This window comes from Mycobacterium sp. IS-1590 (genome assembly GCF_001500025.1).
In the GTDB taxonomy this organism is placed as follows: domain Bacteria; phylum Actinomycetota; class Actinomycetes; order Mycobacteriales; family Mycobacteriaceae; genus Mycobacterium.
The window spans coordinates 1-49,796 of record NZ_LQIW01000020.1 but is presented as its reverse complement, the minus strand read 5'-3'; the positions used below and the strand labels follow the sequence as shown (position 1 = coordinate 49,796).

Sequence of the window (49,796 nt, the reverse complement as noted above, 5' to 3'; positions counted from 1 at the left end):
GAGGTCGAATGGCTTCCACCACCCGGGCTGGACACCGGCCAGGCGCGGCTGAACTACTACCACCGACCCGAACGGCTCCTGCGCCCACCCGAAGAACACGAAACCCACAGCCAGATCGACGACACCGCCACACCGCCCGAACCCGATGACGGCAGCCGGGTAGTCGACAAGGACACCGCCGCGTCACCCGATGCTGCTGACGACAGCCGAGCAGTCGACGATGACACCGCTGCGTCACCCGAACCCGATGACGGCGGCCGGATAGACGAGAACGACACCGCTGCGTCACCCGATGCTGCTGACGACAGCCACCCCGGCGACACCCAATCGAGCGCCGCGACGCCCGTCGACGGCGCCGGTGAACCCGGCGGACCGGCGCCACCCGGAGATTGGGCGGCCTGACGGCCGGCGCGAGAAAGTGCGGCATGCTCCTCCGATGATCAGCGGGGTGCGTAAACAGCGTGCCTGCACTGAGGACGCCCAGGAATGACGGAACCCGCCCCGACCGATGGTCGAAGCGGGTTCTCCGGAAAGTGGAGCTAAGGGGACTCGAACCCCTGACCCCCACACTGCCAGTGTGGTGCGCTACCAGCTGCGCCATAGCCCCTGAAGTCGTGCTCATCGAAGTTACACCACCTGCGGGAAGCGCTCAAAATCGCTGGTTACGGGACTTCGCCACCGGCTTCGGGGCCTATTGCGCGAGCCGGCGTGTGCTCGGCGGGCCGGCCACGAGTCTCCGGCGCGAACACCCATCCCAGCGCCGCCACCCCCAGGATCGCCCCGCTGACCACGAACGCCGCACCGAACGACGCCTGCTCGGCGATCTGGCCCACCACCAGCGACCCGATGATCGAACCCAGGTCGGCCATCATCTGGAAGGTCGCGACGGCAGTCCCGCCGCGCGCCTTGTTCCCGACGATGTCGGCCACCGCCGCCTGCTGTGGCGAGACGAAGATGCCCGTCGCCGCGCCCGTGATGTACGCCGCGACCAGGAAGATCGGCAACGACGTCGTGAAGCCGACCAGAATCGTCGACACCGCCGACACCGTCAGCCCGACGATCAACAGCTTGCGGCGCCCGATCCGGTCCGACAGATACCCGCTGGGGATCACCACCGATACGTTCCCGATCGCGAACGTCGCCAGCGCCAGGCCCGCCGCCCCCGCCCCGTAGCCGAGCCCCTCGACCACGAACAGCGGCACCAGCGCGATCCGCAACCCGAACGCCGCCCACCCGGTGCTGAAGTTCGAGAACAACGCCGCGCGATAGGCCCGGTGGCGCAGCACCTGACGCACCGAAACCGCCGCGCCCTCCGTCTCTTCGGGAGCCGCGAGCGTGCTGCCGCGCAGGCTGACGAACACCACGCCGGCCGCGACCAGCAGCGCCGCTCCGTAGATCACGAACGGCGCCGCCAACCCGAAACCCGCGGTGAGGCTTCCCAACACCGGGCCCCCCACTGAACCGACCAGGAACCCGGTCGAGAACAGGCCCGCCACCCGGCCGCGCGCGTTCTCCGGGGAGATCCGGATCATAAGGCCCAGCGAGGACACCGTGAACATCGCCGAGCCCAGCCCGCCCAGCGAGCGGAACGCCAGCAGTTGCCAATACGTCTGCGCGAACGCGCACGCCCCCGTCGACAGCGCGACGATGATCAGGCCGCTGATGTACACCCGCCGCTCGCCCATGCGCTGCACCAGCAGCCCGGCGGGCGGCGCGGCGATCAACCGCATCAACGCGAACGCCGTGATGACGAACGTCGCCGCGCTGATGCTCACCCCGAAGTGACGCGCGTACTGCGGCAGCACAGGCGCCACCACGCCGTAGCCGAGCGCCACCACGACGTTGGCGCCGACGAGCAGCCAGACCTCGCGCGGGAGCTTCGGCTTGGGTTCGGTGTGGTTGGCCTCCGCCCCATCGGGCCCCGTCGAGCAGTCGCCCTCCGGTTCAGAACTCACCCGATGACCTTATTGACCACCTCGCGCGCCGCTTCCTGCACCTCCGCGAGATGCTCGGGCCCCTTGAACGACTCGGCGTAGATCTTGTACACGTCCTCGGTGCCCGACGGCCGCGCCGCGAACCACGCGTTCTCGGTTGTCACCTTCAACCCGCCCAGCGGCGCGCCGTTGCCCGGTGCGGTCGTCAGCTTCGCCGTGATCGGCTCGCCCGCCAGCTCGGTCGCCGAGACCTGCTCTGCAGACAGTTTGGCCAGCCGCGCCTTCTGCTCACGGTCAGCGGGTGCGTCGACACGGGCATACGTTGGGGCGCCGTACCTGTCGGCCAGCGCGGCGTAGCGCTGTGACGGCGTCTCCCCCGTCACCGCCAACATCTCCGAGGCCAGCAGCGCCAGGATGATGCCGTCCTTGTCGGTCGTCCACACGGCCCCGTCCTGCCGCAGGAACGACGCGCCCGCGCTCTCCTCACCACCGAAACCGATTGTCCCGCCGAGCAATCCGTCGACAAACCACTTGAACCCGACCGGCACCTCAACCAGTTCGCGCCCCAGCCCCTTGACCACCCGGTCGATGATCGACGAACTGACCACCGTCTTGCCGACCGCGGTCGACGCCTGCCACGACGGCCGGTGCGAGAACAGGTAGTCGATCGCGACGGCCAGGTAATGGTTGGGGTTGAGTAGCCCGCCGTCGGGGGTGACGATCCCGTGCCGGTCGGAGTCCGCGTCGTTTCCGGTCGCGATCTGGTAGGCGTCGGGGTCGTCGCTCATCGCCCGAAGCAGGCCGGCCATCGCGTTCGGCGAGCTGCAGTCCATCCGGATCTTGCCGTCGGTGTCCAGCGTCATGAACCGCCACGTCGCGTCGACGAGCGGGTTGACCACGGTGAGATCGAGGTTGTGGCGTTCGGCGATCGCGCCCCAGTAGTCGACGCTGGCGCCGCCGAGCGGGTCGGCGCCGATGCGGATCTTCTCGGCGCTGATCGCGTGCAGGTCGACGACGTTGGGTAGATCGGCGACATAGGCGTCGAGGTAGTCGTGGCGCTGCGCGGTCTGGCGCGCCCGGGCCAGCGGCACCCGCTTGACCCCTTTGAGCCCGTCGCGCAACAGTTCGTTGGCCCGGTTGGCGATCGCACCCGTGGCGTCGGTGTCCGCAGGCCCCCCGCTGGGCGGGTTGTACTTGAACCCGCCGTCCCGCGGCGGGTTGTGCGACGGCGTGACGACGATCCCGTCGGCCAGATCACCCTCCCGACCCCGGTTGAACGTCAGGATCGCGTGACTGATCGCAGGCGTCGGCGTATACCGATCAGCCGAATCGATCATCGTCACAACGTCATTGGCGACCAGCACCTCCAACGCGGACGCCCAGGCCGGCTCGGAGAGCGCATGAGTGTCACGGCCGATGAACAGCGGACCGGTGGTGCCCTGAGCGGCGCGGTACTCGACGATCGCCTGCGTTGTGGCCACGATGTGCGCCTCGTTGAACGCCGCGTCGAGGCTGGACCCGCGATGCCCCGACGTGCCGAACGCCACCTGCTGGTCGACGTTCTCGGGGTCGGGTTCTCGGGTGTAGTACGCCGTCACCACCGAAGCGATGTCGATGAGATCCTCGGGCTGCGCCGGCTGACCGGCTCGGGGGTTGGGCGCCATGAACCCGATTCTGCTCCTTGCCGTCATGCGGCGTCTCATGAGCCACCCGGGCCATACTGACCCTCGTGCTTGGTTACGACGGCCGCGAGCTGCTTGCCGTGTTCGTCGGCGGTGCGCTGGGCACCCTCGCCCGCGCCGCGATCGAGACACTGGTCGCGCCCGAACCCGGGCACTGGCCGTGGCCGACATTCGCCGTGAACATCGTCGGCGCGTTCCTCTTGGGATACGTCGCCACCCGACTCCCCGACGACAGCTACCGTCGGCCCCTGCTCGGCACGGGGTTCTGCGGCGGGCTGACGACCTTCTCGACGATGCAGGTCGAGATCCTCAGGATGATCGAACGCGAGCATTTCGCGCTGGCGGCCGGATACGCGTCGGCCAGCATCGTCGTCGGCCTCGCCGCCGCCTGGCTGGCATCGGAATGGGCACGGAGATGACGGTCGCGGTGTGGCTGGGTGTCGCGGTCCTCGGCGGAGTCGGGGCGGTGCTGCGCTTCCTCGTCGACCGCACGGTGTCTCACCGGCTGAGCGGGGCGTTCCCGTCGGGCATCTTCGTCGTCAACATCTCCGGCGCGCTGGTGCTCGGCCTGCTCGCCGGCCTCGAACTGGGCCCCACCACCGCGCTGCTTGCCGGTGTCGCGCTCCTCGGCGCGTACACGACATTCTCGACGTGGATGCTGCAGACGCTCGAACTCGGCACAGACCGCCGGGTCGGACTCGCGATCGCGAACATCGTCGTCAGCCTGGCCCTCGGCATCGCCGCCGCCGCGTTGGGATGGTGGATGGGAATGCGGCTGTGAGATTGTCCGCGAGCAGCGGGGGTAAGCCTAGCCTTACCTGATCCGACGTAGTACCGTCGCGTGCCGTGAACCCGTCTACTCCAGAAGCCGTCAGCCTCGCGCTGGCCGAGATCCTGCGCGACGACATGAACGTCGATGTCCGACGAGTCACCCGCGACTCCCGCTTGATCGACGACGTCGGCCTCGACTCGGTCGCGTTCGCGGTGGGGATGGTGGCCATCGAGGATCGGCTGGGCGTGGCGCTGAGCGAAGAGGACCTGCTCAGCTGCGACACGGTCGGCGACCTGGAAGCGGCCATCCTGGCCAAATCGGCTGCCACATCCACGAACTCGTGACCGAACTGGCCGCAGCCCTGTCGGCGGCGATGTCGGGGGCGCCGACCGAGTTGGCCGTCCTCGACACGGAAACCGGCCAGTGGGTAGATCATCCGTGGCCCGAGGTCCACGCGCGGGCCGAAAACGTTGCCGAGCGGATCACCGACGACGAGGCCAACGCCGTCGGCCTGATCGGCGATCCGACCGTTGAGTTCATCGCCGCCATTCCGGGTGCGTTCTTCGCCGGCGCCGGGTTGTCGATCCTGCCCGGACCGATCCGGCGCGCCGATCCCGACCAGTGGGCGCAGACCACGCTGGACCGGCTCGCCTCCATAGGTGTGACGGCGGTATTCAGCCACGGCACCGAACTGGCGTTGTTGCGCAAGCACTCCGACACGATCGCCGTCCACGACCTCCTCGAAGTCGGCCACTCGCGCCGCTCCACAACCTTCCGCGGACCCGACACCGCGGACGTCGCGATTCTGCAGGGCACCGCGGGGTCGACGGGAACGCCTCGTACGGCCCAGATCTCGCCGGCCGCGTCGCTGGCGAATCTGCGGGGGCTCATCGAGCGGGTCAACGTCAACGACCGCTCCCGACTGCACAGTTGGCTGCCGATCTACCACGACATGGGATTGGCCTTCCTCCTGACCGCCACGCTGGGCCAGGCCGACCTGTGGCAGGCCCCGACTTCGGCATTCGCCGCGTCCCCGTTCAACTGGCTTCAGTGGCTGATGGACAGCAAAGCCACCATGACCGCCGCGCCGAACATGGCCTTCAACCTGATCGGCAAGTACGCGGGCCACCTCAAGGACCTCGACCTCAGCCACCTCGGTTTCACGCTCAACGGCGGAGAACCGGTGGACTGCGCCGGCTATCAGCGCTTCGCCGACGGGATGGCCCGGTTCGGGTTCAACCCGAACTCGCTGGCCCCGTCCTACGGGTTGGCCGAATCCACTTGTGCGGTCAGCGTTCCCGTGCCCTTCACCGGGCTTCGCATCGACGATGTCCAGGTGATCACCGACGGTAGCGAGACCAACCGCCGCTTTGCCGTGCTCGGCCATGCGATCCCCGGTATGGAGATCCGCATCAACACCGACGCCGCGCACACCACCGAGGTGACCGGTCGCGAGGTCGGTGAGGTCGAGGTCCGCGGCACGTCGCTGATGACCGGATACGTCGGCGAGGCCCCGATCGACCGGAACGCATGGCTGCCCACCGGTGATCTGGGCTATCTCACCGAGGACGGACTGGTCGTCTGCGGCCGGGCCAAGGAACTCATCACGGTGGCGGGTCGCAACGTGTTCCCCAATGAGATCGAGCGCATCGCAGGCGAGATCGACGGTGTCCGTGACGGTTGCGTGGTGGCCGTCGGAACCGGCGAGTCCTCGGCGCGGCCCGGGTTGGTGATCGCCGCGGAGTTCAAGGGTGACGACGAACCCAGCGCCCGGAGCCAGATCGTGGCCCGTGTCGCATCGCACTGCGGCGTGGTGCCCGCCGACGTGGTGTTCCTCAAACCCGGTGCGCTGCCCCGCACCTCGTCGGGCAAGCTGCGCCGGCTCGAAGTCAAGCGCACATTGGAGGGAGCAAGCCGATGACGGCCACTGCCGAAGCGCCGGACGCACCGCCGATCGAGGACTACCGCGACCTGCTCGAGCGGGTGTTCGACGACCGCGTCACCGCCTGGACGGCCGAAGCCGAAGAGACGGAACGATTCCCGCGCAAACTCATCGAGTACCTCGGCGAGTCCGGGGTGTTCGCCGGCAAGTGGCCACCCGGACAACAGCATCCCGACGTCGCGAAGGTCATCGAGCTCGCTCGCAAGCTGGGTGGGCTGGGCTCGGCCGGTATCGGGGTTGGTGTGGGTCTGCACGACTCGGCGATCGCGATCCTGCGCCGCTTCGGCAAGTCGGATTACCTGAAGGAGATCGCCGAGCAGGCGATCCGCGGTGAGACGGTGCTGTGCATCGGCGCCTCCGAGCAGTCCGGCGGATCCGACCTGCAGATCGTGGGCACCGAAGTGCGTTCTGTGCGGGACGGTTTCGCAGTCAAGGGCATCAAGAAGTTCGTCTCGCTGTCCCCCATCGCCGACCACGTCATGTGCGTGGCCCGCAACGTCGACCACGATCCCAACAGCAAGCACGGCAGCGTCGTCGTAATCGCCGTCCCCCTCGCGCAGTGCGAGATCCAGACGCCCTACCGCAAGGTCGGCGCAGGCCCCCTCGACACCGCCGCCGTGCACATCGACACGTGGGTGCCCGCCGACGCTCTGGTCGCCCGCGCGGGCATCGGCCTGGCCGCCATCTCCTGGGGACTGGCCCAGGAGCGGATGTCGGTGGCAGGGCTGGTGTCGACGTCGGCACAGCGGGTGCTCGGAATCACCCAGGCGCGCATGATGGTTCGCAAGCAGTTCGGCAACAGCCTGTGGGAGCATCAGGCGCTGCGGCTGCGGATGGCCGACCTCCAGGCGCGCGTCGACATGCTTCGCTACGCACTCGACGGTATCGCCGCGACCGGAAAGCTCGACCTGCGTACCGCCGCCGCGATGAAGGTCAATGCCGCCCGGCTGGGCGAAGAGGTGATGAACGAGTGCATGCACCTCTTCGGTGGGTCAGGTTATCTGGTCGAGGAGACTCCGCTCGGAAGATGGTGGCGCGACATGAAACTGGCCCGGGTCGGCGGGGGCACCGACGAGGTGCTGTGGGAGTTGGTCGCCGCCGGCATGAAGCCCGACCAAGACGGCTACGCCGAGTTCAACCAGCTGCCCTGACCCGCATCGGCGCCGCTGTCGCCGCTACGTCCGCGGCAGTGCGTACAGCGCCATGCGCCGGTTCGACATGTCGTGCTCGCCGAGGAAATCGCATCCGGCGTGTTCGCAGACATCGCGCGCGCCTTTGTTCCGGTGGTCCGGGTCGAACATGATGCGACGGCACTGCGGGTCGAGCTCGAAGATGTTGGCGGTCAACCGCGGCAACAGGATCGGCGCGATTCCGCGGTTGACGAAGCGCAACTCCGCGATCGCCGCGTGCATCCCGATGTCGTGGGGGTCGGCGTCGTAGCGCGGGGCAATGGAATCCTTGGCGGCGCGGTACAACTCGATGTAGACGAACGGTTGTCCCCGGAACGAGCCGACGAACGGCCTGGAGTACTCGCCCGCCAACTGCGCGGCCAGATACCGGTGCCACCGCTGCGGCGGCCAGTCGTACTCCCACGCCTCGACCAGGTGCGGGCGGTTCATCCACTCCGAGATCATCTCCGCGTCCGCATCCGGATCGGCCAGCCGGATGAAGTACGGCTCGGCGAGCACCGGCGTGGGCGGGGCCGCGACCGCACGTACCGCATCGGAAATGTCGGTCAACTCTCGCGGTAGTACGGGAGAGGGTGCATCGTCGATCTCGGTCATCGCCCGCCGAGCCTACCGCAACGACTAAGGCAAGACTTACCTTCCTCCACCTGGGCGTCCGCCCCTTCAGCCGAACAGGTCGTCGAGTGCCCGTTGTTCGAGTTCGGTCCACCGGTGCACGTTGCGTCGAACCTCGGCGACGGCCTCCTCGTCGAGATGACGGGCGCCGTCGGGCGTGATCCGGCAAAGGTCCATCGGCCCACCGACACTGGGCGACGACGCATCCAGTGCGTCGAGCACCCGCAGCGCGGCCACCACGCCGTAGTCGACGCTGCGCTCGCCCATCTCGAAGTGCGCCAGAAGCGCGTGCGCCTGCTGGGCCATCGGCGACCCGCTGCCCACCGCGTGGAAACCGATTTCCTCGTAGTGGCCGATCAGCCCGTGTGGATCGATGTCGACGATGAACGGCTCCCCGTGGGTGTACCCCGCCGCCAGGACGTAGGTCGCCGGGGTCGCGCCGGGCTTGCCCGCGGGCACGTCTTCGATGAAGTTCTCGTAGTGGTGCTTGAGCACGGGCAGCACGCGCCCCTGCAGGGCGTGACCGATGTCGGGGGCTTCGACGATCGCGTCCGGTTCGTTGTCGAAGATCTGCTCGAGGTCGTAGAGCACCGCGCGCGAGCCGCTACCACCCCACGCGGCGTGTTCACCAAGGGGATGCAGCTTCTGGGCCGGATAGCTCAGGCCGCGCCCGGGATCGGTGATCTGCGAGTCGGAGGCCACCACGACCCCGTCGGCGCAACGAATGGCGAGAACGACGGTCATCGCAGAGGTTCCGACGGCATGGGCTGATCGTCTCACGCCCGTCGAGTCAGGATGTCTCTCAGGACGGCGGCGTGGCTTCCGTCGACGTCGCGGGTGGCGGTCACCAACACCACCGGTCCTTCGGCGAGCAGGCCGCGCAGTTCGTCCAACGCGTGCGCGCCCTCGTCGGTTTCCAGTTCGGCGGTGTAGCGCGCGACGAACTCGTCGAATCGTTCCGGCCGGTGCGAATACCAGCGCCGCAGCTCGGTCGAGGGCGCCACCGCCCGTAGCCACCGGCCCACCCGCGGATCGTCCTTGCGAAATCCTCGCGGCCACAGCCGGTCCACCAGAACCCTGGTCCCGTCGTGCTCGTCCGGCGGGTCATAGACCCGCACGACCTCGACGCTTGGCCGGCCGCCCATGCGGTGAGATGGTAGGGGCATGGCCGTGGACCGAGTGGCGGATCTGCAGCGATGGCAGGATTCCGGCGCCATTTGGGAGGTCCGGGCGCGACGGGAAGGCAGCGTGACCGTCGCGCTGCTGCGCTGCGACGGCGGCGAGGAGGTCGACGTGTTCACCTCCGAGGACCCCCGTCTGCTCGCGTTCATCGGCGAACGTCGAAGCAGTGAGGACTGACCGTCATCGGCGGTGGGCGCGGACCAGGTCGGCGAACGTGGCGGCCGCGGCGTCGACGCCGTCGAGGTCGTCGGTAGCGACGAGGTCCAACAACAGGCCGCGGGCCACGGCGAGGCCGAGCCGCATCATCGTGGAATCGCCCGCGGGGCCGGGATCCTGCAGCCAGTCCTCGACCGCGGCAGGCAGCATCCGGGCGAACGGTTGCTCACCCTGCACTCCTCGCGCGTAGCACTCGAAGAACAGCCGCTCGAACGGGCGCAGCTCCGGTCGCCGTAGATTCGCCCACATCGCCGCGACGGCCTCGGCGGGGTCGGCGGGCAGTTCTCGGGCCAGCGCCATCTGACGTCTCTCGACCTCGCCGACGATCGCCAGCAGCAGTTCGTCACGCGATCCGAAGTGATGCAGCAGCATGCGATGACTGGTGTCGAGCGCCGCCGCGAAGTCACGAAGCGACCGGTCGCCGATGCCGTTGCGCGCAACCTCCGCGACCAGGCCGTCGAGCAGCTCCTGCCGACGCCGGGTGTCAGGCGGTCGGGCCATCGAGGCGATACAGCTGCTCGCAGCGCGCCTTCAAACCCTCGGCCTCGAGGTCGAGGTAGCGCCTGGTCGTCGGTCGCATCAGCAGCCCGACGAGACTCCCGACCGGGCCTCGCTGTTCGAGTCGTTGGTGGATGCGGGTACGCGCCTGCGACTCGGCACCGACGTCGTGGCGAGCCACCGTGAGCCCGCCCGGTGAGCGCTGCACCCACGTCCATGACGCGCCCGGCGTCACCTCGGTGACCTCCCAGACCAGCTTGGGCATCCGCGGTTGTTTGATCTCGAACCGGTTGCCGACGACCAACTCCGGACTGCCGAGCGCGGTGAGTCGGGTCACCGAGGCCGTCCACTCCGGCCAGCGCTCGACATCGCTGAACACGTCCCATACGACGGCGGCGGGTGCGTCGATCTCGGCGCCACACTCGGTGATCATGTACCAAATGGTACATCTCTCGTGTCGCCGCGGGAAGGGTTCACCCGCGGGTGCGGCAAGATTGCCTGGACATGACCCTCAGCGACCGCCCCGCCACCCGCAGACAACACATCCTTCGCCTCGTGTTGTTCGCCGCGTTCCTGCTCGGGTTGTTCTACCTGGTCGCCGTCACCGGAATGATCGACGTCGAACACGTCCGCCGCACGGTGGCCTCAACCGGCCCCGTCGCACCTCTGGTCTATGTCGTGGTGTCAGGCCTGCTCGCCGCGGTGTTCGTGCCGGGGCCGATCCTCGCCGCCGCCAGCGGAGTGTTGTTCGGCCCCGTCGTCGGCACGTTCGCCACCCTCGGGGCGACGGTCACCACCGCGTGCGTCACCAGCATTCTCGGCAGGCGGGCCGGACGCGACAGCGCGCGGGGACTCCTCGGTGAGGAGCGCGCGACACGGCTCGACGATCTCATCGCGCGGGGCGGGTTGTGGGCCGTCGTCGGCCAGCGCTTCGTCCCGGGTGTCTCCGACGCGCTCGCATCCTATGCCTTCGGTGCGTTCGGAGTCCCGTTGTGGCAGATGGCCGTCGGCGCCTTCATCGGATCCGCCCCCCGCGCATTCGTGTATACCGCGCTGGGAGCGTCGATCTCCGATCTCTCGTCACCGCTGGCATTCACCGCGATCGCGGTGTGGTGCGTCACCGCCATAGCCGGTGCGTTCGCCGCGCACCGGGGTGTACGGAGTTGGCGGCGACGGGGTCGGCGCGGCGACACCGACGCGACACCCGAAGCGGGCGACGCCTAGTCCGGGAGCGTCGCGCTGCCGGGCGGCGGAGCGAGCTGCCAGGTGTCGCAGGCCATCGCGAGCATCGCATAGGTGCCGACGACGAAGATCAGTTCCATCGCCTGGTGGGTGCCGAGCTCGTCGACGAGTCGCTGCCACGCATCGGCCGTGGCTCGACCACGGGCGAGCAACTCGTCGGTCGTCTCGAGCACCAGCCGGTCCACGCCGTCGAATTCGGCGTTGCCGCGCGTTATCCGAGCGATGTCGTCATCCGACATGCCGCCCGCCTTGGCGATCTTGACGTGCTCGCCCCAGAAGAACGACGAGCGCCGCGCATGGGCGAGCCGCAACACCGCCAGCTCCCGCAGCCGCAAGGGAAGCTCGCCGCGCTGCAGCAGAAAGGCGTTGTAGCCGAGGAACTTCCGCGCCATTTTCGGGTGTCGGGCCAGCACACCGATGATGTCGAAGTTGAGGGGGTCCCTGGGCTCGCCCGAGCCGGCCCGTGGCACGTCCTCGCCTGGTATCCCCATCAGCGCGCCGACGGCGGCATATTCGTCCTCGCCCCATTCGTCGGCGGTCAGCGGCATCAACAGCGGATGGTCTTGCGTCATGTCACCTCTCGTCGTCTTCGCGGTGCAGTTCCGCCAGTGCGTGGATCTGCTCGAGGTAGTGCTCGAGCGAGCGGTGGACGAATCGCGCGGACACGGTCGTCGTACCCGCGTCCGCCATCGCGCGCAACGTCTCTCGCGTCGCCTCGGGGTTGTCGACCGGGTCGAGCGGACGGTCGGCGGGAAGCACGACCTCGAAGCCGGGCGGCAGTTCACGCGCCTTCAGCCACTCCCCCGCGGTCGCGACCGAGATCCCGAACGGAGCCCAGCCCTCGGCGAGCGTCAGCGCCCGCCGCAGCGACCGTTTGGTCCGGCCGCCCACCCAGATCGGCAGATGGGGCTGCAGTGCGCACGGGTCGACGATGAGGCCGCCGAACGAGTAGTACTCGCCGTCGTAGGAGGGCTCGTTGCTCGCCAGGGCGGCACGCAAGGCGCGCAGCGCGTCGTCGGCGCGCGGCCCGCGATCCTCGAACGGCACTCCGAGGATGTCGAACTCCTCTTTGAGCGAGCCGACGCCCACCCCGAGGATGAGACGGCCGCCGCTGACGTGATCCAGTGTCCCGTAACGCTTCACGATGGCCAGCGGATGGTGGTATCCGAGCACCAGCGTCATGGTGGCCAGCCGGATCCGTTCGGTGCGGGCGGCGACGTAACCCAGGGTGGCCAGCGGATCCCAGTACCTGGCGCCGCGTCGTCCGGCCTCGGATGCCGGGATGCCGATGTGCTCACTACAGGTCAGGTGGTGGTAACCGAGCCTGTCGGCCGCTTCGGCGACGCGGCCGATGTCCTCGACTCCCGCGTCGCGCTCCCACGTCAATGCCGCCCCTGCGACGTTGGTGACGACCGGTGTCGCGATGCCCAGCTTCAATTCAGTGGCTCTTCGCCCGCCAGGATGGTCCGGTGCATGAGGCGGCCGCTGTCGGCCGCGTAGGGCAGCGCGCGGTGCATCGTGCCCGTGTTGTCCCAGATCAGCAGGTCGCCGACCTGCCACTCGTGCCGATAGACGTACTGTGGCCGGGTGGCCCAATCACGTAGCCGGGCAAGCAGAGCGCGGCTCTGTTCGACAGGCATGCCGACCACGTAATCGGCTGTCGCACCGAGCAGTAGCGACTTGCGGCCGGACTGGTGCGTCCACACGATGGGGCACGCCTTGGTCGGGGACTTCTGCCAGAACGCGATCTCGTCGTAACTCATCTCCGGAGAGACGTAGTACTGAGATCGCTCAGCGCTGTGCACGACTCGAAGGTCGGCGATGAGCTCCTTGTCGGATTCCGGCAGATCGTCGTACGCGGCGTAGGTGTTGCAGAATTCCGTATCGCCGCCGGTGTCGGACAGTTTCACCGCTCTGAGCAACGTCGCCAGGTTCGGATACGGCTGCAGGGAGCCGTCGAAGTGCCAGAACAGCGAGCCCTTCAGGTATTTCGCGCGTTGATTGACATTCTCGTCGAGCGAGATCTTGTAGATCCCGTCCTCGCCCTCGTTGGCGACGACGGTGCCCAACGTGCGGGCGATCGCGACCTGCTGCTCGTCGCTGATCTGCAACCCGCGGAAGAACACCACGCCGCGTTGTTCCAGTGTGGCGCGGATCTTTTCGGCGGCACGACCGCTCAGCAGGGTGTCGAGGTCGGTTCTGATCTCGCTGCCGATCCTGGGGGTCAGGTCGACGATGTCCAGTTGCGCGGAGGTCAGGCTCACAGCGGCTCAGCTCACCCTCGTCAGTATCGTGTTGGCCGAATGTTTGACTCGCGGCTGGTTCCACAGCTCGACCGCCAGTGAGACCGTGATCAACGAGTAGAGCAGGTTGCGCAGGTTGGCGACGTCCTCGGGCAGCGGCTCGGCGTAGTCGAACTTGTCGACGTAGGCGAGAGCTTCCTCGGCGTACGGGAAGATCTCGTCGTAGAAAGCGCGAATCTGTGCCATGGAACTGTTGACCCGCTTCACATAGCGTGCGTGGCCGTCCTCGATGGCCCATTCTGGTACCAGGTGTTCCAGATGCGAGAACCCGGGTGGCAGAACCGCTTTCACCGCGTCGCCTCCTGCTCTTCCCCGGCCCTGACGTAATCGCCCACGACCTTGTGAAAGTGGCGCAGCAGGATCTCTTCGTCGTTCATCGTGAAATGGGTGAGCACGCCGCTGTTCAGCATGGCCTGCAGACCTTCCGATGGGCTGGCGTCCTCGAGGATGATGTCGTTGAGGAACGTCACCGTCAGCTCCTGGCCCAGCCGCTCTTTGTGCGTGGTGGGCGGCTGGTAATACGCCTCGGTTTCGAAGATGTGCGAGTGCGGCCCGGTTGGCCAGTGCGTGTGGACGGTGAAGCCGGACGCGCCGAAGATCAGCACGAAGTTCGGAAAGAACTGGAACGAGTCGAAGCCGTACTTTTCCGAGCGTGTCGGATTGATCCCGGCCGGCATCGGCCCGCGGTCGGCTTTCTTGTTCCACGGCCCGGCGGCGCTGGCTTCGAAGACGCACTCGATCGGCTTGGAGTACGGCGTCTTGCGGGATGGTTCACCGGAGAACGAGAACATCCGGTGCGGACCTTTGAGCCGGTAGGCCAGCGCGTCGGTGAACGGATTCGGTTGGTCGAAGGCGTCCCTGGCCTCGGCGGTGAGTGCGCCGAACGAGGACGCGTGCAGGTACGGCCCGTGATAGCTCTCGGCGAATCCGTCCAGGAAAATCTTCCAGTTGCACTGCAGTTCGGCCTTGAACCTGTACACCTGATGGGGCCCCGCGAACGGATATCCCTCGATCTCGTGCGCGAGTTCGCCGAGGAAGTCGCGGAGCGGTTCGGTGTTGTGTGGGTTGAGGTTGATGAAGATGAAGCCCTCCCACACCTCGCACTGGATGGCGGGCACCCGGCAGCTGTCCGCGTCGAAGTCCAGCAGCAGATCCTTGCGGGTGGTCGAGTGCAGTGAGCCGTCCAGCTTGTAACGCCACCCGTGGAAACGGCAGTACAGCAGCGGTGCGCGTCCCTCGACCTCGGCGAAGGGGTCGTCCTCCCACAGCATCTTGTTGCCGCGGTGCGGGCAGATGTTGTGGAACGCCCGGATGACGGAGTCCTTGCCCCGCACGATGATCACCGAGGTGTTGAGGAACCTCAGCTCGCGGGTGAAGTAGCTGCCGGATTTGGGTACGCGCTCGATGCGCCCCATGTAGAGCCAGGTCTTCCGGAAGACGTGCTCGCGTTCCTTCTCGTAGAACTCCTCGGACACGCAGTCCTGAAGCGACACGGGGCCACGACCCAGTTCGGGGTAGGCGTCGGTCCAGTGTCCGCTCGCGGGTTTGGTCACCAGGCTTTCGATACTCAACGGTTCTCCTCCGTCGGGCTGAAGACGGTAGGCCGAAGGTACCGCCACCGATATGGCCGAAACAGACGCATGAGCGCAACACCCTGTTGCATATTTGGAACACCGCAACCGCCGTTATCGGCCCGAACGCGCACTCCAGCGTGCGCTGGGCGCCAGGACAAGGAGAGCGATGGAACAGAACCTGCCCTTCGATGTCGACGCCCTGCTGATCTTCGGCAAGGTGGTCGAGAACCGCAGCTTGTCCAAGGCCGCGGCACTGCTCGGAATGCCGAAGTCGACCGTCAGCCGCAAGCTGACCAGGCTGGAGTCCGACCTGGGCATCAAGCTGTTGCGCAAGAACACCCACCAACTCACCGTCACCGATCTCGGCGAGCAGGTGTACGTCCACGCGGTCAATATCCTGGCCGAAGCCAACGGTGTCCGCGCGCTCGTCGAGGGCAGCAGGCAGGAGCCTCAGGGCGAGCTGCGGGTGGCGATCCCGGTCTTCGTCGGCATCGATTACGCCTCCCGCGTCGGCGCGGCGTTCCTGCAGCACTATCCGAATTCGCAGCTGGACATCCGGCTGGTCGACAGGGTGGTCGATCCGGTCCGCGACGGGTTCGACGTGGTGTTCAGCACCGGACCGCTCCAGGACTCCACCCTGATCGCGCGCAAGGTGTTCGACCTCGAGCTGTTCCTGTGCGCATCCCCGGAATTCCTTGCGCAGCTGCCCGAACCGGTCCGCGACCCCGCACAGTTGAACGCGCTTCCCTTCATCGATTTCGGCTTCGGCGGCCCCCGCAGGCTGACGGTCACCGCGGATGCCGGCCTGCACGAGCTGACACCGCCGATCCGGGCGCGCGCCAACAACTTTCAGGTGTGCAAGCGATACATCATGCAGGGCCTCGGGATCGGGGCGATGCCCACTCAGATCATCTGTACTAACGAGCTGCGCGAGGGCAGCCTGGTGCCGGTGTTACCCGAGTGGCGCCTCGAATCGCTTGACGTGCACATGATCTACCCGTTCGAGTTGTCCTTCTCCACACTCATCAGCGCGTTCTACGAGACGGCCCGCGAGATCATCGTCGAGAACTCCGCGCGTCAGTGAGCGCGGCCCACCGCGGGTGGCCTCGACATCGACAGCCGTGTTGCCGACCGCCGAACCGCCCGCGATGGTCTCGAGTGCCACCCGGCCCGGCTGCGCGCGTTTACCCCGGTCGCAGCCGGGTAGCCCGGCAGCCAACAGGGTCGGGAGTGGGCATGCCGATGGTCACCGGTGCCACGGCCGAAACGGACGTGAATCGTGGCAGTGACGCAGTGTTGGCCGGCTCGGCCATCATGCGGGGGTTGGCACCCGCCGACAAGACGGCTCTGATCAACCGATTCGCTTACGTCCGGTTCGGAGCCGGCGAGTGCATTTACCCAGAGGACCGAACCGAACACCGGCTTTACGTCGTCATCGAGGGCAAGGTCAAGATCGGCTGGCGGGCGGCGGAGTCCCCCGAGAAACTGCTCGCCGTCCTCGGCCCTCCGGAGATCTTCGGTACCGAGTCGATGTTCGATTGCGGGCCCCGCACCGGTTCCGCGACCGCCCTCACCGCTGTGCACGCCGCCGTCATCGATCGTGATGCGTTGCACGACTGCATCGACGGCAACCCGCACCTCACCGAGCAGCTGATGCGCCTGCTGGCGCGGAGTCTACGGCGCGCTGAAGACCTGGTCACCGATCTCAACTTCACCGACGTTCCCGGCCGAATCGCCAAACAGCTCCTTCACCTCGCGCAGCGCTTCGGTGTCCGGCAGGATCGGCAACTACGCCTTGACCACGGTCTGACTCAAGCTGAGATCGCCCAATTGGTCGGCGCTTCAAGGGAATCGGTCAACAAGGTGTTTTCGGAGTTCGTCCAGCGCGGGTGGATCACCATCTGCGGTAAGAGCCTCGTGATCCACCAGACCGAACTGCTCGCACGCCGGGCGCGCTGACGTGGCAGCAAACTTTTTCGCGGCGGTGGGCGTTGTAACGGCCGTCGGTGGGTAACCCACCAGGCATGGACCCCGACACGTTGGTGGCAATGGCAGGTTTGACGGCGCTGGGCGCCGCGGTGTTCACGGGCGCGATCTGGGACAGCCCTCTCGTCTCTGCCCCGGCGCGGCTCGGCAGGCAGCAGCGACCCTATGGCAAGCACGCCATGCCCGTGAGCACACGCAGAAACGCGCGAGAGTTCGCCGGTTGACCACCCCAGCCCCCGTCGGCAGCTACGCTGGACGAAGGATCCCGACGGGCGATGTTTCGACGAGCCGTCCGAGAGGGTAAACCGCAGCAGCCACAGGTTCAGATCCGAGCCGTGTGATCCATACGGCCGGGTCGGGAGCAAGGAGCCTGTGTGGTGTCCGAGGCAAAGTCTGAATACGCAGACGTGACGGACATGTTCCGCCACTTGAAAGCACTCGACGACGGATCGCCTTCTTACCGGCGCCAGCGCGAAGCGATCATCGACCGCACATTGCCGCTGGCCGACCATGTCGCGCGCCGCTACCGCAACCGGGGCGAGCCCATCGACGACCTGATCCAGGCGGCGCGAGTCGGCCTGGTCAACGCGGTGAACCGGTTCGATCCCGACAATGGCGCCGATTTTCTGTCCTTCGCGATCCCCACCATCATGGGCGAGGTGCGCCGCCACTTTCGGGACTACGGCTGGGCGGTCAAGGTTCCACGCAGGCTCAAAGACCTCCAGGGTCAGTTGGTGAAGGCCCGCGCGGAGTTATCGCAGCAGATCGGCCGCGCGCCGACCCCGTCCGAAGTCGCCACCCACCTTGGCATCGAACGCGAAGCGGTGATGGAAGCGACGATCGCCAGCAGCAACTACTCCACGCTGTCGACCGACGTCCAGACCTCGGCGGACGACGAATTCCGCTCGGTCGGCGACACCCTCGGCGACATCGATCCGAACATCGACAAGGTGGTCGATCTCGAGACCATCCGGCCGTTGATCGCCGCGCTACCCGAGCGCGAGAAGACCGTGTTGCTTCTGCGGTTCTTCGAGAGCATGACGCAGACCCAGATCGCCGAACAGATGGGATATTCGCAGATGCATGTGTCGCGTCTGCTCGCGCAGGCCCTTCGCAGGCTTCGCGACCAGGTCCGCGAACCGGGCGCCGTGGATCTGGACGGCCAGGCGGTCACACAGCGTCGGCGGCGCCGCTCTGCGGTCGCGCCCGTGACACCACCGCACCTCAAACGTGGCGCCTGAGCCGTTCAGCGCGGCGCGAAGACGGGTGCGAACACGGTCTCGCCGTTGAGGTCCTGACGTTCGAAGCGCACCGCGACCGGAAGTCCGATGTGCACCGAATCAGGTTCACAGTCCACGATATTGGCTGCGATGCGCAGGCCCGGCTGTTCGTCGAGTTCGACGATCGCGATGACGTAGGGCAGCGGGACGGCCGGGTTGAACGGCTGGTGGTTGACGGTGTAGGTGAACACCGCGCCGAGCCCCGATACCGGCCGAGCGGTGAGTCGTCCGGCGCAGTCGGGACAGTCCGCGGCCGGCGGCGACACCCACAATCGGCAACTCTCACAACGAGTGATCAGCAGTTGATCATCGCGTCCCCCGGTCCAGAAGGCGCGATTGTGCTCGTCGAGAGACGGCAGCATCCTGGTCGCGGTGGCAGGTGATACATCGTCGGACACGTCTAGGAAAGTACAGTCTGCAGCGGGCGGTAACACGGAGATTCCGTGCCGGGACGTTTCCCGGGCACGAAGGCGAGGCGGTGGCCGGTTGAGCACGTTCGAGAAGGACGCGATCATCAGCGGTCTCGGCATCTCCCGCATCGGGCGTCGCACCGCAATCCCCGGGATCGATCTGACGATGGAGGCGGTGCGCGCCGCCGTTGCCGATGCCGGCCTCACACCGGGTGACATCGACGGTATCGTCACGTTCGGGGACACGCCGCTGGCCGAAGTCGTTGCGGCACTGGGCGGTCCGGCTGTCGACCAGGGCTACGGCTTCCCGACCGGCGGCGTGTTGACCCCGGCGATGTCGGCGATGGTGGCGGTCTCCGAGCGGCGCGCGCGGCACGTGCTGGTGTACCGGACCGTGCAGATGCTCGGGGGAACGATGACGCAGACACCGCCCACATCCGGGCCGAACCCGCTGGCGAACCCGCCGATCGAACCCCGCGCCCCCGGGTCCCGGCGCACGCTCACACCGTTCGGCGACATCGACGAACTGCTGGCTGCGCACGCCTACTCCGCGGCCAACTGGCTGGCCATGCACTGCCGTCGGCATATGGAGCTGTACGGAACGACCAAGGAACAGCTGGGCTGGCTGGCGATCAACAGCAGACGCAACGCCGGGCTGAATCCCCTTGCCGCATATCGTGATCCGATGACGATGGCGGACTACTTGGCGGCGCGGCCGGTATCCACACCGTTCGGGCTGTATGACTGCGACGCGCCCATCGACGGCTCGATCGCGTTCGTGATCTCGCACGCCGAGTACGCGCGTGACGGCCCCCAACCTCCGGTGGCGGTGGAAGCCGTTGGGGGCGCTTATGGTTCGGGAGGCTGGTTTCACCGCGACGATTTTCCGAAGATGGCGTCGACCGACGCTGCCGCCGAGATGTGGTCGCGCACCGATCTGACCCCCTCGGACGTCGATCTCGCCGAGCTCTACGACGGCTTCACCTTTCTGACATTCGCATGGCTGGAGGCGCTGGGTTTCTGCGCGGACGGCGAGGCGGGTCCGTTCGTCGAAGGCGCGACGCGCATCGCGCTCGACGGCGAGCTGCCGCTCAACACCTACGGAGGACAGTTGTCGGCGGGGCGGATGCACGGCTACTGGCTGCTGCACGAGGCGTGTCTTCAGCTGCGTGGGCAGGCCGGTGACCGGCAGGTGTCGCGCCGACCCGAAGTCGCGGTCGCCGCGGCGGGGGGCGGGCCGATCGCCGGCTGCTTGCTGTTGACCCGCTGAGGTCAGTCCTCGGTGCGCCGGGGTCGGCGCAGTGCGCCCCAGAGCCCGACCCCGATACCGACGACCGCACCGCCGAGGCCGATGACCCGCTGGGAGCGTCTCATCTCGTGGTGCACGCCCGACCCGCCCAGCAGGTCGGCCGCATCGGCGCCGCCGGAGGCCAGAAACCAGCCTCGGGTGTCGCGGCCCCGCAGCGCGGATGCCAGCAGCATTCCCCCGATGAGTGCGTCGCGGTAACCCATCGAGCGCAGCAGCAACTGCGTCGTCGGGGCAGGCTCCTCCGGATCGCCCCAGAGCCTGTTGGCCCGGAGGGGGTCGACCAGAAACGACACCCCGGACGCGAATCGGATGCTGCCCGCGACGAGCGCGGCGCGGTCGTAGGACATGGCGGCAGCCTAGGCCGCGGCCGCGTGCGACGAGCTGCTTTCGTCGGCCGCGCGTGCTCTAGCCGACCGTGAACAGCTCGAGCTGAATGTTGTCGGGGTCGCGGAACACCACGGTCGCAAAGGGAAACGGCTCGTCGGCCGCGCGGACACCGGAGTGTTCGATGCCGAGTTCGTCGAGCCGTCGCGTCCACGCGTCCAAGTCGTCTCGCGACGCCACGTTCAACGCGACATGGTCCAAACCGGTTCGCGCTTCGTCGAACTGGGTTCCGTCGTTGCCGGTGTTGGTGTGCAGTCCGATCACGACACCGGAGCGAGGGTCGATCAGCAGTTCACCGTATCCGGTGTCCTCGCGTTCGTAGTGAGGAAACTTCATCGGCAGCCGGTCCGCCCCGAGCAGCCGCTGATACCACGCCAGGCTGGCCTCGAGGTCGGTCACCGTGATCGAGATGTGGTGGATGCCGGTGATAGCCGGGACGTCGTCGCTCATTTGCGATCTCCTGTTCGTTCGCGCCGGCTCTCCAGTCTGCCGTCAAACCATCGGAGGCAGAAGCGGCGGATCACCTGCCGTGGGTCGCGAAGAACTGCCCGGTGGCCTGGGAGGCGTCAAACGGGGCGAAGAAACCGCCAGGCCAGACGTGGCCTCCGCCCTCGATCTGGACGAACACCACCTCGGTTCCGCCGGCACACCCGGCGGCGACGAATCGGTGGACGTTGCCCTGAACCTGTTCGACCGGTGCCGGGCAGCCGTCGAGTTCGCGCCAGCGCTGCGCCAGCGCCGCGGGCGCGACGATGTCGCTGGGGCCGCCGCGGCCCACCATCGGGCCACCGGCGAACGGGACCACGGGATCGGCTGTCCCGTGCACCGCCAACACCGACACCGGGCGCGACGGCGCGCAGGGGAAACCCGCGGCCAGCGTGCCCGCGACGGGTGCTGCGGCTGCGAAAACGTCGGCGCGTTCGCACGCCAGCCGGGAGGCCATGAAGCCACCCGCCGACGTTCCGGTCACGAAGACACGGCCGGGGTCGACGCCGTACTCCTCGCGCAGCCGCTCGGCGAGCGCGACCAGGAACCCTACGTCGTCGACGCCCTGGCGGTCCGGCAGTGCGGCGCCGCGGCCGTCGGCCCAGCTCATATCGATGCCGTCGGGGTACGCGACCACGAACCCGTACTGATCGGCGATCGCGTTGTAGTTGGTGGCTCCGGCCTGCGCCGGTCCGGTCATGCCGGCGCCGTGCAGGTTGAGGACGATCCCGGCGGGGCGATCGAGGCCGGGCGGGGCGTGCACCGTGTAGGTGCGGTTCAGTCCGCCGATCGTCAACGCGCCCGCCGCATCACCTCCCGGGAAAGCAGAGGCCTGTCCCCCGCCGGCGCCGAACAGCAGACCCAGCGCCGCCAGCACGATCGACGATCGCGTCAGCGCCCAGCCCGCAGACCCCATGCGAAGAGCACCTCTGAGATGAACCGATAGCCCCACCATCGTTCGTCCCCCCTTTCCACTTGCCGTCACCGGCGCGAACGTAGACCACCGTCGCGTGCCGCGTTCACCTTTTATCCCGGGTCGACCGTTTTCATGCGGTTGGCGCCGCGGTCGCCGGTGTCCCGTGCCGAACCTTTTCGCGGATGCGCGTGCGAGCGCTGAGTGCATCAGTGGCGCGTCGCAGCCCTGGCGCCCAGATACAGCACCGCGCCCACCGCGATCATGATCGCGGCGAAGAGCCAGACCTTCGCGGTCTGCTGGGTCAGCAACAGCACACAGGACGCGACCCCCAGCACCGGCACTGCCGTCCAGACTCGGAAGTGCGGATGATCGACCGGGTCCCGGCGGAGCACCAGCACCGCGATGTTCGTCGAGATGAAGACGACCAACAACAGCAGCACCACGGTCTCGGCGAGCGTCGACAAATCGCCGAGCAGGCTCAGCATCATGGCGACCGCAGTGGTCGCGACGATCGCCGTCCACGGCGTGCGCCTGCGCGGAAGCACGCGGCCGAGCACGCTCGGCAACAACCCGTGCTCGGCCATGCCGTAGGTGAGCCTGCTGGCCATGATCATCGTCAGCAGCGCGCCGTTGGCGACGGCGACCAGCGCGATCGCGCTGAAGACCCAGTCGGGGACCCCGACGTCGGCTGCCGCAACCACGTCGAGCAACGGTCCGGAAGACTTCGCGAGGTCCTCGGCGGGCAGTGCGATCGCGCTCGCCAGGCCGACCAGCGCGTAGAGCACACCCGCGGTGATGAGGGCGCCGAACAGTGCCGTCGGGTACACCTTGCTCGGATTGCGGATCTCCTCGGCCACGTTCGCGGATGTCTCGAAGCCGACGAACGAGTAGTACGCGACGATCGCTCCGCCCAGGATCGCCAACGCGGGCGTGGCACCCTCGGGAAATTCGGTGATGCGGCTGACATCACCCCGGCCGCCGCCGACCATCATCGACACCGCGATGACGACGATCAGCAGACCGGTCAGCTCGATCACAGTCATCACGACGTTGCTCTTGACCGACTCGCTGATACCCCGCGCGTTGAGGCACCCGATCAGAGCCAGGAACACGATGGCCGCCGGTACGGCCGGAACGTCGATGAACGTCGTGAGATAGTCGCCGGCGAAGGCGAGCGACAACCCCGCCGCGCTGGTCACGCCCGCGGCGAGCATGCAGAAGCCGACCAAAAACGAGATCACCGGCCGACCGAACGCCCGTTCCGCGAAAACCGCCGCGCCACCGGCCTTCGGATACTTGGTGACCAGCTCCGCATACGACCCGGCGGTGAGCAGTGCGAGCAGAAGAGCCAGCAGGAGCGGAGCCCACAGCGCGCCGCCGACATCGCCGGCGAGCACACCCATCAGCGCGTAGATCCCCGCGCCGAGCACGTCGCCGAGGATGAACAGGAACAGCAGCGGCCCGGTGATGTTGCGTTTGAGCTTGTCGCCCGTCGTCTCGTCGGGCTCGCCGGTGTGCGCTTTGGCCGGGGAGGTCATGCCGGTCCTGATACCCCGACACCGAGAATCGACACACCGCGACTTGTGAGTGAAAACAATCGACTGGCGAACGAAATCACTCACAAATCGGGGGGTCTGACGAGGTTGCGACACGGTCACAGGTGCGTACCTATCCGCGCACCAAGATCACACGTGTCACTTTGGTCACTAACGTCACATCCGCCATCGCTGACGTCCTCGTCGGGCGTCCGCCTCCGAAAGGTGTGACATGTCGTCGCCTCCACGCATCGCCTCGCTGTCGGTGGCGTCCGCAACCGTGATCGCCTTGAGCGCCGTGCTCGGTGTCACCCCTTCGGCCACTGCCGAACCGTGCACCGGCGCCGCGGCCGCCGCACAACCACCCGCCGCGCCGAACACCGAAGCGACGCCGGCACTGCCGGGTGGGCCGCCGGTCGGCCACCGGCCTCGCAACACCAACGACGAGGCGCCGTTGCCGCGACTCGGCCGACTGCCGGCCGAGATCCTCCAGTCGCTTTCACCGCAGTCGGCGACGGTGGACCAACAGGCCGCCGTCCGCCCCACCCCACCTCAACCCCAAGCGGACCAGCCTGTCGCACAACAGGTTCCCGCTGCCGCTCCCGAGCCGCCTCCCCCGCCCGCACCACCGGGCACGACATTGGTCGGGTGGGTCACCGGGCCCGAGAGCCCGAACAACACCATCGGACGGTTCGCGATCACCGGCACCGACCTTGGAATCATGTGGGACAACGGCGATCCGGGCAATCGTCAGGTGCTGATGGCCTTCGGTGACACATACGGCTACTGCAGTGTGCGGGGAAAGCAGTGGCGCTACAACGCATTGCTGCGCACCCAGGACGGCGCGCTGTCCAAGACCGTCGCGGTGCCCGACGGCGCCCTCACCAACCGCTATTCCGGTTCCCCGTTGTGGGCACCCGGCTTGTCCAAGCAGATCATCAACAGCACCAAGTGGGCGCCGAACGAGAAGGGCATCATTCCCACCGCCGGTGTCGCCGTGGGCGGCAATCAATTCGTGAACTTCATGTCGATCAAAAGCTGGGACGCCGACGGGCGGTGGACGACGAACTTCTCGGGCATCGCGGTCTCCCCCGACAACGGCGAGCACTGGGGCGTCTACCCCGGCACGGTGCGCGCCGCACGCGAAGGCGACGTTCCGGATGCGCGGTACGTGCGCGGCAACGAGAACTTCCAGCAGGGCGCGTTCCTGAAGCCGGGCCCCGGTGATCCGTACCTGTACAGTTTCGGGACACCGGCGGGCAGAGGAGGCGCGGCGTACATCGCGCGCATCCCACAGGGCGCGGTGCCCGATCTCAACCGCTACGAGTATTGGAACGTCGACCAGAATGCCTGGGTGCCAAGGGATCCGGGAGCTGCGACGGGGGTGATCCCGGGGCCGGTCGGCGAAATGTCAGCCCAGTACAACACCTACCTCAAGCAGTACCTGGTGCTGTACTGCAACGGCGCCAACGATGTGGTGGCCAGGATGGCGCCGGCTCCGCAGGGGCCGTATGGCCCCGAACAGTTGCTGGTCCGGTCCTGGGATGTGCCCGGCGGCATCTACGCGCCGTTCCTCCATCCGTGGTCGACCGGCAAAGAGCTGTACTTCAACCTGTCGCTGTGGTCGGCCTACAACGTCATGTTGATGCGCACGGTGCTTCCGTGACACCGGCGTACCTGTTCAGTCACCCTCTGCCGCTTGCACATCGGCAACCGACGTCAGCCCGCTGATCGTCAGCACCGACATCAGGATCGGGTTGGCGACGATCCTGCGAATCTGCGCGGCGTGATCGAACAGCACGTTGATCGCCCCGCTGTCGAGATATTCGACCGCGGTCAGATCGACCGTCAACCGCCCTGCCTCCTGGCTCCGCATGCCCACGGCGGCAGCGATGGCATCGGTGAACGTGTCGATGTTGCTCAGGTCGAGTTCGCCCGCTGCGCTGAGCACCGCGGTGCCGTCGACCCGACGGTCGGTGCGCACGGTGAGCGGCGTGGGCATCAGGCGATCCTGGCGTGGAGGTCGATCGTCGTACCGGAGTCGCCCGTCTCGATCGTGACATCCTGCATCAGCGCCCGCATCAGCGCGATCCCGCGGCCGCGATGGGCTGCGGGATCGGCGTGGGGTACTTTCCACACCCCGGTGTCGGCGATGGTCAGGTGAAGTCGGTTCGCCAGCACGGTCGCATGCAGACGCACGGTGCCGCCGGGACGATCACGGTGTCCATGCTCGATCGCGTTGGCCAGCGCCTCTCCGGTGGCGATCAACACGTCCAGCGTCTGGCCCGGATCCACCCCCGCCCGGACCAACCACTTCCGCAGTGCACTGCGTGTGCCGGCCAGTTCCGCGGGGTCGGCACTGAATTCGATCTCCAGCGGCGCCGGTTGGCGGTACAGCATGAGCGCGACGTCGTCCTGATATCCGTGAATCGGGGTCAGCTGGGTCATGATCTCGTCGGCCAGGTCGTCGAGCGCTGTGCCGGAATGGCTTTCGAGCACGCCGATGGCCCGGCGAATCCCCTTGTCCAGGGACTCGCGCCGACGCTCCACCAGGCCGTCGGTATAGAGCAGCAACGTCGAGCGGGCCGGCATGACCTGTCGACCCTCCGGACGGATGTGATCGAAGGGCAGGCCGAGCGGGGTGACCGCGGCATCGTCGAGCAACCGGCTCGTGCCGTCGGGAAGCACCATGACCGGAGGCGGATGGCCGGCGCTGGAGTACAGCAACTCACCGGTGTCCGGATCGAGCACGGCGCAGAATGCCGTCGTGCACCGCGCCCCGGGTAACCGCGCCGCGAACCGGTCGAGGGCCGTCAGCGCCGCCGCCGGGCCGGGATGTTCGAGAAGCAGTGCCCGACAGGCACTTCGGAGCTGCCCCATCACCGTGGCAGCGGTCAATCCGTGCCCGACGCAGTCGCCGACGATCAACGCGATACGGCCGTCGTCCAGGTCGACGACGTCGTACCAGTCACCGCCGACCTGCAGGGGGCGGGTGGCCGGCTGGTAGCGCACGGCGAAGCCACTGGAAACCGTCGGACCGAGAATCGCGTGCTGCAGCGCGAGCGCGGTTTCGCGCTGCTGGTCGAGTAGATGGACGCGCTGCAGCCCCTGGCCGAGCCGGCCGGCCAAGACCTCCAGCAGCGTCTTGTCTTCGGGTGTGAACGGTCGGCGCTCGGGCAGCTCGACGTAGACGATGAGCATCCCGCGAGGATGTTGCAGTGCGATGCGCGCGGATCCGGTGTCCGATGCGTCGGCGACGAGCGAGTCGGCGGAGCGCAGCGAGGTGATCGACAGTTTCGTGGCCGCGGGCAGGTCGTGCCACTGGGCAGGCACACCGGAACAGACGAGGCCTGTCGGATCGATCGTCGCGGCGCCGTCGTCGACCGGGAACGTGACGGCGAGGACACGGTGCGCCCGCCACACCTGACGCAGGACGTCGGCTGCTGTGCGCACCGCGTCATCGAGCGTATCCGACTGCGCCAGTTGCTGATTGAGTGCTGCGAGGGCGGCCTCTCGCTGCACTGTGTAGTGCTCGGCGGTGACATCCCGGAAGGTGCCGACCATGACTGGCCTGCCCGTGTCGATCTCCTCGATCCAGTTGTAGGTGAGCGTCACCCACAGTCGGTGCCCGTCGCGGTGCGTGACCGGAACCGTGTGCCTGCCATGCGGTTCACGCAGTATCTGCGACAACATCTCGGTGGCCTGACGGTGCGCGTCCGGATCCGACTCCGCCCTCGGCCACCACGGCTGCACGGGCTCGTACGGTAACCCGTCGACGCCGTATCCCAGGATGTCGGTGAACGCCGCGTTGATCTCGATCACCGTGCCACGCTCGTCGGCAACGAAGAACGCTTCCTGCAGTGAGTCGATCAGCGCGGTGCGCCAGCGGGCGTGATGATTGCGGATCCTGGCGAGTTTGACGTTCGCGCGCACGCGCGCCAGCAGTTCAGCGGCGGCGAACGGCTTGACGAGGTAGTCGTCGGCGCCGGCCTGTAATCCCTCGATGGCGGCTTCCTGTCCGGCACGTGCGGACAGCAGCAGCACCGGTATGGCCGCGGTTCGCGGGTCTGAACGCAATGCGCTGACGAGTTGAAGCCCATCCAGCAGCGGCATCATGACGTCGCTGATGACCACGTCGGGCAGCTCGGCCCGGACCGCGTCGAGCGCTTGCTGACCGTCGGTGACGGCGTCGACGAGGTATCCGTCTTTGCGCAGCATCCGGGCGACGTACTCCCGCATGTCGGCGTTGTCGTCGGCGATGAGGACTCGCGGTGTGGGGCCGGAAACGAGAGGCGAAGAGGCCGAGCCGCCCACCCCCGACGGCGCGTCAAGGGTGGGGCCCTCACCGTCGGACGGCAGCCACCGCAGGGCCTCTTGAAGATAAGGTTCGGCGCCCTGGGCCGTGGTCCGCGCGGCGGGTGTCGAGGCAAGCGCGTCGGCCGGAACGTGTGCGGCGCCGACCGGCACGCGGATCGTGAAGGTGGTACCGACGCCCTCGGTGCTGTCGGCGGTGATGCTGCCGCTGTGGAGTTCGACCAGCTCCTTGACCAACGCCAGACCGATTCCGCTGCCCTCGTTCGACCGGGCCCGCACGTTCTCGATCCGGTGGAATCGTTCGAACAGGCGGGGTATTTCGGCGGCGGCGACCCCGGACCCGGTATCGGAGACTCTCACCACGGCTTCGCCGCCGTCGCGGGACACCGTGACCGAGATGCCGCCGGTGAACGTGAATTTCAGCGCATTCGACAGGAGATTGAAGATCACCTTCTCCCACATGTCGCGGTCGATGTAGACGGCCTCGTCGAGGGGAGGGCAGTCGACGGTGAACGTCAGGCCGGCACGCTCGATCGCCGACCGGAAGACGCTGGCGAGCTCGGCGGTCACACCGCCAAGCTCGACCGGCGCGAAATTCGCCTGCATGCGGCCGGCCTCGATCCGCGAGAAGTCGAGCAGCGTGTTGACCAGCTTGGCGAGTCGTAATCCGTTGCGCCACACGATGTCCAATTCCTCGCGTGCCGGCTCGTCGAGGTCGGCGCCGCGGGTCCGTAGTTCGGCGACCGGGTCGAGGATCAGCGTTAGCGGGGTCCGGAATTCGTGGCTGATGTTGGAGAAGAACGCCGTCTTGGCGCGGTCCAGCTCGGCGAGTTCCTCGGCGCGCTGCTGCTGGGCCTGGTAGTTGCGCGCGCTGCCGATGCCCGCGGCGACGTGCCCGGCGACCAGCGTCACGAAGCCGCGATAGGTCTCGTCGAGCGGGCGGTAACGGTTGAGCGCGGCCACCAGGAAGCCGATCGGGGAACCGCCCTGCTGTTGCAGGGGGACGATCAGCGCGCGTGTGGGTGGGTCGCGCCAATCTCCGGTCGGCAGGTTGGCATAACGGTTGCCGTTGAGCGCGACCACCGTCGTCTCACCGCGCGCGGGTGCGTCCAGCGGCCAACTGGCGTCGTGCCCGGAGCCCACATGCGCCAGCGCGATCCGATGCTCGGCGATGCCGCCGGTGGATCCGGCGAGGCGGGCACCGCCGTCGGCATCGAACAGGTAGGTCAACGTGAACGGGAGATCGCGCAGGTTCTGACCGAGTTGGCGTTCGGCGAACGCCATGATCTCTTCTTCGGTGCGCACGACGCTCGGGTCCGATCCGAGGTCACGCAAGGTCGCCATCTGGCGCTCGCTGATCACCTGCTGGGTGTCTTCGCTGACCACGCACAACATGCCCACGACCAGCCCGTCGTCGTCACGCAGTGGACTGTAGGAGAAGGTGTGGTACGTCTCCTCCTGATAGCCGGAGCGCTCGAGGAAGAGGAGCAGCGCCGAATCCCAGGTCGCTTCTCCGGTGGAGAGCACGCGGTCGATTCGCGGGCCGATGTCTGGCCAGATCTCGACCCACACCTCGCGGGCCGGTCGGCCGAGCGCCCAGGGGTACTTGCGGCCCAACGTGTCCCGTCGGTAGGCGGCGTTGCAGAAGAACGTCAGGTCGGGCCCCCACGCCATCCACATCGGGAATCGCGAGGACAGCAGGATGCTGACCGCGGTTCGCAGGCTCTGCGGCCAGCCGTCCGGCGCCCCCAACGGCGTGGCGGCCCACCGAACTCCGGCCATATCGGGCCCGACCTCGCTGTCTGCCTCGAAAACCGTGGTCAGCCGGTTCTGCCGCCCGCCGGGGTCACTCATCCGTCGACCGCATCGGCCACGGATCCGTACGGTCGCAGAACCTTGTCGAGCTTGGTGACCTCGATGGGGCGGACCACCTCGGGATTGGCGGCCACCAGCCGCACCGCGACTCCGGCTGCCAACCCTTTCTCGTAACACTCGAGGACGGCGTTCAGCCCCGCACTGCCGAAGTAGCCGACCCTGGACAGCTCGACGATCAACAACTTGGCCGGATGTCCATCGGCGGCCTCGACGGCGCGGTCGAAATGGGGTTGCAGCGCTCCGACGCTGTTCGAGTCGATTTCACCGGTTACCGACACGACCACCGCGGTGTCGCGCACGTCCAGGCTCACCTCTATCTGCGCCACGTCATCTCACCTGTCAGCGGCGGAGCGGTGCGCGCGTCTGTCTTGTCATGCCCTGGTGATACCCCGGCCGGGACGACTTCAGTTACGACGCGCATCCGCGGCCCTCGGACACCTACTCGACGCGGGTGTGCGCGGTGAGAAGCAGATGGTCGAACTGCCTTCGCAGATCGTCACGCTGGGGATCGATCGTGCCGAGTTCGGCGACGATCTGCGCGGCGAGTGCGCGCAGCTTGGTGTTCGTGTGCTGGGAGCGCCACATCAGCAGCTCGAACGCGGCTTCGGCATCGATGCGGTAGACGAGCATCAGGGCACCCTTGGCTTGCTCGATCGCTGCTCTGGCCTCGAACAGCTCGGGCAGCGACTCGCTCAACGCCTGGCGGCGGGTGTGGGCGAACGTGTCGGTCAGGTCGATGTAGTAGCCCTCGGTGCCGACCACCGCACCCTTGTCGTCGAGCATCCGGTCGCCGATCACGATGACGGTGTGCAACCTGCCCGCGGTGTCGATGAACCGGTGGCGGCTGGAAAACGAGCCACCCAGGTGCAGCGCGTGGTCGAGGAGGTCCTGCACGTGCTGTCGGTCGTCGGGATGTTTGTGCGACAGCAGCAGCTCGGTCGTCGGCACGACGGCGCCGGGCTCGTACCCGTGCATGCGCGCTACCTCGTCCGACCACTCCCAACGCTGCCCGACGAACCAGAACCGGAACGTGCCGACGTTGCGGTCGGCGAGCGCCCAGTCCGAGGCGGACGGCAGCGGGCTGTCTGCCACGTCCGGGGTCGTCATCTGCCCATCATGGCACCTCAGACGCGCGCTGAGGAGCACGTTCGGAAAGCTTCGCAGCCCCGGTTCGGCTCAGCCGCCGTCGCCGGCCGGCACCGCTGCCCGCTCGGGGAATATGGCGGCCATCCGGCGCTGCGACGCGGGCGTGCGCACCCTCTGCGGCCACCAGAACCACCGACCCAGCAGCGCCGCGATGGCGGGTGTCATGAACGCACGCACGATGAGGGTGTCGAACAGCAGACCCATCGCGATCGTGGTGCCGACCTGGGCGATGCTGCGCAGATCGCCGACCACGAACGAGGCCATCGTCGCGGCGAACACCAGGCCGGCCGAGGTGACCACCTTGCCCGAGCCGGCCATCGCACGAATGATCGCGACCTTGAACCCGTGGTGCAGTTCTTCCTTGAACCGGGACACCAGCAGCAGGTTGTAATCCGAGCCGACCGCCAACAGCAGGATCACCGACATCACCAGCACGATCCAGTGCAGGTGGATGCCAAGCAGATGCTGCCAGACGAGAACGGACAGTCCGAACGACGTCCCCAACGAGAGCAACACCGTTCCGACGATCACCGCGGCGGCCACGACTGCCCGCGTGATGATCAGCATGATGATGAAAATCAAAGCGGCAGCAGATAATCCGGCGATCACCAAGTCGTAGTTGGAACCGTCGCGCATGTCCTTGTACGTTGCGGCGGTCCCTCCGAGGTAGATGGTGGAGCCCTCCAGCGGTGTGCCCTTGATGGCTTCCTTGGCCGCAAGCTTGATCGCGTCGATGTGGTCGATGCCCTCGGGAGTGGCGGGATCGCCCTCATGCTCGATGATGAAACGAACCGACTTGCCGTCGGGCGAGATGAAGTTGTCCATACCACGCTGAAAGTCTTTGTTCTCGAAGGCTTCTGGCGGCAGATAGAACGAGTCGTCGTTCATCGAGGCGTCGAACGCGTCGCCCATGGCGTGCGAGTTCTCCTGCATCGCGGCCATCTGATCCTGCAGCCCCTTCTGCGAGGAGTGCATGGTCAGCATCATGATTTTCATCGTCTTCATGGTCTCGATCTGCTGGGGTAGCAGCAGGATCAGCTGCGGCATCAGGCTGTCGAGGTGTTCGAGATCCGGCACGAGGCGCTGGATGTCGTCGGTCAGCGTGTCAATGCCGTCGAGGGTGTCGAATATGGAACGCAGCGCCCAGCAGATCGGGATGTTGTAGCAGTGCGGCTCCCAGTAGAAGTAGTTGCGAACGGGCCGGAAGAAGTCGTCGAAATCGGCGATGTGGTCCCGCAGTTCGGCGATGTGGACCGTCGTGGTCTTGGTTTTCTGGACCATGCTGTGGGTGGTGTCGGCCATCTGCTGCATCAGGCTGGCCATCTTTTCCATCTGGTCGATGGTCGACTGCATCTCGTCGGCTTGAACCAGCATGTCGGCCATCCGGTCCTGCAGATACTTCTGGTTGAGCTGATTCGTGGTGCCTTGCATGCTGAGCAGGAAGGGAATCGTCGTGTGCTCGATCGGCTTACCCTGCGGCCGGGTGATGGTCTGCACGCGTGCGATGCCGGGTACGCGGAAGATCCCCTTGGCGATCTTGTCGATCACCAGGAAGTCGGCGGAGTTGCGCAAATCGTGGTCGCTTTCGACCATCAGCAGTTCGGGATTCATCCGGGCGGCGTCGAAATGCCGATCGGCGACGTCGTATCCGATGTTGGACGGGGTGTCTGCGGGAAGGAAGTGCCGCCCGTCGTAGTCGACCTTGTATCCGTTGAGCGCGAGCAAGCCCACGAGTGACAACGCACAGGTCGCGACGAGAACCGGCCCCGGCCACCGCACGACGATGATGCCGACCCGTCGCCAACCGCGGGAGTTGATGGGCCGCTTCGGTTCAAAGAGTCCGAACCGACCGCCGACGACGGTGATGGCCGGGCCGAGTGTCAAGGCGGCGATCACCGCGACGAGTACGCCCACCGCGCACGGCACCGCCATGGTCTGGAACCAGGGCAGCCTGGTGAACTTCAAGCACAGCAGCGCTCCGGCGATGGTGAGTCCCGAAGCCAGCACGACGTGCGCGGTGCCGTGGAACATCGTGTAGTACGCGGTTTCTTTGTCCTCGCCGAGTTGCCGCGCCTCTTGGTACCGGCCGATGAGGAAGATCGCATAGTCGGTGCCCGCCGCGATCGCGATCAAGGTGAGCAGACTGGTGGCGAACGTCGAGAGCCCGATGAGCCCGGTGTTGCCGAGGAACGCGACGATGCCGCGGGAGGCGCCGAGTTCGACGAACACCATCAACAGGATCAGCACCATCGTGGCGATCGAACGGTAGACGAACAGCAGCATCACCGCGATGACGATCAGCGTGGCGATGGTCGCCTTGGCGGCCCCCTTGTCACCGGCGACGCGCTGGTCGGCGTTCAGCGCCGCCCCGCCGGTCACATAAGCCTTGATGCCCTGCGGGGCGGGGGTTTCGGCGATGATGTCGCGCACCGCTTGGATCGACTCGTTGGCGATCGTCTCGCCGATGTTGCCGCGCAGGTAGATCTGGACGTATGCGGACTTGCCGTCGGCGCTCTGCGCCCCGGCCGCGGTCAGCGGGTCGCTCCAGAAATCGGCGACGTGCTCGATGTGGCCGGGGTCGGCTCGCAGCCTCTTGATCAGTTCGTCGTAGTAGTGGTGCGCGTCGGCGCCGAGCGGTTTGTCGCCCTCCAAAATGACCATCGCGTTGCTGTCGGAGTCGAACTCCTCGAAGTTCGCGCCGACGCGCTGCATCGCGATGAAGGCCGGCGCGTCGTGGGCGTTCATCGACACGGTGTTGGCTTCGCCGACCTTCTCCAGCGACGGGACGAACACGTTCGTGACCGCGGTCAGCACGATCCAACCGATGATGATCGGCACCGAGAGCACCCGGATGGCATGCGCGATGCGCGAACGCTCGACCTGCGTTCCGGGCGGAGTTCGAGCTGGTCGAATCATGCTCATCCCATGGCCCTTCGGTGGCGCGCCTGTCGCAGGCCGACCGCGTCCCCATGACCCGTCCACCGTGCGTTCGTATATCTAGCCTGTCGAATTATCGGCTGTCAATCGTTGAAGCGCAGCTCGTACCACATTTGCGCGACAGCGATGCCACGAGCATGTCGTGCGGCTCGGCGACCGCGGCGTCATCGCATGGCCCGCGATCGGGCGAACGCGTCGCCACCCGCTGCTGAGATCTCTTTGCCCAACGTGTTGTCCCTGCGCCCGAGGCGGCGTTTGTGCGAAGTGCCGGCGCCGGCGCGTCACCAAAACCCTGGCGACGCCGCAATCGCCGCCTCAGCAACTCCCGGGCCGGTGCTGAGCAGACCGGAGTTACGACGTGGCGCACGTCACGGCACTGCTGGCGAGGTAGGCCTGGCCGATGAGCGACTCTCGTGTAAGTTGCCTTGAGATTGCTGTGTGAATCGGCAACTACCACGCCTCAGCTGCGATATGCCGAGTTATGGCGCATGGCGCACGCCGTCGAGCCGGCCAGCATAACCCGCGCTATTTAGTGGACCCAATCACTTGCCTCTTAGGATAGGCTCAGCTAATCTTCAGCTGCCATTTGGCAAATTAACAGGCACAACAGGAGAAAACGTGCAACTAGCAGTTCAGGCCGGTCCGCCGGTTCAGGACCTCCCACCCAGTTACTCACCACCGAGTCGACGCAACTCCAAGCTGTTGGTTGCTAGCGTCGCAATGGCAAGCGCGGGTGTGATCGCGGTCAGCCCGGTGGCCCCCCCGATGCCCACCGTTGAAGACGTCCAGGAGCGCGTGGCGCACGCCGCGGTCCAGCTCACGGCGGCCAGCAATCCGCTCCTTGTGTGGGGACAGGCCATCGCCAACACCTTCGGAAGCCTGGAGACGCTGACCGGCGACGGCACCAACGCGAACCTCAACCTTCTGCGGGAGCTGAGCACCGGCTACATCTTCCGGGAGGCAGCGAATGTCCTGATTCTGAACACCCTCAACCCGGGTCCTCTGCTCGATCAGGTCCTCAATTTCAACTCGAACTTCGGTCCCGTGATCACCACGGCCCTCGAGGGCACCTTCGAGGGGCTGAGGCTGGCAGCCGAGCAGTTCCCCGGCGTGATCACCGAGTCGCTGAACCACCTGTCGAAGGGCGAGTTCTTCGAAGCGTTCTCCAAGGTCAATGGTTGGTTCGTGCTCCGGGTGCTGGGTGGAGTACGGCCGCTGATCGATATCTTCTCCATCCCCGCCGACTTCGTGGGAGCCCTCCCCGGCGCGGAGAAGTTGCCCGCACTGCTCGACGTGATCTCCGAGTTCGCGGTCACCAAGGCGATTTTCGAACCGATCCTCGGCTCGATCGTCCAGTCGACGGAGATCCTTGACGCCACCCGTGAGGCATTGGCCGCAGGAAACATCACGGATGCCGTCACCAACCTGGTGAACCTGCCGGTGCTGGCGCTCAACGCTCTGGTCAATGGATTCACTCCGGCCACCTCCCCCTCGGAGTGGCAGGGTCTGCTCGACCGCGGTCTGTTCACCTACCTCGCGGTCACGCTGCCCAACCAGATCGCCAACGCGATCGCGCCTCCGGCCCCGTCGACCCTCGGTGCCCTAGGCGGCCCGGCCGAGTTCCGCTTCGGCGGTGACCTCGTTCCGATCAGCCTGGCCGAGGGCGAGGGTGAGAACGAAGGCGCTGGCGAAGGCGAAGGTCCGGCCGCCGGCGAAGGTGTCGGTGAAGGCGCCGGCGAGGACGTCAACGCAGGCACGGGCGAGGACGTCACCGCAGGCGAAGGCGAGGGCACCGGCGAGGAGTCGGGCGAAGCAGGCGCCGGCGAGGAGTCGGGCGAAGGTGCTGACGAGACCTCGGGCGAAGAGTCGGGCGAAGGCACCGGCGAGACCTCGGGCGAAGGCACCGGCGTGGGCTCGAACACCAACACCGGCAGCAACACCTCGGGCATCAGCACCAGCCGGGGCGACGGCACCGGCACGGGCAGCACCACTGGCTCGACCGGCACGACCGGCTCGACGACGGGCACCGGCTCTACCGGCAGCACCGGATCGACCACCGGCACCGGCTCGACCGGCTCGACCACCGGCACCACCGGCTCGACCGGCTCGACCACCGGCACCACCGGCACCACCGGCTCGACCACCGGCACCACCGGCTCGACCACCGGCACCGGCTCGACCGGCACCACCGGCTCCGGTTCGGGCACCGGCTCCGGCTCCGGCTCGGGCAGTGGCTCCGGCTCCGGCTCGGGCAGTGGCTCCGGCTCCGGCAGCGGCAACTAGGTAGTACGACGGTGGCGGCCCCTCGGCGACGGGGGGCCGCCTCTCGTTTGTGGTGAGGCCGGGGTCAGCGGGCGCCGCGCACAAGGCGGCCCGGCCGGGCACCGGTGTCGACCCCATCGCGGCGCGTCACCACGCCGCTGACGATCGTCGCGGTGTAACCGGACGCGCCCTGCACCAGCCGCTGACCGCCCGCTGGGAGGTCATAGGCCATCCGCGCGGGATGCAACGTCAGCGCATCCATGTCGATGACATTGACGTCGGCCTTCTTCCCCACCTCGATGACCCCGCGATCGCTCAGCCCGAACAGCTGCGCCGTGTCGCGGGACTGCTTGCGCACGACGTATTCGAGCGGCAGCTTCTCGCCGCGGTGACGGTCCCGCGCCCAGTGCGTGAGCAGGAACGTCGGATACGAAGCGTCACAGATCATTCCGCAATGTGCGCCGCCGTCGGACAAACCGACCACACCCGCCGGATGCAGCAGCATCTCCCGAATCGCGTCGTGGTTGCCGTAGAAGTAGTTGTAGAACGGCAGCATCAGCATCGCGGTCGCGTTGTCCTCGAGCATCAGGTCGTACAGCGTGGACAGCGGATCATCGCCGCGATCGCTGGCGATCTTCTCGACCGTGCGTTCCACGGTCGGTTCGTAGTCCGGCGGATCGCCCAACGCATAGATGCGGCCGAGCGAATACTGTACGAGCGCGAACATGCCGTCGAACAACACGTTTGGATCGGCAGGCAGATCCTCGTCAGCCAGGATCGCGGCCTTGACCGCCGGGTCGGCGAGGCGCGAAGACAACTCTTCGCGGCTGCATTCGGCCTTCAGCTTGCGGAACGTCGGGCGGTGGGTGAACGCGTGGTGGCCGGGGAAGCCAAACAGCATTCCGAACGGGCGCGCCGCGATCTGCGGGTAGAGCTCACTGCCCGCGGCGTGTGCGTCCGCCGAGATGTCGAGCTGTTCCCGCCACAGATCGGGCGCCGCATCGACCTGGATCATCCCGAACGAGATCGGACGGTCGATCTCGGCGGCCAGGCGCTTCATCCATTCTAGTTCCTTCTTCGGCGCGATGATGTCTTCGCCGGCGACGCCTTGGGGCGCCAACTCGAAGACTGCCCGCCCGCCCGCGGCCATGGCGCGGCCGAGGCCGAACAGTTCGTCCTCGGCGGCGAAGGTGCCCGGAACGGGTTCGCCGTCGATCGCGCGATGCCCCAGCGTGCGTGACGTCGAGAAGCCCAGTGCGCCCGCCTCGATGCCTTCCTGCACGAGGCGCGCCATCGCCGCGATGTCGTCAGGCGTGGCGGGCTCGTTGCGGGCGCCGCGCTCCCCCATCGCATACGCGCGAACCGCACCGTGGGCGATCTGACTGCCGACGTCGACGGCGAACTCCTTTTCCCCGACGGCATCGAGGTATTCCGGATAGCTCTCCCACCCCCACGTGATGCCCTCGGTCAGCGCGGTGCCGGGGATGTCCTCGACGCCCTCCATCAAGCCGATCAGCCAGTCCTCCTGACCCGGGCGCACCGGCGCGAACCCCACTCCGCAGTTGCCGGTCACCACGGTCGTCACACCGTGGCCGCTGGAGGGCTCGAGCTTGCTGTCCCAGCTGACCTGCCCGTCGTAATGGGTGTGGATGTCGACGAATCCGGGCGCGACGACTTTCCCGGTCGCATCGATCGTCTCGGCGGCCTCGCCCTCGAGTGCAGTATCGCCGGGTCCGCGGCGGCGCACTTCGACGATTTTGCCGTCCCTGATGCCGATGTCTGCCGTGAACCGGTCCGCCCCTGTGCCGTCGACGACGGTTCCGCCGGTGATCTTCAGGTCGAACACGATTAGCCCTCCGCATCCAGGTTTCAGCCGCTAATGTCGGGCACTGTAACACCGTTACAGAGGGCTTGGCGGCGACTTCGAAAGGACACCGTTCGTGACGCACACTGCGCAAGAAGTCCGGCGCGAAGACGCGATCGGCGTCCCCCCCGCGCGGCCCACCCTGGTGCCCGCCGAGCGGTACCACTCCCCCGCGTTCGCGGCGCTCGAGGTCGAGCGCATGTGGCCGAGAGTGTGGCAACTGGCCTGCACGATCGATCATGTCGCCGAGCCCGGCGATTACTTCGAATATCGTTGCGGCCCATACTCCGTGCTGATCGTCTGCGGAGACGACGGCGTACTGCGGGCGTTTCAGAACGTATGCCGGCACCGCGGCAACTCGCTGTGCTCCGGCGCGGGCTCGGGTCTGCGCGAACTGCGGTGCGGGTACCACGGCTGGACCTGGGACCTCGCCGGCTCACTGCGACGGGTCCCTAACCGCAAGGGGTTCGGCGCACTGCACATGTCCGAGCTTCCGCTGGTCCCGGTCGCCGTCGACACCTGGGAGCGGCTGGTGTTCGTCAACCTCGACGTCGACGCGATGCCGCTGCTCGACTATCTCGAGGAGATGCCGGCCGACGTGAAGTGGTGCGGGCTCGCCGACTTCCGCTGCTATGCCACGATGACGATCGACGTCGATGCCAACTGGAAGACGATCGCCGACGGATACAGCGAGACCTACCACATCCAGACCTTGCACCCCGAGCTGCACCGGTGCATGGACGATGTCTACGCTCCGCAGACGATCTGGGGTCACACGGGCAAATCCGAACAGCTGTACGGCGTTCCGAGCCCGCATCTGAAACAGCCGCTCGGCGACGACGATGTGTGGGACGCGTATGTGTGCACGCAGGGGGCATTGATGGGCGTCGAGGAGGGCACCCCGCTGCCCGACGACCGAGAACCCGGCGCATCGGTGGCCGACGTCATCGCCGCCCGCACCCGCGCATTCGCCGCATCCCGCGGTGTCGATCTGCAATGGGCGGACACCGAGCAGGTCATGCGGCTGCACCAGTACAACGTGTTCCCCAACATGACGCTGCTGATGAATGCCGACCATCTGACGGTGATGACCTCACATCCGGGACCAGACCCGGACCACGGCGAGTTGGTGATGCTGCTGTGGACACGAATGGCACCCGGAGCGCCCCGTACGAAGCCTGTCGACGTGCGAATGAAGGCCGAGGAAGCACACCCGGGACTGGTTCTCACCCAAGACATCTCGGTCTTGGCCGGTTTACAACGAGGCCTGCGCCAGCCGGGCTTGAAGCATCTGACGTTGTCCAACGAGGAACGCCGCGTGATCAACATGCACCGCAACCTCGAGCGTTACCTCGACCTGCCCGAGTCGCAACGGATGACCGGGGGTGAGCCCGGTGACGTCGCGACGCGGACCGGCCGCTAGGGCACAGGAGGCCATCAGCGCGGGGGTCATCCTCGATGCCGCCGCCCGGATGATCGAACTGCACGGTGTGGACGGCTTCACCATGCGCGGGCTGGCCGATCAGCTTGGTGTGGCGGTGACATCGATCTACTGGCACGTCGGCGGCCGCGACAAGCTGTTCGACAGCCTCGTGGATCGGCTGCTCGACGAAATGGCACATCTGCCCTCCGCCGGTGACAACGCGGTCGACCGCATCGCGTCACTCGCGCACGCTCAACGGCGGGCACTCATCAAGAGACAACATCTGCTCGCCATCGCCCACGAACGTGACCAGACACCTCGGTTGTTCCTGCCGGTTCAGCAGGCATTGGCGGCCCAACTCGCCGAGCTCGGTGTGACCGGCCACGATGCCGCCCTGGTGCTGCGCGCGGTGGAGGTGCATGTCATTTCGTCTGCGGTCATGCAGTTCTCGGCCGTGCGCGGCGAGAAGCACGACGAGGAGGACCCGTCGTTGTGGACCGACGACTGGCCCGACCGTGCGCTTGTCGAAGCGCTGCAGTCACCCACCGACTACGACGCGGTGTTCGCCTACGGCCTGGAAGCGCTGCTGGGCCCGCTGCGGCGAAGGTGACGCGATGGGCTGCCTACGCGGATGTGTAGCGCAGCATCGTCACGTCGTGCTCGGCGTAGTCGAAGAACACCGGTTTGACCCGCATCCCGACCTTCAGCGTCTCGGGTTCGACGTCGACCAGCTCGGTCGAAAATCGCGGTCCCTCATCCCATTCGACGATCGCCAGCAGCTGCGGCACCGCATCGGCGAAATGCGGCCCGACGGGGCGCCGTGCCACCGTGTAGGAGTACAGCGTGCCCATCCCGGAGATCTCGCGCCACTCGAGATCGTCGGCGAGCGTCCGCGGCGCCCGCACCCTCGGATAGAACACGTACGCATCCGAAGACGGTGAGTACTGGATCATGATGCGGTGCTGGGCCAGGGCATCCCAAAAGGGCGCGGTGGTCGGTGTTTTCACCGGCATGGGCCGCTCGAAGGTGGTCACGGATCAGTCTCCTTGGAGGATCAGGGCGGTCTGCTCGGACAGGATCCCGCCGTTACCGGACACGAACGCGCGATTGCAGTCGGGCACCTGTGCGGATTCGGCCCTGCCCATGATCTGGCGGGTCGCGTCGCAGACGTGATGCATCCCGCCCGCGAGGCCGGCCTGGCCGAAACCGAGCTGGCCCCCCGCGGTGTTGAGCGGGAAGTCACCGCGGAACGTGAGGTCGTGGTCGGCGACGAACTGCATGCCCTTGCCCTTGTCACAGAACCCCGCGTCCTCCAGCGAGAGCAGCACGGTGATCGTGTAGCAGTCGTAGATCGAGACCATGTCCATATCGGCGCGGGTCAGATCGGTCATGCCGAACGCGGTCGCGGCGGCCTCCGCCATCGGCGTGTGCAGGAGATCGGCCGCGTACGTGGGGGTCTTGAACGGGACGTGCTCACCGAAACCCTTGATCCACACCGGTCTGTTGCGCGCCCGTTTGGCGATGTCCGCGCTGGCGACGACCACCGCGGCGCCGCCCACACACGGCATCACGATCTCGAGCATGTGCAACGGGTCGGCGATGACCGGGCTGGCCAGCACATCGTCGACGGTCAGCATTTTCTCCCTCCAGATCGCGCCCTCGGTGTGGTTGGCGTTGACGCGCTGATCGACGACGATCTTGGCCATCGCCCGCTCGTCATAGCCGTAGACCGCCCCGTATCGGGTGGCCACCTGACCGTATGGGCCGTTCTGCCCCAGGTTGCCGTACGGGATCTCGAATTCGGCCTGCGGCGAACCGTATTGATTGCTCGACGACCCGAAGAACACGGCGTCCACCAACGGCTTCGGCTTCTTCTCCGACATCGGGGTGATGTACCGCGCGGGCAGCGCGCACAGCACCACGTCGCACAACCCCAGCTCGACCGCCGCGGCCGCCCGCCACACCATTGCCGCCGCGCTCGCCCCGCCGAGGTCGACGAGCTCCGCGAAGTTGGCTCGCACGCCCAGGTATTCGGCGATCGTGGACGGTACGAATATCTCCGACTCGGCCAGATGCGAGGTGACGATGCCGTTGACGAGCTCTGCTGACAGCCCGGCGTCCTGCAGCGCAGCCGATGCCAATTCCGCCCACTGTTCGAGGGTGAACGGCGCGGGGGTGGCCTTGTTCATCCGCTCCGGCGGGAGTTCGACGTAGCCGACGATCGCGGCTTCACCACGTAGTCCCATGGGTGTCCTTCTCGGTTGATTACTTGCGTGGAAGCCCGAGGATCATCTGGGCGATGATGTTGAGCTGAATCTCCTTGGTGCCGCCGCCGATCAGCTCGGCGGGCACTCGCAAATACGGTGTGACGACGTCGGAATCGGCGGCCATCGCCGACCGGCCCGCCGCGCCGAGTGTCGCCGGAAACGTGCGTCGCAGCAGCACGTTCATCGCGACCTTGGCGATGCTGGATGCCGGCCCCGAGCCCTGTCCGTCGAGTAACCGAATGGTCTCGCGCACACCGAGCGCCTTGATCGCGTTGGCGTAGGCGTCGAGTTCGCCGAGTTCACGTAGCGCGTCGCGTGCACCAGTGTCTGCCGCGGCGATCCGACGCAATGGCGCGGCCCTGTCGTACTCCACGTAACCGCTGATGGCCGAACGCTCCTCCGCCATCGTGGCGATCGCCAGCGCCCATCCTCCGGTCGGTTCACCGAGCAGCATTTCGTCGGGGACGAAGACGTCGTCAAGGAAGACCTCGTTGAACTCCTGTTCCCCGCTGGCCTGCTTGATCGGCTGGATCTCGATTCCGGGTGAGCGCATGTCGACGATGAAATAGCCGATGCCCCGATGTTTCGGGGCGGCCGGGTCGGTCCGGGCCAGTAGCGCCCCATAGTCGGCCCGGTGCGCCGACGAGGTCCAGATCTTGTGTCCGTGAATGCGCCATCCGCCGTCGACCTTGGTCGCGCGCGTGGCCAACGCGGCGAGGTCGGACCCTGCGCCCGGCTCGCTGAACAGCTGGCACCATGCCAGCTCACCGCGCTGGGTCGGCGGGATGAGTTGATGCTGCAGCTCTTTCGAGCCTGCCTTGATCAGTGAGGGCAGTATCCATTCGGCGATTCCCAACGACGGTCGTACCACGGCGGGCCGCTTGCCGAATTCCTCGTCGATGATCAGCTGCTGCAGCGGGCTGGCCTCGATGCCCCAAGGCTGCGGCCAATGAGGTGCGACCAACCCTGCGTCGGCGATCGCGGTGCGCTGCGCCCCCGTGGCGAAGTGCTCGTAATCGCCCTGACGGCCCTGGCCGTCGTTGCGCAGCGCCGCGGCCTTGTCGAGGGTTTCGGCGATCCGGCCGCGGAACGCGGCTTCGGCCTCACCGAGGTCGACCGAGAAGTCGCGATCGTGAGTGGTGGTCAGCTCACCCAGTCGTTCGGCCCAGCGATTCCGGTGGCCGAGCGACGCCGACAGGCTGGTGGCGCGCCGCCAGTAGAGGTGCAGGTCGTGTTCCCAGGTGAAGCCGATGGCGCCGAACATCGTCAGCGTGTCCAGGGCAAGTTCGGGGCACGGCGCGACGGCCATCAGCGCGGCACCGGCCGCAGCCATTGCGTGTTGGTCGATCGGTTCGGACGCCGCGCGCACCGCGTCCCAGGTCGCCGCGACTGCCAACTCGCTGTTGACCAGAAGCATTGCGGCACTGTGCTGCAGCGCCTGGAACGTGCCGATGACCTTGCCGAACTGTTCGCGCGTACGCAGATGTGCGGTGGCGGCCTCGACGCACCACTGTGCGATACCTGCGGTCACGCTCGCCGTCAGCGCGGTGGTGAGGTACTCGGCCCGTTCGGCATCGATACCGTTGAGTACGTCGGTCTTCTCGACCGGATACTCGGTGAGACGCACCCTGCCGAGATCGGTCAGCAGGTCAGTGCCGCGTACGGATTCGACCGTCACCGAGGAGTGCTTCGTATCGACGGTGAGCCAGATCCGATCCCCGCGGTCGGTGACGGCGCAAACCAAAGCGGTTGTCGCCGCGCAAATCCCGGCGAGCAGGCCCGAGTCGCCGTCGATCAACCACCGCTGACCGTCGTCGCGTGCAGTGAACGTCGAGTCGCCGGGCAACGCCGACGCGGCCGCCGCACCCTCGGCGAGGCGGGTCAGCACCGCTTCGGCCGCCGGGGTTTGTTCGGCCAGCAGCGCGACCGCGCCCGTCACCACTGTCGGCAGCAGCGGCCCGGCAAGCGATGTCCTGCCCGCCGCCTCGAGCACACAGGCTGCGTCGAGCAGGCCGCCGCCTTGGCCGCCGTAGCGTTCGGGCAGGTGCACGGCGTGAAAGCCGTTGGCGACGAACTCCTCCCACCATGACGGCAGATGACCCTGCGCGAGCAGGTCGAAAGACTCGCGGGTGGCCGACACCGGGGCACGCCGCGCGGCGAATTGCGCTACCGCTTCGCTGAGTTCCCGTTGCTCAGGACTGAGGGCCAGGCTCACAGGGCCTCCTTGCCGGACCGGCGTGACGCTCGGAAGAAGTGCGCCGCTGCTGCGATCGCATCGGGTGTCGGCGATGGCTGCCAGCCCAACTCGCGTACCGCCTTCGAGTGGTCCATGGGAGACATGATGTTCATCAGCCGGATGTTCAGGGGTGTCAACATGGTGTCACGACCGCGTAGCCGGGCGATCCAGCTGCTCGGATAGCTCGTGGCAGCCATCAACTTGATCGGGACGCCGCGCCGTGGAGGTTCGACTCCCGCGGCGCCACAACCGACTTCGAAGATCTCTCGCGCGCTCATCCACCGCTCGGAAACGATATACCGCTCACCGACCCGGCCGCGCTCACCCGCAAGGATCATGGCTCGGGCGGCGTCCTCGATGCCGACGGTCTCGCTCTCGAAACCGTCGATGTAGAACGGCAGCTTGCCCCGCACGGCCGCCGACAGCAGCCCCCCGTGCGGGGTCGGCAGCCAATCCCCCGCTCCGTAGGTGTTCGAGACGCACATGGCGACGGCTGGAAGGCCCTTCTCCGCGGAGTACCGCAGCACCATCTGCTCGGCCCGCACGCGACTGCGGACGTAGTCGCCGCCGACGTCGAGCCAGTTGTGCGCGGTGGTCTCGTCGGCGGGACCATCGCTTTTTCGGCCGATGGTGGCGATCGAGCTGGTGAACACGAAGCGGTGCAGTCCTGCGTCGACGGCGACGTCCAGCACGGCTTGCAGGCCTTCGACGTTGGTGCGCCACATCGGCGCCGGGTCGAGCAGCCACGGTCGGGCGTCGACGACGCAGTAGTACACGACATCGCACCCCCGCATCGCCGAGCGCACACCGTCCGCGTCGAAGATGTCGCCGCGGCGTACGTCGACCGCCAGGCCGTCGATGCCGCGGGTGGAACTGGTCGGGCGGATCAGCACCCGCACGTCGTCGCCCCGGGCGGCCAACTGCCGGGTGACATGCGAGCCCAGGAATCCGCTGGCGCCGATGACGAGCTTCGTCGACGTCACCGGTGGCCGGCCAATCGCGTCCCTCTCCACTTTCGCGAGACGCAACGTCTCGTCTTGCCAAAGATTATGCAGTGCTGTCACCATCTGTAAAGCCGACCCCCGTCAGATGCGGAGTCAACCGATGGTCACCGAGGCGAGAACGCCCCGCCGCCGAAGCGAGCGGTCCCGAACGGCGATCATCTCGGCCACCAAGGAACTGCTACTGCAGCGCGGGTTCGACGGGTTGAGCATCGAGGCCGTCGCGGCGCGCGCCCGTGTCGGCAAGCAGACGATCTACCGGTGGTGGCCGAGCCGCCCGGCGCTCGTCGCCGATGTGCTGCTCGAGGATGCGGACAAGATCCTGCGGCCCGTCGGGCACACCGATGACCTCATGGCGGATCTGAGCCGATGGTCAACCAGCCTCGCGGCAACACTCACCGGAGACCGCGGCAATGCCATGCTGCGCATCCTCACCGTCGCTGGGATGGAGCACGAGGACGTCAAGGCGCGCATGCAGGCGGGCTTCAGCGCCCCACTGCACGAGGGTGTCAGAGCGCGGTTGTCGGCCGAGGGAATCGAGGACGCCACAGCGCATGCCGCCGCCGACGCCATCGTCGGCGGAATCGTCTACGCGATCCTCATCGAAGGGCGTTCTTTTCGCCGGGGCCGGGCCGAGGAGATCACTGCGACCGTCATCGCCGGGGCATGCCGATGACCATGACTCCCGACGTGTTTCGCGTGCCCGGCACTGGCGGTGTGACGATCGTGGCCGAGCGTATCGGCGACCCGACCGCACCGCCGGTGGTGTTCTTGCACGGCGGCGGGCAAACCCGCCGGTCCTGGGGACGGGCGGCGGCCGCGGTCGCCGCACGCGGATGGCAGGCCGTCACCGTAGACTTTCGCGGGCACGGCGAGTCCGACTGGTCGGCCGACGGTGACTACCGCGTCACCGCGTTCGCCGGGGACGTGCTCGAAGTGCTCCGGCGGCTTCCCGATCGGCCCGTCATCGTCGGCGCCTCTCTTGGTGGTTTCACCGCGATGCTCCTGGCCGGTGAACTCGCGCCCGGTACGGTGCGCGCGATCGTCCTCGTCGACATCGTGCCGGACATGAACCCTTCGGGCGCGTCGCGCATCCACGACTTCATGGCCGAGAAGATGGCCTCGGGCTTCGCATCGCTCGACGAAGTCGCCGACATGATCCAGCAGTACAACCCTCACCGGCCGAGGCCCGCCGACCTCAACGGTTTGAAGACGAACCTGCGACAGCGCGACGGTCGCTGGTACTGGCACTGGGATCCGAAGTTCATCGACGGCACCGCCGCGTTGCCGCCGATCGAAGTGACCGAGGTGGACCGGATGCACGCAGCGGTCGACACGATTCTGCGCAACGACGTCCCGATGCTGCTGGTGCGCGGGCAGATGAGCGACCTCGTGACCGAACAGTGCGCCCGCGAGTTCCTCGGCCGGTTCCCCGACGTCGAATTCGTCGATGTCGGCGGCGCCGGACATATGGTCGCCGGGGATCGCAACGACCTCTTCGCCGAGGCCGTGGTGAACTTCGTCGTCCGGCACACTTAAGGTTGCGCTCGCGAAGTGACTGCACAGCACCGCATTTGGCATAGCGGTGTCCTTCGGACAGCCGCGCGCCGCTGCGAACCTGGTTGATCGAGAGACTGCCCGGCAGCCGCCAAGCCGGCTTGGGTGATGGCCGGCTTCACATTGGCCGCTCGAGGACGTCCACAGCCGCTCACGGTACGAGGATGGGTGAGTGAGATTTCATCCGGTCGCGCCTTGACCGGTTAGCCGCCCCAAGAGCAAGCTGTGCTGGTGATCGAGTTTAGCGAAGAGCAGATCATGGATCAGATCGCCGACCGTCTCTCGGGGTCCTACCCAAGCGTCCCGGCGGATGCCGTGACGCGCCTGGTCCGCGAACAGCACGCCCGCTTCGAGGGTCGCCCCATCCGCGATTTCGTGCCGCTGTTCGTCGAGCGGCAGGCACGTGTCCACCTCGAGCGAATCGAGACCCCTGCCGCCAGGGTCTGACTTCGGTGCGGCCGTGCCGGCAGCGGCGGTACCGACCCTCGTGTTGTGCTGTGCGGCAACCCCTTCGGGACAGCGCGCTTCCATCGACCGTCACTTCCTACGCGAAAGGCAGTAATGACAGAGAACAGGGTCGGTCGAGTCGCCGGCAGGGTCGCGTTCATCACCGGTGCTGCCCGCGGCCAGGGGCGTGAACATGCGGTTCGACTCGCCGAGGAGGGGGCCGACATCATCGCCGTCGACGTGTGCGACGACATCGAGGCCGCCGGTTATCCCGGGCCCACCGAGGCGGACCTCGCCGACACCGCGGCGCTGGTCGAGAAGTCGGGGCGTCGCATCGCGATCGAGAAGGCCGATGTGCGCGATCTCGGGAGCCTTCGCGCGGCCCTCGATCGCGGTGTGGCCGAACTCGGTCCTGTCGACATCGTGGTGGCCAATGCGGGGATCAGCGCCGATCCCGCGCCCGCCGCGATGATTGGGGAATCCGCATGGCAGACAATGCTCGACATCAACGTGACCGGCGTGTGGCACACCGTGAAGGCCGCGCTGCCGTACATGACCAACGGCGGAGGATCGATCATCTTGGTCAGCTCGATGCTTGGCCTTCGCGGCGGTGGCTACATGGCGCACTACGCGTCGGCCAAGCACGCCGTTGTCGGTTTGATGAACTCGCTCGCCAATGAGCTGGCGCCACAGTGGATCAGGGTCAACTCGATCCATCCCGGCAACATTCTCACGCCGATGATCGACAACGAGCACTTTCGTCGCACCGTCCGGCCTGACCTCACCGATCCAACGATGGAGGACGCCACCCAGGTGATCGGCCACTTCCACATGCTGCCGACGCCGATTATCGAGGCCCGTGCCGTCAGCAATGCCGTGTTGTTTCTGGCCTCCGACGAGTCGCAGTACATCACCGGCGCGGCGTTGCCGGTCGATGCGGGGGCCGTCGCCAAGTTCTGAGCGTCGTTATTCGGCGGTCTTGAACCTCGCGAACCGCCACAGGTACGACGGCAACCGCCCTGTGGGCACACACTTCGGCCAGTCTTTAGCGCGGAAGTAGGCGTCGGAACCACCGTCGACGAAAATGATGCTGCCGCAGAGGAAGTCGGCGGAGTCCGACAACATGAACAGCATCCAGTCGGCCAACTGTGCGGGGTCGCCGAACCCGCCGACGGGCACCGGAAAAGCGTTGACCGCCTTCGCCTCGCGCGGTGTGGCCAGTTGCTTCTCCAACAGCGGCGTCATGATGGCACCGGGCGCCAGCGCGTTGAGGCGGATGCCCTCCGAGGCCCATTGGCGTGTCACCGCGGTGTGCCGGACCCATTGGGAGACCGCGATTTTGGAAGCGGCATAGCCGAGTGACGGCGCGACTGGCCCGAACAGCTTCAGGGAGCGCACCGCCTTGTCGGTATCGTCGGCCAAGAGCGCCCGCACTGTGCGCCGCGGCACCGCGGGGGTGGTAGTCGTCGAGTTGCTGCCGATCACCACAACTTTGGCTCGGTCGGCGGCGGCCAGAGCGGGGCGCCATGCCCGCAGCAGATCGACCACGCCGCGATAATTGACCTCGAATATCCGCCGCGTGCTGTCCTTGCCGGGCGTCGGCCCGATTCCGGCCGCCAGCACGGCACCGTCGAGTCGGTCAGATCTGGCCAGCACCTGATCAGCGGCGGCCCGCCGTCCATCGACGGTCGACAGGTCTGCCACGACGTCGCCTTCTTTGACGTCGACAGCGATGACGGTGTGCCCCTGTGCCCTGAGCTTGGTGGCGGCTTGCTGCCCCATGCCGGAGGCGGCCCCGGTGACCACGTACACACCCATCTCGACCATCCCCTGCCGTCGCGCGGTTCTCGCTTACCAGTCGACGGCAGCGTAGCGGTGGGCAGAAGCCCGCCTTCCCAGCGGTCGCGCTCCCCAGGTTCGCGTTGCTGTCGGCGATGCTCGACACCGGTGAACTTGTTGGGATCGGTAGGCCCGGTCCGCGGCTGTACTTCGGTCACGACGAAGCCGCCCCCGGCAACGTGATGACGAGAAGGAAGAGCAATGAACATCGTCCCCACCCGCATCGAAGAGCAGGTCAGCCGCGTCGACCGGACGTACAGCCTGGTGATCGGAATCTCGGCGGGGCTGACCGCGCTCTGGTCGCTCTACCGCGTGCTCTGGCTTTTTTACACGGCAGCGACGTTTTCCAGCGTCGGCTGGTCACCGGTGTCGCTGGTGGTGCCGCTTGTGCTGTGGCTCGTGATCGCTGTCGCCGCGGGGTATGTCGCGGCCGCGTTCCTGATCCGATACGCCAAACAACCCTGACCACGACCGAAGGGGGCCGCAACAAAACGCGGCCCCTTTCGGCGTCAGCCGTCAACCGTCAGCCGTCAGCCGGCGTTGCGGTCATCCCGGTGGTCGTCCCCGTCGTCGGGACACTCTCCGCGGTCGTCGTCTCCCTCGTCGAGACACTCCCCGCGGTCGTCGTCTCCCTCGTCGAGACACTCTTCGCTGTCGTCGTCTTCCTCGCCAGGACACTCTTCGCTGTCGTCGTCTTCCTCGCCAGGACACTCTTCGCTGTCGTTGTCGCCGTCGTCGGGACACTCTGCGCTGTCGTCGTCGTCTCCCTCGTCGGGGATCAGGTAGCGGTTGGGGTGGTGGTAGTTGTTGACGCGGGCTTGGCCGGTGTCGAGCTGCGGCGGAGGAAGCCACGCGGTGCGCCCGTCTTTGCGTATGTAGGTGCGCCAGCCGCCGGGTTTGACCCGCCGATTGTCCGGCCCGCACGCCAGGGTCAGCTCATCGATGTTGGTCTGACCGCCAGCGGCCCAATCGTTGTCTCCGTGATGCACCTGGCACTGGTAAGCCGAGGCGGTGCAGCCGGGTCGGGTGCAGCCCCGGTCGCGGGCAAACAGGGCCAGCCGCTGGGCTTTGGACGCCAAGCGTTTAGCCCGACCCAGGTACAGGATCTCGTCGGTGTGGTCGGCGAAGATCGCCAGATAGTGATGGGCCTCGGCGCCCTGGCGGATCACCTCGCT

General features: G+C 67.0%; 50 protein-coding genes, 1 tRNA gene and 1 pseudogene. 22 read left to right on the top strand and 30 right to left on the bottom strand.

Features of this window, described 5'->3' with window-relative positions; all coding sequences use genetic code 11:
* Window positions 1-402: pseudogene (locus tag AU197_RS14330) on the top strand (HNH endonuclease signature motif containing protein); the annotation flags it as partial.
* Window positions 403-534: 132 nt separating this feature from the next.
* Here the strand turns inward: AU197_RS14330 and AU197_RS14325 are convergent.
* The 3 genes from AU197_RS14325 to pgm all read right to left on the bottom strand — a co-directional run bounded on the left by AU197_RS14325 (window position 535) and on the right by pgm (window position 3,598).
* Window positions 535-607 (bottom strand) — tRNA-Ala (locus AU197_RS14325).
* Between the two features lie 55 nt (window positions 608-662).
* Window positions 663-1,955, bottom strand: coding sequence for an MFS transporter (locus tag AU197_RS14320; RefSeq protein ID WP_064403366.1), 1,293 nt, complete (start codon window positions 1,953-1,955; stop codon window positions 663-665).
* Window positions 1,952-3,598 carry a phosphoglucomutase (alpha-D-glucose-1,6-bisphosphate-dependent) gene (pgm, locus tag AU197_RS14315; RefSeq protein WP_064403365.1) on the bottom strand — a complete coding sequence of 549 codons (1,647 nt, stop codon included), beginning with the start codon at window positions 3,596-3,598 and terminating at the stop codon, window positions 1,952-1,954. The genes AU197_RS14320 and pgm overlap by 4 nt, the downstream gene beginning before the upstream one ends.
* 65 nt (window positions 3,599-3,663) lie before the next feature.
* On the opposite strand from pgm, the gene crcB (AU197_RS14310) reads away from it, so the two are divergent.
* From crcB (AU197_RS14310) to mbtN, 5 genes are all read left to right on the top strand, one after another.
* Window positions 3,664-4,035 (top strand): fluoride efflux transporter CrcB, encoded by a 372-nt coding sequence (gene crcB / locus AU197_RS14310; RefSeq protein ID WP_064403364.1) that lies wholly within the window; start codon window positions 3,664-3,666, stop codon window positions 4,033-4,035.
* On the top strand, window positions 4,020-4,397 hold the full coding sequence (crcB, locus tag AU197_RS14305) for a fluoride efflux transporter CrcB (protein WP_064403363.1): 378 nt from the start codon (window positions 4,020-4,022) through the stop codon (window positions 4,395-4,397). Before crcB (AU197_RS14310) ends, crcB (AU197_RS14305) begins: the two co-directional genes overlap by 16 nt.
* 65 nt (window positions 4,398-4,462) lie before the next feature.
* Window positions 4,463-4,732: a mycobactin biosynthesis acyl carrier protein MbtL gene (gene mbtL / locus AU197_RS14300; RefSeq protein WP_082680925.1), complete on the top strand. Its 270-nt coding sequence runs from the start codon at window positions 4,463-4,465 to the stop codon at window positions 4,730-4,732.
* 5 nt (window positions 4,733-4,737) lie between these two features.
* The gene (gene mbtM, locus AU197_RS14295) at window positions 4,738-6,309 is read left to right on the top strand and encodes a long-chain-fatty acid--ACP ligase MbtM (protein ID WP_082696676.1); all 1,572 of its coding nucleotides are present in this window, start codon (window positions 4,738-4,740) and stop codon (window positions 6,307-6,309) included.
* Complete coding sequence (gene mbtN, locus AU197_RS14290) at window positions 6,306-7,481, top strand: mycobactin biosynthesis acyl-ACP dehydrogenase MbtN (RefSeq protein ID WP_064403362.1); 1,176 nt, start codon at window positions 6,306-6,308, stop codon at window positions 7,479-7,481. The genes mbtM and mbtN overlap by 4 nt, the downstream gene beginning before the upstream one ends.
* Before the next feature lie 24 nt (window positions 7,482-7,505).
* On the opposite strand, the gene AU197_RS14285 is transcribed toward mbtN, so the two are convergent.
* The 3 genes from AU197_RS14285 to AU197_RS14275 form a co-directional block, all read right to left on the bottom strand.
* Complete coding sequence (locus AU197_RS14285) at window positions 7,506-8,114, bottom strand: GNAT family N-acetyltransferase (RefSeq protein WP_064403361.1); 609 nt, start codon at window positions 8,112-8,114, stop codon at window positions 7,506-7,508.
* A 66-nt stretch (window positions 8,115-8,180) separates the two neighbouring features.
* Window positions 8,181-8,876, bottom strand: a complete 696-nt coding sequence (locus AU197_RS14280; protein WP_064403360.1) for a hypothetical protein — start codon at window positions 8,874-8,876, stop codon at window positions 8,181-8,183.
* Window positions 8,877-8,908: 32 nt separating this feature from the next.
* Window positions 8,909-9,277, bottom strand: coding sequence for a DUF488 domain-containing protein (locus AU197_RS14275; protein ID WP_064403359.1), 369 nt, complete (start codon window positions 9,275-9,277; stop codon window positions 8,909-8,911).
* Between the two features lie 19 nt (window positions 9,278-9,296).
* Here AU197_RS14275 and AU197_RS14270 point away from each other — a divergent pair, with 19 nt between their 5' ends.
* On the top strand, window positions 9,297-9,491 hold the full coding sequence (locus tag AU197_RS14270; RefSeq protein ID WP_064403358.1) for a hypothetical protein: 195 nt from the start codon (window positions 9,297-9,299) through the stop codon (window positions 9,489-9,491).
* Window positions 9,492-9,494: 3 nt separating this feature from the next.
* Here the strand turns inward: AU197_RS14270 and AU197_RS14265 are convergent, their stop codons facing one another.
* Complete coding sequence (locus AU197_RS14265; protein WP_064403357.1) at window positions 9,495-10,031, bottom strand: TetR family transcriptional regulator; 537 nt, start codon at window positions 10,029-10,031, stop codon at window positions 9,495-9,497.
* Window positions 10,015-10,461, bottom strand: a complete 447-nt coding sequence (locus tag AU197_RS14260) for an SRPBCC family protein (RefSeq protein ID WP_064403356.1) — start codon at window positions 10,459-10,461, stop codon at window positions 10,015-10,017. Before AU197_RS14260 ends, AU197_RS14265 begins: the two co-directional genes overlap by 17 nt.
* A gap of 71 nt (window positions 10,462-10,532) precedes the next feature.
* Here AU197_RS14260 and AU197_RS14255 point away from each other — a divergent pair, with 71 nt between their 5' ends.
* Window positions 10,533-11,252, top strand: coding sequence for a TVP38/TMEM64 family protein (locus AU197_RS14255; protein WP_064403355.1), 720 nt, complete (start codon window positions 10,533-10,535; stop codon window positions 11,250-11,252).
* Here AU197_RS14255 and AU197_RS14250 read toward each other — a convergent pair.
* The 5 genes from AU197_RS14250 to AU197_RS14230 are packed head-to-tail and all read right to left on the bottom strand — an operon-like array spanning window position 11,249 to window position 15,144.
* The gene (locus AU197_RS14250) at window positions 11,249-11,842 is read right to left on the bottom strand and encodes a carboxymuconolactone decarboxylase family protein (protein ID WP_064403354.1); all 594 of its coding nucleotides are present in this window, start codon (window positions 11,840-11,842) and stop codon (window positions 11,249-11,251) included. The two genes, AU197_RS14255 and AU197_RS14250, sit on opposite strands and share 4 nt — an antisense overlap.
* Window position 11,843: 1 nt before the next feature.
* The gene (locus AU197_RS14245) at window positions 11,844-12,707 is read right to left on the bottom strand and encodes a TIGR03619 family F420-dependent LLM class oxidoreductase (protein WP_064403353.1); all 864 of its coding nucleotides are present in this window, start codon (window positions 12,705-12,707) and stop codon (window positions 11,844-11,846) included.
* Window positions 12,704-13,534, bottom strand: coding sequence for a TauD/TfdA dioxygenase family protein (locus AU197_RS14240; RefSeq protein WP_064403352.1), 831 nt, complete (start codon window positions 13,532-13,534; stop codon window positions 12,704-12,706). The genes AU197_RS14245 and AU197_RS14240 overlap by 4 nt, the downstream gene beginning before the upstream one ends.
* A gap of 6 nt (window positions 13,535-13,540) precedes the next feature.
* Complete coding sequence (locus AU197_RS14235; protein WP_064403351.1) at window positions 13,541-13,864, bottom strand: hypothetical protein; 324 nt, start codon at window positions 13,862-13,864, stop codon at window positions 13,541-13,543.
* Window positions 13,861-15,144: an aromatic ring-hydroxylating oxygenase subunit alpha gene (locus tag AU197_RS14230; protein ID WP_064403350.1), complete on the bottom strand. Its 1,284-nt coding sequence runs from the start codon at window positions 15,142-15,144 to the stop codon at window positions 13,861-13,863. The genes AU197_RS14235 and AU197_RS14230 overlap by 4 nt, the downstream gene beginning before the upstream one ends.
* Before the next feature lie 169 nt (window positions 15,145-15,313).
* Between AU197_RS14230 and AU197_RS14225 the strand changes: the two genes are divergently transcribed.
* The 4 genes from AU197_RS14225 (at window position 15,314) to AU197_RS14210 (ending at window position 18,374) form a co-directional block, all read left to right on the top strand.
* Window positions 15,314-16,231 (top strand): LysR family transcriptional regulator, encoded by a 918-nt coding sequence (locus AU197_RS14225; protein ID WP_064403349.1) that lies wholly within the window; start codon window positions 15,314-15,316, stop codon window positions 16,229-16,231.
* A gap of 158 nt (window positions 16,232-16,389) precedes the next feature.
* Complete coding sequence (locus AU197_RS14220) at window positions 16,390-17,106, top strand: Crp/Fnr family transcriptional regulator (protein ID WP_064403373.1); 717 nt, start codon at window positions 16,390-16,392, stop codon at window positions 17,104-17,106.
* A gap of 47 nt (window positions 17,107-17,153) precedes the next feature.
* Window positions 17,154-17,357 (top strand): hypothetical protein, encoded by a 204-nt coding sequence (locus AU197_RS14215; protein ID WP_156434423.1) that lies wholly within the window; start codon window positions 17,154-17,156, stop codon window positions 17,355-17,357.
* Window positions 17,358-17,507: 150 nt separating this feature from the next.
* Window positions 17,508-18,374: a SigB/SigF/SigG family RNA polymerase sigma factor gene (locus AU197_RS14210; RefSeq protein ID WP_286145561.1), complete on the top strand. Its 867-nt coding sequence runs from the start codon at window positions 17,508-17,510 to the stop codon at window positions 18,372-18,374.
* A 5-nt stretch (window positions 18,375-18,379) separates the two neighbouring features.
* Here the strand turns inward: AU197_RS14210 and AU197_RS14205 are convergent, their stop codons facing one another.
* Window positions 18,380-18,811 (bottom strand): Zn-ribbon domain-containing OB-fold protein, encoded by a 432-nt coding sequence (locus tag AU197_RS14205; RefSeq protein WP_064403347.1) that lies wholly within the window; start codon window positions 18,809-18,811, stop codon window positions 18,380-18,382.
* An 88-nt stretch (window positions 18,812-18,899) separates the two neighbouring features.
* Here AU197_RS14205 and AU197_RS14200 point away from each other — a divergent pair, with 88 nt between their 5' ends.
* The gene (locus AU197_RS14200; protein ID WP_064403346.1) at window positions 18,900-20,093 is read left to right on the top strand and encodes a thiolase family protein; all 1,194 of its coding nucleotides are present in this window, start codon (window positions 18,900-18,902) and stop codon (window positions 20,091-20,093) included.
* 2 nt (window positions 20,094-20,095) lie between these two features.
* Here AU197_RS14200 and AU197_RS14195 read toward each other — a convergent pair whose 3' ends face one another.
* From AU197_RS14195 to AU197_RS14180, 4 genes are all read right to left on the bottom strand, one after another.
* Window positions 20,096-20,479: a DUF4267 domain-containing protein gene (locus AU197_RS14195; protein WP_064403345.1), complete on the bottom strand. Its 384-nt coding sequence runs from the start codon at window positions 20,477-20,479 to the stop codon at window positions 20,096-20,098.
* Between the two features lie 58 nt (window positions 20,480-20,537).
* On the bottom strand, window positions 20,538-20,966 hold the full coding sequence (locus AU197_RS14190; RefSeq protein WP_064403344.1) for a VOC family protein: 429 nt from the start codon (window positions 20,964-20,966) through the stop codon (window positions 20,538-20,540).
* Window positions 20,967-21,036: 70 nt separating this feature from the next.
* Window positions 21,037-21,918, bottom strand: a complete 882-nt coding sequence (locus AU197_RS14185) for an extracellular catalytic domain type 1 short-chain-length polyhydroxyalkanoate depolymerase (protein WP_064403343.1) — start codon at window positions 21,916-21,918, stop codon at window positions 21,037-21,039.
* A gap of 206 nt (window positions 21,919-22,124) precedes the next feature.
* Window positions 22,125-23,456: an APC family permease gene (locus tag AU197_RS14180; protein WP_064403342.1), complete on the bottom strand. Its 1,332-nt coding sequence runs from the start codon at window positions 23,454-23,456 to the stop codon at window positions 22,125-22,127.
* 229 nt (window positions 23,457-23,685) lie between these two features.
* Here AU197_RS14180 and AU197_RS14175 point away from each other — a divergent pair, with 229 nt between their 5' ends.
* Window positions 23,686-25,119 (top strand): glycoside hydrolase family 183 protein, encoded by a 1,434-nt coding sequence (locus AU197_RS14175; protein WP_082696674.1) that lies wholly within the window; start codon window positions 23,686-23,688, stop codon window positions 25,117-25,119.
* A gap of 15 nt (window positions 25,120-25,134) precedes the next feature.
* Here the strand turns inward: AU197_RS14175 and AU197_RS14170 are convergent, their stop codons facing one another.
* The 5 genes from AU197_RS14170 to AU197_RS14150 form a co-directional block, all read right to left on the bottom strand.
* On the bottom strand, window positions 25,135-25,455 hold the full coding sequence (locus AU197_RS14170) for an STAS domain-containing protein (RefSeq protein ID WP_064403341.1): 321 nt from the start codon (window positions 25,453-25,455) through the stop codon (window positions 25,135-25,137).
* Window positions 25,455-29,621 carry a SpoIIE family protein phosphatase gene (locus AU197_RS14165; RefSeq protein ID WP_064403340.1) on the bottom strand — a complete coding sequence of 1,389 codons (4,167 nt, stop codon included), beginning with the start codon at window positions 29,619-29,621 and terminating at the stop codon, window positions 25,455-25,457. The genes AU197_RS14170 and AU197_RS14165 overlap by 1 nt, the downstream gene beginning before the upstream one ends.
* Window positions 29,618-29,968 carry an STAS domain-containing protein gene (locus AU197_RS14160; RefSeq protein ID WP_064403339.1) on the bottom strand — a complete coding sequence of 117 codons (351 nt, stop codon included), beginning with the start codon at window positions 29,966-29,968 and terminating at the stop codon, window positions 29,618-29,620. Before AU197_RS14160 ends, AU197_RS14165 begins: the two co-directional genes overlap by 4 nt.
* Before the next feature lie 112 nt (window positions 29,969-30,080).
* On the bottom strand, window positions 30,081-30,749 hold the full coding sequence (locus tag AU197_RS14155; protein WP_064403338.1) for a PAS and ANTAR domain-containing protein: 669 nt from the start codon (window positions 30,747-30,749) through the stop codon (window positions 30,081-30,083).
* A gap of 69 nt (window positions 30,750-30,818) precedes the next feature.
* Window positions 30,819-33,710, bottom strand: coding sequence for an MMPL family transporter (locus AU197_RS14150; protein ID WP_082696673.1), 2,892 nt, complete (start codon window positions 33,708-33,710; stop codon window positions 30,819-30,821).
* A gap of 735 nt (window positions 33,711-34,445) precedes the next feature.
* On the opposite strand from AU197_RS14150, the gene AU197_RS14145 reads away from it, so the two are divergent.
* Complete coding sequence (locus AU197_RS14145; protein WP_064403337.1) at window positions 34,446-36,008, top strand: hypothetical protein; 1,563 nt, start codon at window positions 34,446-34,448, stop codon at window positions 36,006-36,008.
* Window positions 36,009-36,072: 64 nt separating this feature from the next.
* Here AU197_RS14145 and AU197_RS14140 read toward each other — a convergent pair whose 3' ends face one another.
* Window positions 36,073-37,833 carry an N-acyl-D-amino-acid deacylase family protein gene (locus AU197_RS14140; RefSeq protein WP_064403336.1) on the bottom strand — a complete coding sequence of 587 codons (1,761 nt, stop codon included), beginning with the start codon at window positions 37,831-37,833 and terminating at the stop codon, window positions 36,073-36,075.
* A 94-nt stretch (window positions 37,834-37,927) separates the two neighbouring features.
* Here AU197_RS14140 and AU197_RS14135 point away from each other — a divergent pair, with 94 nt between their 5' ends.
* Both AU197_RS14135 and AU197_RS14130 read left to right on the top strand, forming a co-directional pair.
* Complete coding sequence (locus AU197_RS14135; protein ID WP_064403335.1) at window positions 37,928-39,274, top strand: aromatic ring-hydroxylating oxygenase subunit alpha; 1,347 nt, start codon at window positions 37,928-37,930, stop codon at window positions 39,272-39,274.
* The gene (locus tag AU197_RS14130; protein WP_064403370.1) at window positions 39,246-39,884 is read left to right on the top strand and encodes a TetR/AcrR family transcriptional regulator; all 639 of its coding nucleotides are present in this window, start codon (window positions 39,246-39,248) and stop codon (window positions 39,882-39,884) included. Before AU197_RS14135 ends, AU197_RS14130 begins: the two co-directional genes overlap by 29 nt.
* Window positions 39,885-39,897: 13 nt before the next feature.
* Here the strand turns inward: AU197_RS14130 and AU197_RS14125 are convergent, their stop codons facing one another.
* The 4 genes from AU197_RS14125 to AU197_RS14110 are packed head-to-tail and all read right to left on the bottom strand — an operon-like array spanning window position 39,898 to window position 44,760.
* Window positions 39,898-40,308, bottom strand: coding sequence for a Zn-ribbon domain-containing OB-fold protein (locus tag AU197_RS14125; RefSeq protein WP_064403334.1), 411 nt, complete (start codon window positions 40,306-40,308; stop codon window positions 39,898-39,900).
* Between the two features lie 3 nt (window positions 40,309-40,311).
* Window positions 40,312-41,520, bottom strand: coding sequence for a thiolase family protein (locus tag AU197_RS14120; RefSeq protein ID WP_064403333.1), 1,209 nt, complete (start codon window positions 41,518-41,520; stop codon window positions 40,312-40,314).
* Between the two features lie 19 nt (window positions 41,521-41,539).
* Entirely contained in the window at window positions 41,540-43,756 is a 2,217-nt protein-coding gene (locus AU197_RS14115) for an acyl-CoA dehydrogenase family protein (protein ID WP_064403332.1), read from the bottom strand.
* Window positions 43,753-44,760: an NAD-dependent epimerase/dehydratase family protein gene (locus AU197_RS14110; protein ID WP_064403331.1), complete on the bottom strand. Its 1,008-nt coding sequence runs from the start codon at window positions 44,758-44,760 to the stop codon at window positions 43,753-43,755. The genes AU197_RS14115 and AU197_RS14110 overlap by 4 nt, the downstream gene beginning before the upstream one ends.
* A 121-nt stretch (window positions 44,761-44,881) precedes the next feature.
* Here AU197_RS14110 and AU197_RS14105 point away from each other — a divergent pair, with 121 nt between their 5' ends.
* The 4 genes from AU197_RS14105 to AU197_RS14090 all read left to right on the top strand — a co-directional run bounded on the left by AU197_RS14105 (window position 44,882) and on the right by AU197_RS14090 (window position 47,742).
* Window positions 44,882-45,454 (top strand): TetR/AcrR family transcriptional regulator, encoded by a 573-nt coding sequence (locus AU197_RS14105; RefSeq protein ID WP_064403330.1) that lies wholly within the window; start codon window positions 44,882-44,884, stop codon window positions 45,452-45,454.
* Window positions 45,451-46,317 carry an alpha/beta fold hydrolase gene (locus tag AU197_RS14100; RefSeq protein WP_156434422.1) on the top strand — a complete coding sequence of 289 codons (867 nt, stop codon included), beginning with the start codon at window positions 45,451-45,453 and terminating at the stop codon, window positions 46,315-46,317. Before AU197_RS14105 ends, AU197_RS14100 begins: the two co-directional genes overlap by 4 nt.
* 249 nt (window positions 46,318-46,566) lie before the next feature.
* Window positions 46,567-46,782, top strand: coding sequence for a three-helix bundle dimerization domain-containing protein (locus AU197_RS14095; protein WP_502687881.1), 216 nt, complete (start codon window positions 46,567-46,569; stop codon window positions 46,780-46,782).
* Between the two features lie 114 nt (window positions 46,783-46,896).
* The gene (locus AU197_RS14090; protein WP_064403329.1) at window positions 46,897-47,742 is read left to right on the top strand and encodes a mycofactocin-coupled SDR family oxidoreductase; all 846 of its coding nucleotides are present in this window, start codon (window positions 46,897-46,899) and stop codon (window positions 47,740-47,742) included.
* Between the two features lie 6 nt (window positions 47,743-47,748).
* Here the strand turns inward: AU197_RS14090 and AU197_RS14085 are convergent, their stop codons facing one another.
* Entirely contained in the window at window positions 47,749-48,600 is an 852-nt protein-coding gene (locus AU197_RS14085) for an SDR family oxidoreductase (RefSeq protein WP_064403367.1), read from the bottom strand.
* Window positions 48,601-48,822: 222 nt separating this feature from the next.
* On the opposite strand from AU197_RS14085, the gene AU197_RS14080 reads away from it, so the two are divergent.
* A complete protein-coding gene (locus tag AU197_RS14080) occupies window positions 48,823-49,086 on the top strand; it encodes a hypothetical protein (RefSeq protein ID WP_064403328.1) in 264 nt (87 codons plus the stop codon).
* Between the two features lie 65 nt (window positions 49,087-49,151).
* Here AU197_RS14080 and AU197_RS26460 read toward each other — a convergent pair.
* A partial coding sequence (locus tag AU197_RS26460) for an HNH endonuclease signature motif containing protein (RefSeq protein ID WP_197415539.1) occupies window positions 49,152-49,796 on the bottom strand: 645 nt, incomplete at its 5' end.

Coding starts and splice junctions, on each gene's coding strand:
- AU197_RS14120 (WP_064403333.1), bottom strand. CDS start 41,520: ATGGGACTACGTGGTGAAGCCGCGATCGTCGGCTACGTCGAACTCCCG.
- AU197_RS14175 (WP_082696674.1), top strand. CDS start 23,686: ATGTCGTCGCCTCCACGCATCGCCTCGCTGTCGGTGGCGTCCGCAACC.
- AU197_RS14255 (WP_064403355.1), top strand. CDS start 10,533: ATGACCCTCAGCGACCGCCCCGCCACCCGCAGACAACACATCCTTCGC.
- AU197_RS14180 (WP_064403342.1), bottom strand. CDS start 23,456: ATGACCTCCCCGGCCAAAGCGCACACCGGCGAGCCCGACGAGACGACG.
- AU197_RS14105 (WP_064403330.1), top strand. CDS start 44,882: ATGGTCACCGAGGCGAGAACGCCCCGCCGCCGAAGCGAGCGGTCCCGA.
- AU197_RS14090 (WP_064403329.1), top strand. CDS start 46,897: ATGACAGAGAACAGGGTCGGTCGAGTCGCCGGCAGGGTCGCGTTCATC.
- AU197_RS14185 (WP_064403343.1), bottom strand. CDS start 21,918: ATGGGGTCTGCGGGCTGGGCGCTGACGCGATCGTCGATCGTGCTGGCG.
- crcB (WP_064403363.1), top strand. CDS start 4,020: ATGGGCACGGAGATGACGGTCGCGGTGTGGCTGGGTGTCGCGGTCCTC.
- pgm (WP_064403365.1), bottom strand. CDS start 3,598: ATGGCGCCCAACCCCCGAGCCGGTCAGCCGGCGCAGCCCGAGGATCTC.
- mbtN (WP_064403362.1), top strand. CDS start 6,306: ATGACGGCCACTGCCGAAGCGCCGGACGCACCGCCGATCGAGGACTAC.
- AU197_RS14275 (WP_064403359.1), bottom strand. CDS start 9,277: ATGGGCGGCCGGCCAAGCGTCGAGGTCGTGCGGGTCTATGACCCGCCG.
- AU197_RS14085 (WP_064403367.1), bottom strand. CDS start 48,600: ATGGGTGTGTACGTGGTCACCGGGGCCGCCTCCGGCATGGGGCAGCAA.
- AU197_RS14145 (WP_064403337.1), top strand. CDS start 34,446: ATGGCAAGCGCGGGTGTGATCGCGGTCAGCCCGGTGGCCCCCCCGATG.
- AU197_RS14155 (WP_064403338.1), bottom strand. CDS start 30,749: ATGACGACCCCGGACGTGGCAGACAGCCCGCTGCCGTCCGCCTCGGAC.
- AU197_RS14260 (WP_064403356.1), bottom strand. CDS start 10,461: ATGATCACCGAGTGTGGCGCCGAGATCGACGCACCCGCCGCCGTCGTA.
- AU197_RS14285 (WP_064403361.1), bottom strand. CDS start 8,114: ATGACCGAGATCGACGATGCACCCTCTCCCGTACTACCGCGAGAGTTG.
- AU197_RS14170 (WP_064403341.1), bottom strand. CDS start 25,455: ATGCCCACGCCGCTCACCGTGCGCACCGACCGTCGGGTCGACGGCACC.
- AU197_RS14190 (WP_064403344.1), bottom strand. CDS start 20,966: ATGAGCGACGACGTCCCGGCTATCACCGGCATCCACCACATCTCGATC.
- AU197_RS14250 (WP_064403354.1), bottom strand. CDS start 11,842: ATGACGCAAGACCATCCGCTGTTGATGCCGCTGACCGCCGACGAATGG.
- AU197_RS14165 (WP_064403340.1), bottom strand. CDS start 29,621: ATGAGTGACCCCGGCGGGCGGCAGAACCGGCTGACCACGGTTTTCGAG.
- AU197_RS14150 (WP_082696673.1), bottom strand. CDS start 33,710: ATGAGCATGATTCGACCAGCTCGAACTCCGCCCGGAACGCAGGTCGAG.
- AU197_RS14265 (WP_064403357.1), bottom strand. CDS start 10,031: ATGGCCCGACCGCCTGACACCCGGCGTCGGCAGGAGCTGCTCGACGGC.
- AU197_RS14100 (WP_156434422.1), top strand. CDS start 45,451: ATGACCATGACTCCCGACGTGTTTCGCGTGCCCGGCACTGGCGGTGTG.
- AU197_RS14270 (WP_064403358.1), top strand. CDS start 9,297: ATGGCCGTGGACCGAGTGGCGGATCTGCAGCGATGGCAGGATTCCGGC.
- AU197_RS14280 (WP_064403360.1), bottom strand. CDS start 8,876: ATGACCGTCGTTCTCGCCATTCGTTGCGCCGACGGGGTCGTGGTGGCC.
- AU197_RS14225 (WP_064403349.1), top strand. CDS start 15,314: ATGGAACAGAACCTGCCCTTCGATGTCGACGCCCTGCTGATCTTCGGC.
- AU197_RS14220 (WP_064403373.1), top strand. CDS start 16,390: ATGGTCACCGGTGCCACGGCCGAAACGGACGTGAATCGTGGCAGTGAC.
- AU197_RS14195 (WP_064403345.1), bottom strand. CDS start 20,479: ATGTCCTACGACCGCGCCGCGCTCGTCGCGGGCAGCATCCGATTCGCG.
- AU197_RS14080 (WP_064403328.1), top strand. CDS start 48,823: ATGAACATCGTCCCCACCCGCATCGAAGAGCAGGTCAGCCGCGTCGAC.